Below are 54,860 nucleotides of genomic sequence, written 5' to 3'. Positions count from 1 at the left end.
GCGGTTGTCATCCGGGAAGATATCGAAGCCCGGAATGGCTTCCAGTTTGTCGAGCGTACCGCCGGTATGACCCAGGCCGCGCCCGGAAATCATCGGGATGTAACCGCCACAGGCCGCCACCATTGGGCCGAGCATCAGAGACGTCACGTCGCCCACGCCGCCGGTGGAGTGTTTGTCCACAATCGGGCCGTTGAGGTTGAGGCTTTTCCAGTCCAGAACGGTTCCTGAATCTCGCATCGCCATGGTCAGCGACACGCGCTCAGGCATCGACATATCGTGGAAGAAAATGGTCATCGCCAGAGCCGCAATCTGCCCTTCAGAGATGGTGTTATCACGAATGCCATTGATAAAAAAGCGGATTTCTTCGTCGCTTAATGCATGACCATCACGTTTTTTACGAATAATTTCTTGTGCGAGAAACACGGTAACCTCCATGCGGAATCGGGTGAATGGCGGCGGATATGTTGACCCGCCCTACGATCCTGTAGGCCGGGTTAGCGTAGCGCCACCCGGCAATTCAACTTAGTAGCTGCTTGCGCTCTTACCGTCACCGTGACCCAGCGCTTTCAGCAGGCTGGCCAGCAGGCTGGACGCGCCGAAGCGGTAGTGGCGGGAATCAGCCCAGTCGGCGCCGAACAGCTCGTCGGCAATCGCCAGGAACTGCTGCGCGTCTTCCGCGGTACGCACGCCGCCCGCCGGTTTGAAGCCAACGGTTTTGGACACGCCCATATCACGGATGACTTCCATCATGATGCGTGCGCTTTCCGGGGTAGCGTTGACCGGCACTTTACCGGTAGAGGTTTTAATGAAATCCGCGCCCGCTTTGATAGAGATTTCAGACGCTTTACGAATCAGCGCCTCTTCTTTCAGCTCGCCGGTTTCGATGATCACTTTAAGCAGCACGTTTGCCGCCGCACACGCGTCTTTACAGGCTTTCACCAGGTCAAAACCGACCTGCTCGTTGCCGGCGATCAGCGCGCGGTACGGGAATACCACGTCAACTTCGTCTGCGCCGTACGCAATCGCCGCGCGGGTTTCTGCCAGCGCGATGTCGATATCGTCATTGCCGTGCGGGAAGTTGGTTACGGTGGCAATGCGCACGTCCGGCGTGCCCTGCTCTTTCAGCGTTTTGCGGGCAATCGGGATGAAGCGCGGATAGATACAGACGGCGGCGGTGTTACCCACTGGCGTTTTCGCCTGATGGCACAGGGCGATGACTTTTTCATTGGTGTCGTCATCGTTCAGGGTGGTCAGGTCCATCAGTTTCAACGCGCGCAGGCTGCTTGCAGTTAAATCGGTCATAACATTCTCCAACGGCAGTGCCGTATAAATTTTACCTTGCGGGTCTGTGAGTATTCTAACATTCACCCGCATCCACACTTCGACATTCATCACAGTTAATGAAAACTGTGTGCAAATTTGCATTACTGTAATGAGATCTTCTTCAAATTTTAGTGCGTTAATTGCTGACTAAATCGGCGATATCCCCTGTCTGATCAAAAGCGCCACCAGGCTGGCTTCCTACAATTCGTTCACTATCCGCAGAACAACCAAGGAAGTGAACATGCCCGACGCCCTGCAACAACGTTGCCAGCACATTGTGACCAGCCCGGTGTTAACCCCGGAACAAAAACGTCATTTTCTGGCGCTGGAAGCAGAGAACAATCTGCCCTATCCCGCTCTGCCAGAGGCGGCCCGGGCCGCGCTGGACGAGGGATTCATCTGCGACATGTTCGAAGGCCATGCGCCTTACAAACCGCGCTACGTGCTGCCGGACTACGCTAAATTTCTGGCTAACGGCTCAGAATGGCTGGAGCTGGAAGGGGCGAAAGATCTGGATGATGCCCTCTCGCTGCTCACTATCCTTTATCACCATGTTCCGTCCGTCACATCGATGCCGGTCTATCTGGGCCAGCTCGATGAGATACTCAGCCCCTATGTTAAAATTCTAACACAGGATGAAATCGATAGCCGAATAAAACGTTTCTGGCGTTACCTGGACAGAACCCTGCCCGATGCGTTTATGCATGCCAATATCGGCCCGGCGGATACGCCTGTCACCCGAGCCATCCTTCGCGCGGATGCCGAACTGAAGCAGGTTGCGCCGAACCTGACCTTTATCTACGACCCGGATGTAACCCCCAGCGATCTGCTGCTGAGCGTGGCGGAAAACATTTGTGAATGTAGTAAACCGCATATTTCTAATGGCCCGGTGAATGATAAAATTTTCACAAAAGGTCGCTATGGCGTGGTGAGCTGTTACAACTCCCTGCCGCTGGCGGGCGGCGGCAGCACGCTGGTGCGCCTTAACCTGAAAGCGATTGCGGAACACAGCCGCTCACCGGAAGACTTTTTCACCCGTACCCTTCCCCACTACTGCCAACAACAAATCGCGATCATCAATGCACGCTGCGATTTTCTATATGAACAATCCGGTTTCTTTGAGAATAGCTTCCTGGTGAAAGAGGGGCTGATTGATGCCGATCGCTTTGTGCCGATGTTTGGCATGTACGGTCTGGCCGAAGCGGTGAATGTGCTGTGCGAGAAAGCAGGCATTACGGGACGTTACGGTAAGAACGAACAGGCCAATGCGCTGGGCTACCGCATCAGTGAACAGCTTGCGGCGTTTGTTGAAAACACGTCGGTGAAACACGGCTGGCAGCACCGCGCGATGCTGCATGCCCAGTCTGGGATCAGTTCCGATTCTGGCACCACGCCGGGCGCGCGTCTGCCGTACGGCGACGAACCGGACCCAGTCAGCCACCTGCTGGCCGTGGCGCCGCACCATAAACACTATCATTCGGGGATCAGCGATATTCTCACCCTGGAGGAAACGGTTAAACGCAATCCTCAGGCTGTGGTGCAGCTGTGCCTGGGGGCGTTCAACGCCGGTATGCGTGAGTTCACCGCGAATGTAGCCGGAAACGACCTGGTGCGCGTCACCGGGTATATGGTGCGGCTCTCCGATCTGGAGAAATACCGGGAGGCCGGCTCGCGCACCAACACCACCTGGCTCGGCGAGGAGGCCGCGCGCAATACCCGTATTCTGGAACGTCAGCCGCGCGTGATAAGCCATGAACAGCAGATGCGCTTTAGTTAGTCAGGTCATACCCTTCTCCTGCGTTGACGGGCCGGGCAGCCGCCTGGCGTTGTTCCTCCAGGGCTGTAACCTGCGCTGCAAAACCTGCCACAACCCGTGGACGATAGGGCGCTGCAACGACTGCGGCGACTGTGTTCCCCACTGTCCTCATGATGCGCTGGCAATTCAGGCCGGGCGCGTCTGGTGGCAGGAGAGTCACTGTCAGCAGTGCGACACCTGTCTGCACCTGTGTCAGCAGCAGGCGACGCCGATGGCGCAGCGCTATAGCGTCGAGGAGATCCTCTCCCGGGTTCGCACGTCCGCGCCGTTTATTGAGGGCGTGACCGTCAGCGGGGGTGAGGCCACCACGCAGCTGCCGTTTTTGGTTGCGCTGTTCACCGCGATCAAAGCCGATCCGTCCCTGCGCCATCTGACGTGCCTGGTGGACAGCAACGGCCTGTTAAGCGAAACCGGCTGGCAAAAGCTGTTACCGGTGTTTGACGGCGCGATGGTGGATCTGAAAGCCTGGGGCAATGAACATCACCGTTTTCTGACCGGGCGCGAAAACACGCAGATCAAGCAGAGCATCCGCTGGCTGGCCGATCGTCATCGCCTGACGGAGCTGCGCCTGCTGGTGATCCCCGCTCGGTGTGATTATCTGCACCATCTGCCATCGCTGACCGCTTTTATCCACGCGTTGGGGAACGTTCCTGTGCGGATCAACGCGTTTCATGCTCATGGGGTTTACGGGGAGGCGGCGCGATGGCGGAGCGCCACGCCGGAGGACATCGAGCCGCTGGCGCAGGCCCTGGAACGGCAGCAGTTCACGGTGATCCGCCCGGCCCTTTATTTATAGCGTGATGCCGAAGACCACGCGGGTGTTTTCCAGCAGCGCGCTGGCAATCACATCTTCAGGCTCCTGACGCAGCTCACACAGCACATCAAAAACGCGCGCCGCCTGCTCCGGGCGGTTGGGCTGGCCCTGAAAACCATTCAGCGGCATGTCAGGCGCATCCGTTTCCAGCAGGAGCGAGGTCAGCGGGAGCTGCGCCATCACATCACGGGTTTTGCTGGCACGCGGATAGGTAATGGTGCCACCGACGCCAATCTTATAGCCCAGCTCAATAAAACGCTGCGCCTGCTGAAGGCTTCCAGCGAAACCATGGACCACGCCCCTGCGCGGCACGTCGATACGCTTCAGGTGCATCGCCAGTTTGTCATGGGTACGTCTGGAGTGGAGGATCACCGGCAGATCGTGGCGCTTTGCCAGCCGGAGCTGCGCATCCAGGATCGTCTGCTGGCGCTCAAACTGCGGATCTTCACGATAGAGATCGAGGCCGATCTCACCGATGGCAACCAGCTTCGTATCCGCATTTTGCAGCGTGGCATCCAGCCTGTCGAGATGGTCATCAAGATGGTGCTCAATAACGATCGGATGCAGACCCAGCGCGGCATACAGCGCATCGTGCTCCCGGGCAAGCGCCAGAACTTTGTCGAATCTCGCCGCTTCAATAGCGGGCACAATAATGACTCTCACACCGGCCTCAGCCGCGCGCGCAATACTTGATGTTTCCTCCCCGCTAAACGGCGGGAAATCAAAGTGGCAATGGGTATCGATAAAGCAGTGCGTCACGCCAGATCCTCGTTATCGAGTAAGCCATCGTTGGCCTGCGGCGCGTCCACCAGCGGCATCGCCACCGCGTCATTGGCCACAACGGCAGGCGGCAAAATGATGCTTTTATGCCGATGAAGAGGCGGTTGCTCCGCCAGCATTTTCCCGACGGTCGCCAGGAAGTAACGCCCGCACAGCCGCCCCGTTTTGTAATCCATACGCAACGCAGGCAGCCGACTGCCCAGCGCCATGCTCAACAGCGGCTTAGGCGGATAAATTTCAAAGATGCGCAGCTTGCCCGGTGGTTTTTCAATAAAACGCTGCATCGCGCCGTAGGTGGTTTCATGCTGCTTCGCGATATTCACCAGCGGTTGCAGGCTGCTGTCGCCCAGCCAGCGTTCCATCCGCTTAAACCACTGTGGGGTGTAATACATCTGCGAAGGCACCGTGCGGATCACCACAATGGTTTTTGCCCCGCGCCGCGCCGCCTCCTGTACCGGCACCGCGTCGCTGATACCGCCGTCAAGATAGCTTATCCCCTCCAGCAGGGCGCCGGTGCGGTAGAATCCCGGGATCGCGCTGGACGCGCGGATGATATCCAGCCAGTTCTCTTTCTGCGGCGAAAAGTAACCCGGCGAATAGTCATCGCCACGGCTGGCGCACATCCAGAACTCTTTGCCGGTATCGAACAGACGTGACGCGGTATCCATGGCCAGCGGCATCTGGCTGGAGGTAGCATCCAGTAACCAGTCGAGATCGATCAGGTTCCCGCCGCGTACGAAGCGTACCGGATTGAAGAATTCTTTGGAGGTGGTGTAGCGCATAATCACTTTGCGCGCATAGCCGGGCTGGTTGCAGACATAGGCGGAGAGGTTCTGCGCCCCGGCAGAGGTACCGAAATAGAGATCGAACGGGTTGAATTGTGCGCGCATAAATTCGTCAAGCACGCCGGCGGTAAAGATACCGCGCTGCCCTCCCCCTTCACAGACCAGCGCAAGCTGGCCTGCATGAAACGGTTTTAACGTCAGCGGCGCAATATTGCCGAGCGTAACGGGAATTCGTTGCCCCACCTCTGCCTTCCTGTTTTCATTATTTTGATGAGACACAGTAACGCACTTCCCCGGTGGTTCTCAAACGAGAAAAAGCCAGTCACGAGGACTGGCTTGAGTTTGTTTAGTAAATATTGCGTTTGCTACGGGCGACGTCGACCCGTAAACAGGCTGACCAGGAACAGAATAATACCGACGACGAAGACAATTTTCGCTGCCCATGCCGCGGTACCCGCCAGTCCACCAAAGCCCAATGCGGCGGCAATTAACGCGATAACCAGAAATATAATGCCCCAACGAAACATAAGCCTCTCCTTTACCATAGTTAATGTCGGCCGCTAAACGTGAGCGCTCAGGTCACTCACCGGCTTTTCCAGAATCGTTTTTATTTCGCCCGCGGTTTTCAGCCTGACGGGCGAATGGTACTGCTTTACTTCGTTTTCAGATCGTTTTTGACGCTTTTCACACCATCAATAGCTTTCGCAATTGACTCGGCACGATCGCTTTGTGCCTGATTCTCAACCGTACCGGACAGCTGGACCACACCATCGGTGGTTTCAACTTTCACCATACGGGATGGCACGATGTCGTCAGCTAACAGTTTAGCTTTGATTTCGCTGGTAGTTGCTGCATCTCCGGCATAGCCCTTCACCGACGATTCTTTGCTGTCACGTACGTGCAGTTTGTCGCTGACGGAGCTTACGCCCTCAACGCCTTTCGCCACTTTAACGGCTTCTTCGGCCTGGGTCTGGCTTTCAACGAAACCGCTCAGGGTGACAACCTTGTTGTCGGTTTTAACAGAAATATCGGTGCTCTTGATGGATTCGTGATCCACCAGTGCGGCTTTCACTTTTGCTGTGATTGAGCTGTCATCCATGAAATTACCGACTTTATTCATAGAGCTATCGATTTTTTCCCCTGCGGTATTGGCGGAATTTTGCGCTTTATCCATGGTGCTGGTTTCCGCCAGAGCAGAACCGCTTACCAGGACACTACCCAATGTTACAGCCAGCAGAGTTTTAGAAATCTTCAGTCTTGTCATATTCATCGATTTATTCCTGTGTTTTGCCCATTATTTGGGCGACATACTTCCCTAATCTTGGTTTTATATATTGCGAATTAACACCGGGGCAAAATGGAGAACCAATGGACATGCATTGAACAGTTAATTCATCCACGCCCGGTGCTAAACACTGAGTTAAATATAGATCACAATCAGAGGGGTGCATTCAGAATTGGGGAAAAAACGAACGAATAGCGAAAAATTGCGGTGAATTAAGAACATTCCGCAAGGGTTTAATAACACAGGAATTAAAGAAGAGCACGGCGGCTGCCGTGCTCTGAAAGGAAATTAATGCTCGCGCGTTTTGCGGAACTGAACATCAGGATAACGTTCCTGCGTCAGGTTCAGGTTTACCATGGTTGGGGCGATATAGGTCAGGTTATCGCCACCGTCCAGCGCCAGCTGAACTTCGTTCTTACGTTTAAATTCTTCGAATTTCTTCACGTCAGAACACTCAACCCAGCGCGCCGTCGCCACGTTCACCGATTCGTAAATCGCTTCCACGTTGTACTCGCTCTTAAGACGGGCAACCACCACGTCGAACTGGAGCACACCCACCGCGCCCACGATCAGATCGTTGTTGGCGATTGGGCGGAACACCTGTACCGCGCCCTCTTCGGAAAGCTGGACCAGGCCTTTCAGCAGCTGCTTCTGCTTCAGCGGATCGCGCAGGCGAATGCGGCGGAACAGTTCTGGCGCGAAGTTAGGGATACCGGTGAACTTCATCATTTCGCCTTGCGTGAAGGTATCGCCAATCTGAATGGTACCGTGGTTGTGTAAACCAATGATGTCACCCGGATAGGCTTCTTCTACATGCGAACGGTCACCCGCCATGAAGGTCAGCGCGTCGGAGATCACTACGTCTTTACCGATACGGACCTGACGCAGCTTCATGCCCTTTTCGTACTTACCGGAAACCACGCGCATAAAGGCGACGCGGTCGCGGTGTTTCGGGTCCATGTTGGCCTGAATTTTAAAGACGAAGCCGGAGAACTTCTCTTCCTTCGCTTCTACTTCGCGGGTGTCGGTTTTACGCGGCATCGGCTGCGGGGCCCACTCAACCAGACCGTCGAGCATATGGTCAACGCCGAAGTTGCCGAGTGCGGTACCGAAGAAGACCGGGGTAATTTCACCGCTCAGGAACAGCTCTCTGTCGAACTCATGCGACGCGCCTTTAACCAGCTCCAGCTCATCGCGCAGCTGGGCGGCCAGCTCTTCACCGACAGCGGCGTCCAGCTCCGGGTTGTCCAGACCTTTCACAATGCGGACTTCCTGAATGGTGTGGCCCTTACCGGTCTGGTACAGGTAGGTTTCGTCTTTATAGAGGTGGTAAACCCCTTTGAACAGCTTGCCGCAGCCAATCGGCCAGGTGATTGGCGCGCAGGCAATCTTCAGCTCGTTTTCCACTTCATCCATCAGTTCCATCGGATCACGGATGTCACGGTCGAGTTTGTTCATAAAGGTGAGGATCGGCGTATCGCGCAGACGGGTGACTTCCATCAGCTTGCGGGTACGATCTTCAACACCTTTCGCGGCGTCGATCACCATCAGGCAGCAGTCCACCGCCGTCAGCGTACGGTAGGTATCTTCGGAGAAGTCTTCGTGCCCCGGGGTGTCCAGCAGGTTCACCAGGCAGTCGTGATACGGGAACTGCATCACGGAGGTGGTAATCGAAATACCACGCTGCTTTTCCATCTCCATCCAGTCGGATTTAGCATGCTGGCTGGAGCCACGGCCTTTAACGGTACCCGCGGTCTGGATCGCCTGTCCGAACAGCAACACCTTCTCGGTGATGGTCGTTTTACCGGCATCCGGGTGCGAGATAATGGCAAAAGTGCGGCGTTTGGCCACCTCTTGCAGATAAGGAGACAACGTCATAATCAATTCTTCTTAGGTAAGCGCGGCAGCAGGCCGCGCATCATGGAATACGAAAAATGCGGCTATTTTACCCATCAACAGGGGGCAGGCAATCATTGTTTACACAGGAGTTGCTCCAGTTCGTTCAATGACGTAACGGTCCAGGTCGGCTCGATGCCTTCCGGCAGCGTGCGACCATGCGCATTCAGCCAGACGGTCGACAGGCCCGATCTCATACCTCCCAGAATATCAGATTCCGCCGTATCCCCCACCATCAGCACGCGATCGCGGTCAGGATTGCCCGCTTGCGCCAGCGCATAATCGAAAATACGCGGATCCGGCTTCGGTACGCCCACCTCTTCGGAGATCACCAGCGCGTCGAAATGATCGCGCAGGCCGGTGCGTTCAAGGCGGATCTGCTGAAGCGCGGTAAAGCCGTTGGTAATGATCCCAAGCTTCACCTTCCCTTTCAGCGAATCCAGCAGAGAAACGGCGCCGGGCAGCGGCGCGCAGATATCCGCCATCGCATTCAGGAAGGCCTCGTTCAGCGCCCCAGGACTGACGTTTAACCGTTCAGCCCACACGTCAAAACGCTGATGCTGAAGCTGTAACGCGGTGATGGCTCCGTTCTGGTAATCCACCCACAGCGGTTTGTTCACCGCCTGATAGTCCTGAAAATCTACCGCGGTGAACGTCACGCTATAGTCGAGAAACATCCGCTGTAGGCCGCCGAACGAGTCAAACGTAAACAGCGTTTCGTCGGCATCAAAGAAAATCCAGTCCCATTTCATCGTTACAACCTTATTTTCGTTATCCAATCGGCAGAGCCATGATAATGGCGTCTTCACGTCCCTCTGCGGTGGGGTAGTAGTTACGGCGGATAGTCGCCTCGTTGAAGCCTAAGCTTTCATAGAGCGCGATGGCGGCGACATTGGACGCGCGCACCTCCAGCCACAGGGTGAAAACGTCACGGGTTTCCAGCTCACGAATGAGGTGCTCAAGCAGTTCTCTGCCCAGCCCGCGGCGCTGGTAATCGGGATCGACCGCAATATTAAACAGCGTCGCCTCGTCCAGAATGACCTGCGTGATGGCGAACGCAGCCATCGCACCGTCAACGTCCAGGCGGAGATTTAAATAGCGTTCGCCCTGATTGCTGGCAAACGTCTTTTCGCTCCACGGAAAGGCATGGGCGCGGGTTTCAATCGCGAACGCGGTGGTCAGGTCAGCCGTCGTGAGGGAAGAAATCGTGTTCATATTCGCAAATTTGTTGCCATAGCGCGCTGCGCGCTTTTGGGTTGGCTTTCAGTTCGTCCAGCACTGGCGAGCTGATCTGGCTTCCTTCAAGGGGTAGCTCGTCCACCGCCCCGATTCGCCAGCTGTTACAGCGGCTGTCTGGGGGAAGCATCGCGACGCTTTCGGGCGCCAGCTGTAATACCTGATCGTGGGTCACCTTCAGGCTGCGAAGGACATCCTCAATCAGGGGTTCGTTCAGGGCAGGCGGCGCTTCTGCCACCATCACCAGGCGGACATGCGCAGGGATGGAGATGGCTATTTCGCCCCGCAACGCCGTCGGGCGACGCAAAGCCCACTGGGTGATGCCCAGCTGCTGCAACTGCCAGTCTCGTCGGGATGTCATAGCGAAAACTCCTGTCTCTCAGGCGCGCAAATATAGCAAATGTGTCGAAACTGCGCCATCTACCTACTATAATCCCCGCCTGAGTTTATTGAGGAACAATTCATGTCTGCATTTACCCCGGCAAGTGAAGTCTTGCTGCGTCACAGTGATGATTTCGAAGAAAGCCGTATTCTGTTTGCCGGAGATATGCAGGATGACCTGCCCGCGCGTTTCGACTGTGCTGAAAGCCGTGCCCACACCCAGTACTATCACCACTGGCAGGTGTTGAGCCGCCAGATGGGCGAGCGCGCGCGCTTTAGCCTGGCGGCTCAGCAGAGCGATATTGCTGACTGCGATACGCTCATTTACTACTGGCCGAAAAACAAGCCGGAAGCCCAGTTCCAGCTGATGAACCTGCTTTCTCTGCTGCCGGTCGGCTGCGATATTTTTGTTGTCGGTGAGAACCGCAGCGGGGTGCGTAGCGCAGAGCAGATGCTCGAAGCCTGGGCGCCGCTGACGAAAATCGACAGCGCCCGTCGCTGCGGCCTGTACCATGGTCGTCTGGAAAAACAGACCACCTTTGATGCCGACGCCTTCTGGGACGAGTACCAGCTTGACGGCCTGACCATTAAAACCCTGCCGGGCGTGTTCAGTCGTGATGCGCTCGATACGGGCAGCAAGCTGCTGCTGTCCACCCTGACGCCTCACACCAAGGGCAAGGTGCTGGACGTCGGCTGTGGCGCGGGCGTGCTGTCAACGGTTCTCGCCAGCCACTCACCAAAAGTGCGTTTAACCCTGTGTGACGTGAGCGCCCCGGCAGTAGAAGCCAGCCGCGCCACGCTTGCTGCGAATGGCATAGAAGGTGACGTGTTTGCCAGCAACGTCTTCTCCGACGTGACCGGTCGCTTTGACATGATCATCTCTAACCCGCCGTTCCACGACGGAATGGAGACCAGCCTTGAAGCGGCGCAAACGCTGATCCGTGGCGCAACCCGTCACCTCAACAGCGGCGGTGAGCTGCGTATCGTAGCGAACGCCTTCCTCGCGTACCCGAAAGTGCTGGATGAAACCTTTGGCTTCCACGAAGTGATCGCCCAGACGGGCCGCTTTAAGGTCTATCGCACCGTGATGACGCGCCAGGCGAAAAAGTAAACCCCCGGTCCGGCGATGGCCGACGCTGCCATCGCCCATTTTTGCAGCAATCAAAACAACGTGCGCAATTTTCTGTTGACGTAAAGCTGAAAACATCTAGAATGCGCCTCCGTGGTTACGATACTTTTACAGTGTCGATGGTATGCGAAGGTGGCGGAATTGGTAGACGCGCTAGCTTCAGGTGTTAGTGTCCTTACGGACGTGGGGGTTCAAGTCCCCCCCCTCGCACCATAAATCACGTTGATATTGCTCGCACTGGGCGAAGGTGGCGGAATTGGTAGACGCGCTAGCTTCAGGTGTTAGTGTCCTTAGGATGTGGGGGTTCGAGTCCCCCCCCTCGCACCAACGAGGCGATATCAAACCAGTAAGATGACTGTGCGAAGGTGGCGGAATTGGTAGACGCGCTAGCTTCAGGTGTTAGTGTCCTTACGGACGTGGGGGTTCAAGTCCCCCCCCTCGCACCAATTATCTTACATCCCCTCAGCAGTGCCTCCTGTTTTTCCCTTTTATTTCAAACTCATCAGAATCACCAGCAGTCCACTGATTAGCGCAACGCATGATGGCAGCAGCACGTAATGCCGTAACTGTTTGTGCCAGATCATCGCGGATGTCACCAGCAAGCCTGAAACAATCATTGCTTTCCAGACATCAATGGGGAGATCGGCAAACATTAGCCCACCGATAATGGAACCAGGCAGTAATATTCCCCACCCACTTCCCAGCGCTTTGCTCAACATGGTTTCACCTCTCGCACTGATAATGATAACCAGTATCATATGATAGTAATTATCACTTGTCAGCATGCGACGTAGAAATTGCGCCAGCAATTGCTTTCTCATAATGACAGAGAATGTGTAAGGTGATAAATTGCCCACCTGTTAACTTCCGATAAAGTTTTTCTGATAATAAAAATTCATTTTTGTAGCACCCAATATTACACAACAACACCTTGCTCATTGTTTTAATTGAGTTTTGATAAAAACGCACGCATATGACATCACAATCCTGGCTGTCTTTAGTCAACAAGAAATATCAGCTATCTTTACGTTTGTTTTTATTTCTGAACGCCGCATCAGCATTGTTCTCGGTAACAAACCCTCTCTATTCCGTGCGTGTGTTATCAGTCCCGCTCTTTGCCGTAATGACTATCAGCACAGGCTTACTTATCTGGCACTGGAAAAACAGCACGCGAAAAATAAATATCCCTGTTGTTTCAGCTATTTTTGGTCTTTTATGGGCCTGGCAGATCGTCTCTAAATTTCTGTTAATCACGCACGATCACGCGACCTATTTAATGATGGCGCTATTAACAGTGCTTTTTATAGGGTCTCTGGCGTTCGCGAGTAATATTAAAGCCTTTACGTTACATTCATTTCCCGCTTTTATATCCTGCCTGTGGCTTAGTCCGTCCGAAAACTGGCTGAGAATGGCCTATTTTTTCGCGCTGCCGGTGGTCGCTATTGGTATCCATCATGTTCTTCAGCGGCGCAATGACCGTTTCGCCCAGGAGCTGCTTTCCGAACTGCTGGAGGAGCGCGAAACCCTGACCGATCTCAGCATGATGGACCCGCTCACCGGCCTATATAACCGTCGCGGGCTGCAAAGCCGGCTGGAGAATCTTCCCAGGCCTGACGCTGGCGAGCACTTCGTGCTGCTAATGGATATCGACCACTTCAAAGCCTACAACGACCATTATGGCCATATGATGGGCGATCAGGCCTTGATCAGGGTCTCGGCTGCGATACGCGACGCCGTGCGCTCACGCGATGTTGTCGCCCGGTTTGGCGGGGAAGAATTTATGGTGCTGTTGAGTAACATCCCGCTGGAGCAAGCGCGACAGACGGCTGAACGCATACGTCAGAAGGTTTACGATCTTAAAATCCCCCATATGTTTAACGAAAGCGTCGCCACTAACGTGACCATCAGCATCGGCATCGCCATGTTCGAAGGTGACGACGTTGAGGGCGCGCTGGCGAAAGCCGATAAAGCCCTCTATGAAGCCAAGCATATGGGACGTAACAGCATTCTGCTGAGCGAAGAGCTTCATACCGCCTGAAACCGCCTTCACAGCGCCAGGATAAAACGCTTGCGCTCGGTTTTATCTATAGTTAGGATTGGCAATCATTATCATTTAGATTTGTAATCCACACTATGGCGACTCGTACCGCACACATCGTTGAGCCCCTGCTCTGGCGAGCTCCACTCTCCGCCGGGGAAACGACGCTTGCGGATGCCATTCGGGAAAAAATTGCCGTAACGCGCGCCCATCTGCTGGATTTCATCAAACTGGATGAAGCACCGCCGCATCATGCTCTGACGCTGACTGAGTGGCAACGCCCTGCGGAGCTGCGGTCACTGCTGGCAACCTATTCCGACCATATTTATCGTAACCAACCTACCCTGACGCGGGAAAACAAACCGCTGTTATCCCTCTGGGCACAGTGGTATATCGGGCTGATGGTGCCGCCTGTCATGCTGGCCCTGTTGACCCAGGAAACGATGCTCGATCTCTCGTCGGAACATTTCCATGTTGAGTTTCATGAAACCGGGCGCGCTGCCTGTTTCTGGATTGATGTACACGAAGATCCGAGCGCGAGACACCTGTCAGCGCAGGCGCGTATGGAACGGCTGATTACAAGAGCGCTGGTTCCGGTCATTGATGCGCTGGAAGCGACGGGAGAGATTAACGGCAAACTGATCTGGAGTAATACCGGGTATCTTATCCACTGGTATTTAACGGAGATGAAGCCGCTGCTCGGCGACGAGAAAGTGGATGCACTGCGTCAGAGCTGTTTCTTTGCCAGACAGCTGTCGGATGGACGGGACAACCCTCTTTACCGCACCGTGGTTCCGCGTGAGGGACTTCTGGTACGTCGTACCTGCTGTCAGCGCTACCGTCTGCCGGACGTGCAGCAGTGTGGCGATTGCACGCTTAAGTAGTCTGGCCCGGCCTGAAACCCGCAGAGAGAGGGAACAAACATTAAAAACGGCAACCTACGTTGCCGTTTTGCTTTTACCTAAGCGACCTGCTGATTTTCCTCTTCTCCATTACGCTGTGCTTCTTCCGCTTCCTGCTGAAGCAACTGTTTCTCGTACACCTTGAAGAACGGGAAATAGATAATGGCGGAAACGCAGGCCAAAACCAGCACCAGAATGGCTGCACGGAAATCCCAGCCCAGCGCCCAGGCGGCACCAACCGGAGCCGGTGCCGTCCACGGCACAACGGAAATCACGCGGCCAATCAGATCAAACTTCATCGCTGCCCATGCCAGCACGGCATTAACCATCGGCGCCAGCAGGAAAGGAATAAAGAACACCGGGTTCATCACAATCGGCGTACCGAAAATCACCGGTTCATTGATATTGAAAATGCTTGGTACCACGCTCAGACGTCCAATGGAGCGCAGGTGCGCGGAGCGGCTACGCAGATAGCAGAACACCAGCCCCATCGTCGCCCCCGATCCGCCGATAACGATAAAGAACGTCCAGAAGGCTTCCATAAAGATGTGTGGCAAAGGCTGGCTCGCCGCCAGCGCGGTCTGGTTCGCCCCCAGGTTTGTCAGCCAGAACATTTGCAGCATCCCGGAGACAATCGCCGCGCCGTGGATCCCGGCAAACCACAGCAGGTGGCCAATCAGCACCGCCAGCAGGATCGCAGGCAGCGAGTCAGCCGCAGAGACCAGCGGTTTGAATATCGACATGATGGCCTGTGGGATCAGCATACCGAACTGCGACTGGATCAGCAGGCTCAGCGGGTAGAGCGTGAGCACCACCACCAGCACCGGGATCAGCAGGTCAAACGAGTTTTTGATCATCGGCGGTACCTGGTCTGGCAGGCGGATCCCGATATTGTGTGCTTTCAGGAAACGCATCATCTCAACGCAATAGATCGCCACCAGAATCGCGGTGAAAATACCGGTCCCTCCCAGGCTATCCACCGGTAAAGCGCCTTTGGTTTTAGGGGCGGCGACCAGCAGGAACGCCATCAGCGACAGCATCGCGCACATGAACGGATCCAGCTGATGGGTTTTAACGTAATGTTTGCCCAGGTTGTAGGCAATAGCCGCACAGATATAAAGGGACATCACCCCCATTGTCATATCAAACGGCGTCAGAATTTGACCTTCAAACTGCTTCGCCATATCCAGCCAGGCGCGAGCAAAACCCCAGGTGGTATCAGGCGAAAAAGGCGGGTAAGCGAACACTAATAAAAACGAGCCTACAATCATAAACGGCATCGCTGAGATAAACCCGTCACGAATAGCCATAACGTGACGCTGGGAAGAGATGCGCCCGGCAATAGGGCTGACATAATTTTCAACGAAGCGGAAAATCAGATTAAATGCAGCGTGGTTGGCAGACATAGCAGATCTCCTGTCAGACGTTCGTTTTGGACGCTCTCACGTCACACGTTGTTCCATACATCAGCGTCACAACCTTGCCGGATCGTGTACCTGCGGTACTGCTCAAACGGAATGGTTTCATAATTAGCTCTTATTATTAGATACAGGGGAAGTTACACACTTAGTATTAATCTCTGCATCACGCTCTGCAACCGGTTACTGTAACCGGTTTCTGTGAATGTGAAGGCGATCCAGAAATCGCCCCTGACGGATATTTGTTACTTAAGGGATATTTACAGCGACTAAATTCTTATGACAGATTACGCAGGATATTTGTCAGGAGGAATCAATGAGTTTGCAGTCTGTACAACAGTTTTTTGCCGAACACGCTCCGGATATAGAGATCATTGAGCTTAACCAAAGCACAGCGACTGTTGCCCTTGCTGCTGCCGCGCACAACGTTGAACCCGGCCAAATTGCCAAAACGCTGTCACTGAAAATTAAAAATGACGTGATTCTGGTGGTTGCAAAAGGCGATGCGCGTCTGGATAACAAAAAGCTTAAAGAGACATTCGGCGCAAAAGCCCGCATGCTCAGCAGCGATGAGGTAGTCACCCTGACGGGTCATCCTGTTGGCGGCGTCTGCCCTTTCGGACTGGAAAATCCGCTCTCTGTTTACTGTGACATCACATTAAAACAGTACGCGGAAGTGTTACCCGCAGCGGGTGCCATCCACAGTGCGGTGCGTATATCGCCCGACAGAATGGCGGAGCTGACCGCAGCAAAATGGGTCGATGTCTGCATTTAAACGTTGCGCCAGAAGAACTCTGGCGCACCACTTAACGCTGAGAGAATGAAGGAACGGTGAGAGCTGAACGACGCACTTCCCGGGCAGGGAGATGCGCCAGGATATCCGCCGCATCCAGTAATCCCACGTCAGAATTGACGCCCAGCTTTACCATTGCGTTAAACTTATGCGCCCGGATGGTTTTAATATTGCGTTCAAGCTGCGCCGCAATTTCAGGGATTGAAAATCCCGATGACATATAACGCAGTATTGCCCTTTCGGTTGGGCTTAACATACGATTCTGGCTAACACACCAGTGATTGTACATGTTGTCATTCACCTGATGCGTTTCGCTGAGTAATGTCTCCAGCCCCTCCATTAGCTGCTTTAGCGGAACCGATTTACTGATTATCCCATGCAAGCGAGAAGGCGAAAGATGGCTGACCAGCCTTGCCTCCATTTCGTCAGAGGCCAGCACGATACGCTGGACGTCGCTGTGGGTGAAGGTGAGATCCCGTAAACAGGCCAGACAGTTTCTCCGCTCTTCACGCTCATCAGACAGTGAATAGATAACCGCATAGAATGAGATATCCGAGAGCGCCGCTTTAAAGCTGGCGAATCTGCTAAACAGGTGCACATGGTAATGGCTCAGGGCGGGCATCGCAAAGAGATGCTTCAGCCCTACAGCGCTCATTGAGCAGCTTTCGATGACGGCGATATGTCTTGTTGCAGTGGTCTTTTCCATTCCTCAAACTCTCCATAAGCCGACATTAAACTGAGTTCTCGCATTCCCTGGGTACTGCTTATCCACGCGTACATATCGGCATTACTGCGAAGTGATAAGCGGCGCATTGCACTGTTTTTCTGTGCACTGATCGTTTTATTACTTTTATTCAGCAGCGTGGCTATTTGGTTGATTCCCCAACCTTTACCTAATAAACGCAACACCTTGCGTTCAGAGTGGGTGAGCGCAATCATTTGCTCACTCTCTTCTTCAATATCGGACGTTTCCGGTATTAATAACGTCTGGCTTATTCGCTCGGCACGTTCACTGCCCGCGCGAATAGCGTTAATAACGCCTTCAATCGGTTCCATATCCGAAAGCAGCGTGCTTTCCGGACGCATAAGAAGCTCTACTGCAAGTGGATAAAGGGGACGCGAGACAAGGAATATCCAGTGAATGTCCCGATACTGATTCATTAATCCATAATACTGCTCAAGCGTGCCGCGAGGATTGCGATACTCACCTGAAATATCGGCAATAACGACCCCAGCGCGACGCAATTGTAGTAGCGTCAACTCCTGCATCGAACGGCAGTACGTTATTTCAAAATCAGGAAAATGACGCGTCATGACGCCACCTAGCCCATTTTGCATAACCGGCACTCTACTAATCACCACTCCGTGTTTACCATTCAATGGCAACATAGACCCTCCCTGTCATGAATTCATTATTTAAGAACGAACTAACCCTACGAGTTTAAACACGCTTGCATCCCTCAGTACAAAACGGCTTAATACTCGCAAATCAGAAGAAATGTCACATGGGTTAAGAAACGCCCAATACTGGCTTAATATCGCATAAAGACCACAAAACTTTAATTAAGATTGCGTGAAAAGATTGAAAATATGAAATTAGAAATACTTAATATATTGTCTTTATAAATCTCTATTTTTATATTCATTAAATAAATAGAAAGTGCGGTTTTCTCCCCCTGCTCACGCGACTGATTGCACAAATGTTGATCTGGCCCAGCGCAAAGGGCCCTGCCCTTTGTGTTAAAAGTAAGCAATCTCTCTTCTCTTCAGGGCGTTTCATGCAGGCAGATCGGTCTACGCAACGTGCTACCACGCGGCTATGTATTCAGTGCGGGCTTTTTCTCTTACAACACGGGGCAGAAAGCGCCCTCGTGGAAGAACTTTCCACACGCCTTGGGCTGGCGCTGGGGATGGACAGCGTTGAGAGCTCCATCTCGTCAAATGCCATTGTGCTGACCACCATTAAAGACGGACAGTGCCTGACCTCCACCCGTAAAAATCATGACCGCGGCATTAACATGCACGTCGTGACGGAAGTGCAGCACATCGTGATCCTTGCTGAACACAAGCTGCTCGATCTGAGGGAGATAGAGAAACGCTTCAACCAGATCAAACCTCTCCGGTATCCACGCTGGCTGGTTGTGCTGATGGTGGGACTCTCCTGCGCCTGCTTCTGCAAGCTCAACGCGGGCGGCTGGGACGGCGCTGTCGTGACCTTCTTTGCCAGCAGCATCGCGATGTATGTCCGCCAGTTGTTGACGCACAGGCAACTGCATCCGCAAATTAACTTCTGCATCACGGCGTTCGTGGCGACAACCGTATCCGGCCTGCTTTTGCGCCAGCCTTACTTCGCCAGCACGCCTACTGTTGCGATGGCCGCCAGCGTATTGCTGCTGGTGCCGGGTTTTCCCTTAATCAACGCCGTCGCTGATATGTTCAAAGGCCACATCAACACCGGTCTGGCGCGCTGGGCGATAGCCAGCCTGCTGACGCTGGCGACCTGTATCGGGGTGGTAATGGCCATGACACTCTGGGGGTTACGCGGATGGGCGTGATGGATTTTCTGCTCGCACTGGCGCAGGACATGCTCCTGGCAGCCCTTCCCGCCGTTGGCTTTGCGATGGTGTTTAACGTCCCACAGCGTGCATTACCCTGGTGTGCGCTGCTGGGTGCCATTGGCCACGGCTCACGTATGATCATGATGACCTCGGGCTTTAATATCGAATGGTCGACGTTTATCGCCTCCATGCTGGTCGGCAGCATCGGTATTCAGTGGTCCCGCTGGTATCTGGCGCACCCGAAAGTGTTCACCGTGGCGGCAGTCATTCCTATGTTCCCGGGCATTTCAGCCTATACGGCGATGATCTCCGCCGTCAAAATCAGCCACTTTGGCTACAGCGAACCGCAGATGATCCTGCTTCTGAGCAATTTCCTTAAAGCCTCGTCGATTGTGGGCGCGCTCTCCATCGGCCTGTCGATCCCCGGATTATGGCTTTACCGCAAACGTCCACGCGTATAATAAAATCGCTTGCAATTGTATCGTGCGCTATCTATATTCATTTCATGGACGCAAAAACGAACGACACTACCAACGCGCTTCTGCTGGATAACCAGCTCTGTTTTGCCCTCTATTCGGCAAATCTGGCGCTTAACAAGCTGTACCGGCAACTGCTGGCGCCGCTTAACCTGACCTACCCGCAATACCTTGTGATGCTGGTGCTGTGGGAGCAGGATGATATCACGGTGTCAGACATTGGCGAGCGGCTGTTCCTGGATTCCGCCACGCTGACTCCCCTGCTGAAACGCCTGGAAAGCGCAGGATTAATCTTCCGCCAGCGTTCCCGTCAGGATGAGCGTCAGGTCGCCGTCACCCTGAGCGACGCGGGTCGGGCGCTGCAACAGCAGGCCGTGACGATACCCCACGCCGTGGGCTGTGCAGCGCAGTGTGATACCGACACCATGCTGGCGCTCAAGCAACAGCTCGAACTTTTGCGCCAACAGCTTCATCGCGCGTAAGGCTATACTTTACGCGTCTGATTCTAACTTAATACATCGCGCGCTATTTAATAGTGCATATAAACGTAAGATGAGGAACCTGCCATGTCTTTAGAAAAAGTTGTCTACACTGCCAAAGCCAAAGCAACCGGAGGCCGTGATGGCCGCGCAACGTCTTCCGATGGCGTTCTGGATGTCAAACTGGGTGTGCCAAAAGAGATGGGCGGCATGGGGGGTGAAGTAACCAACCCTGAACAGCTGTTCGCTGCGGGCTACTCCGCCTGCTTCCTGGGCGCAATGAAGTTCGTTGCGGCACGCGACAAATTCGCTCTGCCAAAAGACGCCTTTATTGAAGGCGAAGTGGGGATTGGCCCGCTGCCAACCGGTTTTGGTATCGAAGCGAAGCTGAACATCCACGTTGAAGGGATGGACGCAGCGGAAGCTAAAAAACTGGTGGATGCAGCGCATATCGTCTGTCCGTACTCTAACGCGACGCGCGGCAATATCGACGTGACGCTGAACATCATCGCGTAAACAGCCCTTGTGATTTTAGCCCCGGTAAGCGTAACGCCGCCGGGGAAATCCTCTCCTTTCCTCTCCTCTCTCTGTGCTACCATAACCCTCAATCACGTCCGTAGTAATCAGTTGAGAAAGTGTTATGTCCTCCAGAATCCTGACCACCAGCATTGCTGGCATTGATGCCTTTATGCGCGATCCTCGCGGTGTGTTGACGCACGCCGAAGGCGGCACGCTCGCGGTATTTGCCGACAACGCCCCGGCGTTTTATGCGGTCACGCCGGAACGTCTGGCGCAGCTTCTGGAAATTGAAGCGAAGCTGTCGTGTCCGGCGAGCGATGTCATGCTGGATAATCAGTTTTTTGACGAACCCGCCAGCGCCCCGGTGGCCGTTCCAATGGGGAAATTTCCCATGTACGCCGGTTGGCAGCCGGACGCCGATTTTCAGCGGCAGGCGGCCTTATGGGGAATAGCCCTCGCGCAGCCCGCGACGCCAGAAGAGCTGGCGGCCTTTACCGCTTACTGGCAGGCTGAAGGAAAAGTCTTCCACCATGTTCAGTGGCAGCAAAAGTTCGCGCGCAGTCTGCAAATCAACCGCGCCAGCAACAATGGCCAGCCAAAACGTGATATCAATGCCTTTTCAGAACCGGACAAAAAAATCCCTGATGGATTCCGAGGTGCGAAATGAAAAACGTCGGCGACCTGATGAAACGTTTGCAGAAGATGATGCCCGCCAACGTGAAGCCCGCCTTCACCACCGGTGAAGAGCTGCTGGCATGGCAAAAAGAGCAAGGTAAAATTCGCGCGGCTGCCCTCGCCCGCGAAAACCGCGCGATGAAAATGCAGCGCACCTTTAACCGCTCGGGCATTCGCCCTCTGCACCAGAACTGCTCCTTCGAGAATTATAAGGTCGAGTCACAGGGGCAGATGAACGCCCTCAACCAGGCGCGCCAGTACGTGGATGAATTTGACGGCAACATTGCCAGCTTCATCTTTAGCGGAAAACCCGGCACGGGGAAAAATCACCTTGCGGCCGCAATCTGCAACGAGCTGCTGCTGCGCGGGAAGTCAGTGCTGATTATCACCGTGGCCGATATTATGTCCGCCATGAAGGACACCTTCAGTAACCGCGAAACCAGCGAAGAACAGCTGCTGAATGATTTGAGTAACGTGGATTTGCTGGTCATCGACGAGATCGGCGTCCAGACGGAGTCCCGCTACGAAAAAGTGATCATCAATCAGATTGTCGATCGCCGTTCGTCGTCAAAACGCCCAACCGGTATGCTGACGAACCACAATATCGACGAGATGACCCGACTTCTTGGCGAGCGGGTGATGGATCGCATGAAGCTGGGTAACAGCCTGTACGTCATCTTCGACTGGGACAGCTATCGCAGCCGCGTCACCGGCAAAGAGTATTAAGATATTTCCAGGGAGCACCGGAAGAGCAGAGGTATATACTGAACCCACTTTTGGCCCAAAACGGACCTTGTTGAGTAAATCATTATGAAAAAACAGTTTCTTATCAGCATCCTTACTGGCGCCCTGCTGGTGACTGGCGCAGCGCAGGCCGCATCATGGCAGGAGTCGCTCTCCAGCGCAGCAAGTGAGTTAACCAAAGAGAGCGGCACTTCCCAGGGCGGGCTGTCAGCCTCGTCCCTCACCGGCCTGCTGAGTAACAGCTCCCAAAGCCTGAGCGCCGGAACGATGAACAACGCGGCGGGCATTCTGGAATACTGCGCGAAGCAGAAACTGGCTTCCGTTACCGATACCGAAAACATCAAAAACCAGGTGCTGGGTAAACTGGGTCTGGACACCCAGGAGCAGAAAGCGGACACCAACTATATGGACGGTATTCAGGGTCTGCTGAACGCGCAAAATGGCCAGCAGCTGAACCTCAGCACCCTTGGAAATTCATCTCTGGCGAAACAGGTGAAAACGAAAGCCTGCGATCTGGTGCTGAAACAAGGCGTTAATTTCCTCTCCTGATCGCCTCCCATTTTCTGCCACAACACGCCGGGTTTATTATGTTAGTCTTACACCGCGGCGTGAAGTGCGTTTTTTTACCCCCTGCCACCACCTCAGCCTCCGTGTGCCACGATGCGACTGTATTCAAAAATCCGATTTTATAAACCAAATCCTAACAACAGCACACTTTCGTGACACTAAAATTGCAGCTAAGCGACATCGCAATTACATTGTATTACCCAAAAAATAAGCAATTAGCCGGCTAAGCGTCCGGCATGATGAGGATCTGCTGTTGTCAGAGTTAATGTCCCTTGTCCTTTTCCTGGCTTCCATCGGCGTTTATGCCTGGAAAGCCGGTCGTCACACCTGGTGGTTTGTGGCCACCCTGGCGGTGCTCGGCATTTTTATTGTTTTAAACATTACGTTATATGCCAGCGATTACTTTACCGGCGACGGTATTAACGACGCGGTGCTCTACACGTTGACCAACAGCCTGACCGGCGCTGGTGTGGGTAAGTACATCCTTCCGGGTCTGGGGCTGGTGGTCGCCCTGGTGGGCATCTTCGCCGCGCTGGCCTGGGTTCTGCGCCGTCGCCGTCACCGTCCGCATCATCATGGCTACAGCCTGCTGGCGCTGTGCCTGGCGCTGGCCTCCGTGGATGCCAGCCCGGCATTCCATCAAATTACCGAGCTGGTAAAATCCCAGTCGCGCGATGGCGATCCGGACTTTGCGGCCTATTACAAAGAACCCTCGAAGAAGATCGACAATCCCAGACTCAACCTGGTCTATATATACGGCGAAAGTCTGGAACGCACCTATTTTGATAACGATGCTTTCCCGAACCTGACGCCAGAGCTTGGCGCGCTGAAAGACCAGGGCCTCGACTTCAGCCACACCATGCAGCTGCCCGGTACGGATTACACCATCGCCGGGATGGTGGCCTCCCAGTGCGGCATTCCGCTGTTCGCTCCGTTTGAAGGCAACGCCTCCGCCTCAATGTCGAGCTTCTTCCCGCAGAACATTTGCCTCGGCGATATCCTGAAAAACTCGGGCTATGAAAACTACTTTATGCAGGGCGCTAACCTGCGCTTTGCCGGGAAAGATGTGTTCCTGAAATCTCACGGTTTCGATCACTTGTATGGTTCCGAAGAGCTGAAAACCACGGTGGCCGATCCGGCCTACCGCAACGACTGGGGCTTTTACGACGATACCGTTCTTGATGAAACCTGGAAGAAATTCGAGGAGCTTTCCCGCGCCGGTAAACGCTTCTCGCTGTTTGCGTTGACCGTTGACACGCATCATCCGGATGGTTTTGTCTCACGCACCTGTAAACGTCAGGGCTATGACATTGACGGTAAAAACAACAAGTCATTCAGCGCCGTGACCTGTAGCCAGGAGCATATCGCGGCGTTAATCGAGAAAATCAAAGCGTCGCCGTATTTCAAAAATACGGTCATCGTCGTCTCATCTGACCATCTGGCGATGAAAAACAGCGCCTGGGATGAGCTGAATAAGCTGGATCGCAGCAACCTGTTCTTTGTGCTGCGCGGCGATAAACCGCAGCAGGAGATCATTGCCGCTAAACGTAACTCGATGGATAACGGCGCTACCGTGCTGGATATTCTGGGTGGCGATAACTTCATTGGCCTGGGCCGCAGTACGCTGTCGGGCCAGTCCCTGTCGGAAATCTTCCTCAACATGAAGGAAAAAATCCTCGCCTGGAAGCCGGATATCATTCGTCTGTGGAACTTCCCGAAAGAGATAAAAGACTTCACCATCGATCAGGATAAAAAAATGATCGCGTTCTCCGGCAGCCATTTCCGCCTGCCGCTGCTGCTGCGCGTGTCGGATAACCGCGTCGAGCCGCTGCCGGAAAGCGAATACTCCGCGCCACTGCGCTTCCAGCTGGCGGAATTTGCCCCGCGCGATAATTTCGTCTGGGTCGACAAATGCTACAAAATGGGCCAGCTCTGGTCGCAACAGCTGTCGCTGTCCACCGACTGGTGCGTCTCTCAGGGGCAACTCGGCGGCGAGCAGACCGTGCAACACGTTGACAAACCGCAGTGGCAGGGAAAAACCGCGTTTAAAGATACGGTTATTGATACCGCACGCTATCAGCGCAACGTAGACCTGCTGAAAATCGTCGACAACGACATTCGTTATAAAGCAGACAGCTTCATCTTTAATGTTGCCGGCGCGCCGGAAGAGGTGAAGCAGTTCAGCGGTATTTCACGGCCGGAATCCTGGGGGCGCTGGTCTAACGCGCAGTTGGGCGATGAGGTGAAAATTGAGTATACCCATCCTCTGCCGGAGAAATTCGATCTGGTGATCACCGCCAGGGCATTTGGTCCCAACGCAAACCGTCCTATACCGGTGCGCGTCGGTGATGAAGAACAGACGCTGACGCTGAGCAATGACGTCACCACCAGCACGCTGCATTTCGATAACCCAACGCGCAGCAATACGCTGGTCATTGTGCCACCCGATCCGCAGTCCACTAACGAAGGGAATATTCTCGGTCACTCTCCGCGCAAGCTGGGGATCGGCATGGTGGAGATTAAAATTGTGAGCAGCGCTGGCTGATGACGGCGTTCACTCTTCGCCCGACGCGCCTCGACAACGTCGCTGCCCTGCCCGCCATTGAACGCGCGGCGGGGCAGCGGTTTCGCGACGTTCCTGAGCTGGCCTGGCTGGCAGACAATGAGGTTATTTCTGTTGAAGATCACCTCGGTTACGCCGGACGCGGATTAAGCTGGCTGGCGCTGGCTGACGACAGGCCCGTGGGTTTTATTCTCGCCGAAGCTCATCCATCGTCGCTGTTTATTGTGGAACTGTCGGTTCACCTGGACTGGCAGGGACGAGGTCTTGGACGCCAGTTAATCGCCCGTGCCGCCGCGCATGCCCGCAGTCTGGGGCTGAACTCGCTGACGTTAACGACGTTTCGTGATGTCCCGTGGAATGCGCCCTTCTACAGGCGATTAGGGTTTGAAATGATGACGACGCTGACGCCAGAACTGCGCCAGAAACGCGAGGAAGAGACGGCGCACGGTTTAGCGTATGGTTCCCGCTGCGCCATGCGCCTGCCTCTGTAAAATCGCCCGGTGGCGCTGCGCTTACCGGGCCTACAAAACCCAATTCCGCCGTCCGGGTAAGGCGTAGCCGCCACCCGGCAAATTGCACAATCCGTAGGCCGGGTAAGGCGCAGCCGCCACCCGGCAAAACCCACAATCCGTAGGCCGGGTCAGGCGCAGCCGCCACCCGGCGAAACGCACAGCGTCAGAACGTTTCCCAGTTATCGCCCGCGTCTGCGGTCGCCGGTTTACGCGCCACTACCGGTGCGGCAACGCTTTTCGCCGAGGCGAACTCGCGCGCCTTCATCTGTTCCTGCTGAATACGGAACACCGCAACGGCCTGCGTCAGACGGCTCGCCTGCTCTTCCAGTGCCGCGGCCGCCGCCGCAGACTCTTCCACCAGCGAGGCGTTCTGCTGGGTCACGCGATCCATCTCAGCCACCGCCAGCCCAACCTGGTCAATACCGCGGCTCTGCTCGTCAGACGCAGACGCGATTTCGCCCATGATATCCGTCACGCGCGTTACCGCATTCACGATCTCACCCATGGTTTCACCCGCGCTTTCAACAAGCGTTGAACCAATTTCCACGCGCCCCACGGAGTCTTCAATCAGGCTCTTGATCTCGCGAGCCGCCTGGGCGCTGCGCTGCGCCAGGTTTCGGACTTCACCTGCAACCACCGCAAAACCACGCCCCTGCTCGCCCGCACGCGCCGCTTCTACCGCCGCGTTCAGCGCCAGAATATTGGTCTGGAAGGCAATCCCGTCGATCACGCTGATGATATCGGCGATTTTCTGCGAACTGCCGGCGATGTCACGCATGGTCTGCACCACGTTATCCACCACCTTGCCGCCTTTCTGCGCGGTTTCAGACGCGCTCAGCGCCAGGTTGCTCGCCTGACGGGCGTTCTCGGCGTTCTGCTTCACGGTGGCAGTCAGCTGTTCCATGCTGGCGGCGGTCTCTTCCAGAGAGGCAGCCTGCTGTTCGGTACGGGATGAGAGATCGTTATTGCCCATCGAGATTTCGCTCGCACCGCTGTAAATGGCGTTGGCGCCGTTACGCACGTCACCCACGGTACGCACCAGCTCGCCCTGCATATGGCGCAGGGAGTCAGCCAGTACACCCATCTCGTTGGAGCCTTCCACGTCGATGCGCTTCACCAGGTCGCCGCTGGCGATATGACGAATGCTGTCAATCAGACGGTTCAGCGGCGAAATTAGCGCCTGACGAATACCCAGCCAGACGGCAACAATCACCACCAGCACCGCAGCCAGCACGCTAATCAGCACCCAGATAGCCTGGCGGTAAGAGCTGTTGCTGTCTTCAACCGCGGTCTGATACAGCGCGTCGTTCTGTTGCAGGTAGTTGACGTACTGCTTCTCAAAGCCATCCTGATAGCTCTGGGTCGGCTGGTCGAAGAACTCATTGATTTTGCCCGCCCCCAGCAGCTGGATCAGCTCAGCCAGCGCGCCATGGTAAATATCGTAATTACGTTTGATTTCCAGTGCCGCAGCGTCGCTCTGACGCGGGTCGCGCGGCAGCGCTTCGTAATCCGCCCAGTTTTTTTCCGCCTGTTTCAGAGACGCAGAGGCAATCTGCATCAGCTCGGCGACGGTTGAGCCGCTGCCGATATTGTTCTGATCCATCATATAGCGGATACCCGCGCGGTTCAGGGTGTTACGGGTTTGCAGCAGCGCCACCCAGCTACCGTTCAGGGTGGATTGTTGCTGGCGAATGGTTTGCAGGATGGTGAAATTCTCTTTGTCATGCTTCAGGGCATTGAAGAAAAGACCACCAGACGTGAGTTGTAAAAGGCCAAATATCGCTAAAACCAGCAGTAAGCTGGTGACAATCTTGATTCGGTTTAACATGTTTTCTCTTTCCTCAGGCAGATACAGAATATTCGGCCTGGCATGAGAAAACTTTACGAAAATCATCCTGGAATTTAGGGTTTTTACGCTTCGTCCCTCGCGGCGATATGTCGGTTTCCAAGTTCAATAAACTCTTCCAGCAGCGCCGTGAGCTGCTTCATCTTCTCAGGCGTATATTCCGCCTCTATCTGCTGGTACGCCTCTTCCACCTGAGCCTGAGCACGCTGGTACAGCGCGTTGCCTTCTTTCGTCAGCGACACGTACAGCTTGCGCTGGTCAGTCACCGGTTTTAAGCGCAGCACCAGACCGTCGCGCTCCATCCGCGTCAGAATGCCGGTCAGGCTTGGGCGCAAAATACAGGTGCGGAACGCCAGATCGTGAAAATCCATGGAGGGATGCTCGGCCAGCACGCGGACGATACGCCACTGCTGCTCGGTCAGATTATGCCGCTTCACTATCGGGCGGAAGTAGCCCATCGCCGCTTCACGCGCCTGCAACAGCGCGATGGTTAATGAGTCATGCATCATCTACCCCTTACATCATTAACAAATAAACAATTAAAAACAGATGCTTTTATAGACAACACGTTTTAACCCAAAAAGTCTAACAGAAACAAAGCTATTTTTTTTAACTTATTAATTTAAATATCAATTCACCCTTTTATGTAAATTTATTGTTATTTGCATCACAAATTATTCACTTCTGATTGCGAAACGAACAGCAAAAGCATAAAACCAGATCATTAACATATTAATGAAATCAAAACCGGACAGCCGGTTTGAGGAGTATGGGAATGAAAGGTACTGTTTTTGCCGTAGCGCTAAACCACCAAAGCCAGCGAGTGGCCTGGGCTGAGGCGTTTGAAAAAGCCCCCTATAACGCGCCGCCAAAAACGGCGGTGTGGTTTATCAAGCCACATAACACTGTTATCCGCGCAGGCGAACCGATTCCCTTCCCGCAGGGAGAAACCGTGTTAAGCGGCGCGACGGTGGCGCTGGTGGTGGGCAAAACCGCCAGCAAAGTACGCGTTGAAGAGGCGGCGGCGTACATCGCCGGCTACGCGCTGGCTAACGAAATCAGCCTGCCGGAAGAGAGCTTCTACCGTCCGGCGATCAAAGCCAAATGCCGGGATGGATTTTGCCCGCTCGGCGAACCTGTCGCCGTTGATAACGTGGATAATCTGACCATCATCACCGAGATCAACGGCCGCGAAGCGGACCACTGGAACACGGTCGATCTGCACCGCAACGCCGCCGAACTGCTGAGCGCCCTGAGCGAATTTGCCACCCTGAACCCCGGCGATGCGATATTGCTCGGCACTCCGCAAAGCCGCGTCGAAGTTCGCCCGGGCGATCGGGTACGTATTCTGGCAGAAGGATTTCCGCCGCTGGAAAACCCGGTGGTGGAGGAACGCGACGTTGCCATCGCTTCGCGCACGCCGCCGCACGCCACGCTGTTTGCCCTCGGTCTGAACTATGCCGACCACGCCAGCGAGCTGGACTTCAAGCCACCCACCGAGCCGCTGGTGTTTATCAAAGCGCCGAATACCTTCAACGGCGACAACCAGACGTCGGTGCGCCCGAACAATATCGAGTACATGCATTACGAAGCGGAGCTGGTGGTGGTCATCGGCAAAACCGCGCGCAAGGTCAGCGAAGCCGAGGCGATGGACTACGTGGCGGGCTATACGGTGTGCAACGATTACGCCATCCGCGATTATCTCGAAAACTACTATCGCCCGAACCTGCGGGTGAAAAGCCGCGACGGGCTGACCCCCATCAGCCCGAACGTAGTGCCAAAAGAAGCCATTCCTGACCCGCACAACCTTCGTCTTCGCACCTACGTCAACGGTGAACTGCGTCAGGAAGGCACCACGGCAGACCTGATCTTTAGCATCCCCTACTTGATTGCGTATCTGAGTGATTTCATGACCCTGCAACCGGGCGACATGATTGCCACCGGCACGCCGAAGGGGCTGTCCGACGTGGTGCCGGGCGATGAGGTGGTGGTGGAAGTGGAAGGCGTAGGCCGTCTGGTAAACCGAATTGTCAGTGAGGAGACTGCAAAATGAAAAAGATTAACCACTGGATCAACGGTAAAAACGTCGCCGGAAGTGAGTACTTCCACACCACTAACCCGGCCTCCGGCGAGGTGCTGGCAGAAGTGGCCTCAGGCGGCGAAGCCGAAATCCATCAGGCCGTTGCCGCCGCCAAAGAGGCGTTTCCGAAATGGGCCAACCTGCCGATGAAGGAGCGCGCGCGCCTGATGCGTCGCCTGGGGGATCTGATTGACCAGAACGTGCCGGACATTGCCGCGATGGAAACCGCCGACACCGGCCTGCCGATCCACCAGACCAAAAACGTGCTCATTCCGCGCGCCTCGCACAACTTCGAGTTCTTCGCCGAGGTGTGCCAGCAGATGAACGGCAAAACCTACCCGGTCGACGACAAGATGCTCAACTACACCCTGGTGCAGCCGGTGGGTGTCTGCGCGCTGGTGTCGCCGTGGAACGTGCCGTTTATGACCGCCACCTGGAAGGTCGCGCCGTGCCTGGCCTTAGGGAATACCGCGGTGCTGAAGATGTCTGAACTCTCCCCGCTGACCGCCGACCGTCTGGGCGAGCTGGCCCTCGAAGCGGGCATTCCGGCGGGCGTGCTCAACGTGGTGCAGGGCTATGGCGCCACGGCGGGCGACGCGCTGGTGCGTCATCATGGCGTGCGCGCCGTCTCCTTCACCGGCGGTACCGCCACCGGGCGCAACATCATGAAAAACGCCGGGCTGAAGAAGTATTCCATGGAGCTGGGCGGCAAATCGCCGGTGCTGATTTTTGAAGACGCGGACATTGAGCGCGCGCTGGACGCCGCCCTGTTTACCATCTTCTCCATCAACGGCGAACGCTGCACCGCCGGCTCGCGCATCTTCATCCAGCAGAGCATCTACCCGGAGTTCGTCAAACGCTTTGCCGAGCGCGCCAACCGCCTGCGCGTGGGCGACCCGACCGATCCGAACACCCAGATTGGCGCGCTCATCAGCCAGCAGCACTGGGAAAAAGTCTCCGGCTACATCCGCCTCGGCATTGAGGAAGGCGCAACCCTGCTGGCGGGCGGCCCGGACAAACCGACCGATCTACCTGCGCACCTGAAGGGCGGCAACTTCCTGCGCCCGACCGTGCTGGCGGATGTCGATAACCGCATGCGCGTGGCGCAGGAGGAGATCTTCGGGCCAGTGGCCTGCCTGCTGCCGTTTAAGGATGAAGCGGAAGGCCTGCGCCTGGCGAACGACGTGGAATACGGCCTGGCATCTTACATCTGGACCCAGGACGTCAGCAAAGTGCTGCGTCTGGCGCGCAGCATCGAAGCGGGCATGGTGTTCGTCAACACCCAGAACGTGCGCGACCTGCGCCAGCCGTTTGGCGGCGTGAAGGCCTCCGGCACCGGGCGTGAGGGCGGCGAGTACAGCTTCGAGGTCTTCGCGGAGATGAAGAACGTCTGTATCTCCATGGGCGACCATCCGATTCCAAAGTGGGGGATCTGATCATGGGAAAATTAGCCTTAGCAGCAAAAATCACACACGTTCCGTCAATGTATCTCTCTGAACTGCCGGGCAAAAACCACGGCTGCCGCCAGTCGGCCATCGACGGGCATAAAGAGATCAGCAAGCGCTGCCGCGAGCTGGGCGTGGACACCATTATCGTCTTCGACACCCACTGGCTGGTGAACAGCGCGTATCACATCAACTGCGCGGACCATTTTTCGGGCGTCTACACCAGCAACGAGCTGCCGCATTTTATTCGCGACATGACCTACGACTACGACGGCAACCCGGAACTCGGCCAGCTGATTGCCGACGAAGCGGTGAAGCTTGGCGTTCGCGCCAAGGCGCACAACATCCCGAGCCTGAAGCTGGAGTACGGCACGCTGGTGCCGATGCGCTACATGAACGCGGATAAGCACTTCAAAGTGGTCTCCATCTCGGCGTTCTGCACGGTTCACGACTTCGCCGACAGCCGCAGGCTGGGCGAGGCCATCATCAGTGCCATCGAAAAATACGACGGCACCGTGGCGGTGCTTGCCAGCGGCTCGCTCTCGCACCGCTTTATCGACGACCAGCGCGCGGAGGAAGGGATGAACAGCTACACCCGCGAGTTTGACCGTCAGATGGACGAGCGCGTGGTGAAGCTGTGGCGCGAGGGGCAGTTCAAGGAGTTTTGCAGCATGCTGCCGGAGTACGCCGACTACTGCTACGGCGAGGGCAATATGCACGACACGGTGATGCTGCTGGGGATGCTCGGCTGGGACAAATACGACGGTAAGGTGGAGTTTCTCACCGAGCTGTTCGCCAGCTCCGGCACCGGCCAGGTCAACGCCGTTTTCCCGCTGCCCGCGTAAGGAGCCGCCATGCCGCACTTTATTGCTGAATGTACCGACAACATCCGCGAGCAGGCCGACCTGCCAGGGCTGTTCGCCAAAGTGAACGAGGCGCTCGCCGCTACGGGCATCTTCCCCATCGGCGGTATCCGCAGCCGCGCCCACTGGCTGGACACCTGGCAGATGGCAGACGGTAAGCACGGTTACGCCTTTGTGCATATGACGCTAAAGATCGGCGCGGGGCGCAGCCTGGAAAGCCGGGAAGCCGTGGGGGAGATGCTGTTTGCGCTGATCAAAACGCATTTTGCAGAGCTGATGGCCGCCCGCTATCTGGCGCTGTCGTTCGAGCTCGACGAGCTGCACCCGACGCTTAATTACAAGCAGAACAACGTGCACGCGTTGTTTAAGTAGCCGTTTGCTCGCCCGGTGGCGCTGCGCTTACCGGGCCTACAACGGCCCCAAACCGTAGGCCGGGTAAGCGCAGCGCCACCCGGCAACAGCAGCACCGAACCGTAGGCCGGGTAAGCGAAGCGCCACCCGGCAACAGCCGCACAAAGGATACGCCATGCTCGACAAACACACCCATACCCTGATCGCCCACCGCCTGCATCAGGCGGAACAATCCCGGGAGCAGATCCGCGCGATCTCGCTGGAGTACCCGGAGATCACCATTGAAGACGCCTACGCCGTCCAGCGCGAATGGGTGAGCCTGAAAATCGCCGAAGGCCGCGTGCTGAAAGGCCACAAGATCGGCCTCACTTCCAAAGCGATGCAGGCCAGCTCGCAGATCAGCGAGCCGGACTACGGCGCGCTGCTGGACGATATGTTCTTCCACGACGGCAGCGACATCCCCGTGGATCGCTTTATCGTCCCGCGCATCGAAGTGGAGCTGGCCTTCGTGCTGGCAAAACCGCTGCGCGGCCCGAACTGCACGATCTTCGACGTCTACAACGCCACGGATTACGTCATCCCCGCCCTGGAGCTGATCGACGCCCGCTGCCATAACGTTGACCCGGAAACCCAGCGCCCGCGCAAGGTGTTCGACACCATCTCCGATAACGCCGCCAACGCGGGCGTGATCCTCGGCGGCCGCCCGATTAAACCCGACGAGCTGGATCTGCGCTGGATCTCCGCCCTGCTCTACCGCAACGGCGTGATCGAAGAGACCGGGGTCGCCGCAGGCGTGCTTAACCACCCGGCGAACGGCGTGGCGTGGCTGGCGAACAAACTGGCGCCATACGACGTGCAGCTTGAGCCAGGCCAGATCATCCTCGGCGGCTCGTTTACCCGCCCGGTTGCCGCCAGCAGAGGCGATACCTTCCACGTCGACTACGGCAACATGGGCTCCATCAGTTGCCGCTTTGTGTAGGAGTGCACCATGGAAAACGCATTTAAGACCGCGCTGAAAGCCGGAAAGCCGCAAATCGGCCTGTGGCTGGGGCTGACCAGCAGCTACAGCGCTGAGCTACTGGCCGGGGCCGGTTTTGACTGGCTGCTGATCGACGGTGAGCACGCGCCGAACAGCGTGCAGACCGTCCTGACTCAGCTCCAGGCCATCGCCCCTTATCCCAGCCAGCCGGTGGTGCGCCCGTCGTGGAACGATCCGGTGCAGATCAAGCAGCTGCTGGACATAGGCGCGCAAACCCTGCTGGTGCCGATGGTGCAAAACGCCGACGAAGCCCGTCTGGCGGTCAGCGCTACCCGCTATCCGCCTGCCGGCATTCGCGGCGTCGGCAGCGCGCTGGCGCGGGCGTCGCGCTGGAACCGCATCCCGGAGTATCTGCATCAGGCTAACGACGCCATGTGCGTGCTGGTGCAAATCGAAACTCGCGAGGCGCTGAAAAACCTGCCGCAGATCCTGGACGTGGAAGGGGTGGACGGCGTGTTTATCGGCCCGGCGGATCTGAGCGCCGACATGGGCTTCGCCGGTAATCCGCAGCACCCGGAGGTGCAGGCCGCCATTGAACAGGCGATCGCGCAGATCCTCTGCGCGGGCAAAGCGCCCGGCATCCTGATGGCGAATGAACAGCTGGCAAAACGCTATCTCAGCCTCGGCGCGTTGTTTGTCGCGGTCGGCGTGGATACCACCCTGCTCGCCCGCAGCGCCGAAGCGCTGGCGGCCCGCTTTACCGACGTCACCACAGCAGTTGATAACAATAAATCCGTCTACTAAACGTACGATGTGGAGCGCAACATGACGACCTCAACCCTGCATAATAAAGCTGTTGAACATCGCGTTATTAATAAGCTGTTCCGTCGTTTGATCGTGTTTCTTTTTATCCTGTTTGTTTTCTCGTTTCTCGATCGCATCAACATCGGCTTTGCCGGGCTGACGATGGGCAAAGATCTGGGCCTCACGTCAACCATGTTTGGCCTGGCCGCGACGCTGTTTTACGTGACCTACGTGCTGTGCGGTATCCCCAGCAACATCATGCTGGCGAAGGTCGGCGCCCGCCGCTGGATCGCCGGGATCATGGTGGTGTGGGGCATCGCCTCTACCTGCACCATGTTCGCCACCAGCCCCGAAACGCTTTATGTCCTGCGCATGCTGGTGGGCATTGCCGAAGCCGGTTTCCTGCCGGGCATTCTGGTCTATCTCACCTGGTGGTTCCCGGCGTATCACCGCGCCCGCGCCAACGCGCTGTTTATGATCGCCATGCCGGTGACCATGATGCTCGGCTCGATCCTCTCCGGGTACATTCTGGCGATGGACGGGCTGTGGAACCTGAAGGGCTGGCAGTGGCTGTTCCTGCTGGAGGGGCTGCCGTCGGTGGTGCTCGGCGTGGTGACCTGGTTCTACCTTAACGACACCCCGGATCAGGCCACCTGGCTGGATGATGACGAAAAGCAGGCACTCAAAACGATGATCGCCCGCGAACAGGAGCTGGCCATTGCGCATACCGCCACGCCGCGCTCGACGCTGCGCGAGGTGCTGACGCCCGCCGTGCTGCTCTACACGCTGGCCTACTTCTGCCTGACGAATACGCTGAGCGCGATCAACATCTGGACGCCGCAGATCCTGCAAAGCTTCAACACCGGCAGCAGCAATATCGTGATTGGCCTGCTGGCGGCGATCCCGCAGTTTTGCACCATCCTCGGGATGATCTGGTGGAGCCGCCGCTCCGACAGGCTGAAAGAGCGAAAAAAGCACACCATCCTGCCGTATCTGTTTGCAGCGGCGGGATGGATGCTGGCCTCGGCGACCGATCACAGCCTGATCCAGCTGCTTGGCATCATCATGGCCTCAACCGGATCGTTTACCGCCATGGCGATATTCTGGACCACGCCGGATCAGGTTATTAGCCTGCAATCCCGCGCGGTGGCGCTGGCGGTGATCAACGCCATCGGCAACGTCGGGTCTGCCGTCAGCCCATTGCTGATAGGTATTTTGCGCGACGCGACCGGCAGCTTCAGCTCGGGACTGTGGTTCGTGGCGGGTCTGCTGGTGGTGGGCGCGCTGGTACTGACGCGCATTCCGATGACGCAGCGGGATCAACAGAGGAATGATCATGTGCCAGAGCCCCATCGCCAACATTGATATCAGCAAGGATTACGACGAAAGTCTGGGCACCGACGATGTGCACTACCAGTCGTTTGCCCGCATGGCGGCCTTTTTTGGCCGCGACATGCAGGCGCACCGCCACGACCAGTATTTTCAGATGCATTTTCTCGACACCGGGCAGATTGAGCTCCAGCTCGACGACCACCGTTACTCGGTGCAGGCGCCGCTGTTCGTGCTAACACCACCGTCGGTGCCGCACGCATTTATTACCGAATCCGACAGCGACGGCCACGTGCTGACGGTGCGCGAGGATCTCATCTGGCCGCTGTTAGAAGTGCTCTACCCCGGTACGCGGGAAGCGTTCGGCCTGCCGGGGATCTGCCTGTCGCTTGCCGACAGGCCTGACGAGCTGGCGGCGCTGAAGCACTACTGGCAGCTGATTGCCCGGGAATCCACGGAACAACTGCCCGGTCGCGAGCATACGCTGGTCCTGCTGGCCCAGGCCGTTTTTACCCTGCTGCTGCGCAACGCGAAGCTCGACGACCACGCGTCAGGCGGCATGCGCGGTGAGCTGAAGCTTTTTCAGCGCTTTAACCAGCTGACAGATGCTCATTACCACGAGCACTGGACGGTTCCGGAGTATGCCAGCGAATTGCATCTCACCGAATCTCGCCTGACCGATATCTGTCGCCGCTTCGCCAACCGCTCGCCGAAACGGCTGATCTTCGACCGCCAGCTGCGGGAAGCCAGGCGTTTGCTGCTGTTTTCCGACAGCACAGTAAGCGAAATTGCCTGGCAGCTGGGGTTTAAAGATCCGGCCTATTTCGCCCGTTTTTTTAACCGACTGACGGGGTGCTCACCCAGCGCATACCGGGCGCAGAAAGTACCGGTTTCCTGAACGCATAACGGTTCGTAGGGCGGGTAAGCGCAGCGCCACCCGCCGAAAAGCCGCACAGATCACAAAACCACCTCTCACCCGAAAAGTACCTGCCGTTGTCCCAATCGTCCCTTCACGTTCCGCCCCTCTCACGCTTCAATTAAACAACAAAAACAAAACATAAATTTAACAACCATCTTCCGATACGAGGTCCCTATGAAGCCTGAAGATTTCCGCGCTGATGCCAAACGTCCGTTAACCGGTGAAGAGTATTTAAAAAGCCTGCAAGATGGCCGTGAGATTTATATCTACGGCGAGCGCGTTAAGGACGTCACTACCCACCCGGCATTTCGCAATGCGGCGGCGTCCATCGCCCAGATGTACGATGCCCTGCACAAGCCAGACATGCAGGATACCCTCTGCTGGGGTACCGACACCGGCAGCGGCGGCTACACCCATAAATTCTTCCGCGTGGCGAAAAGTGCCGACGATCTGCGCCAGCAGCGTGACGCCATCGCCGAGTGGTCGCGCCTGAGCTACGGCTGGATGGGGCGTACGCCGGACTACAAAGCCGCGTTCGGCTGCGCGCTCGGCGCTAACCCTGCCTTCTACGGTCAGTTCGAGCAGAACGCCCGCAACTGGTACACCCGTATTCAGGAAACCGGCCTGTACTTTAACCACGCCATCGTCAACCCGCCGATCGATCGCCATAAACCGGCGGACGAGGTGAAAGACGTTTACATCAAGCTGGAGAAAGAGACCGACGCCGGGATCATCGTCAGCGGCGCGAAAGTGGTGGCCACCAACTCGGCATTGACCCACTACAACATGATCGGTTTTGGTTCTGCGCAGGTGATGGGCGAAAACCCGGACTTCGCGCTGATGTTCGTCGCGCCGATGGATGCCGAAGGGGTGAAGCTGATCTCCCGCGCCTCATACGAGATGGTGGCAGGGGCGACAGGCTCTCCGTACGACTATCCGCTCTCCAGCCGCTTTGACGAGAACGACGCCATTCTGGTAATGGATCATGTGCTGATCCCGTGGGAAAACGTGCTGATCTACCGTGATTTCGACCGCTGCCGTCGCTGGACGATGGAAGGTGGCTTCGCCCGCATGTACCCGCTTCAGGCCTGCGTGCGTCTGGCAGTGAAGCTCGACTTCATCACCGCTCTGCTGAAGAAGTCGCTGGAGTGTACCGGCACCCTCGAGTTCCGCGGCGTGCAGGCGGATCTCGGCGAAGTGGTGGCATGGCGCAACATGTTCTGGGCGCTGAGCGACTCCATGTGCTCCGAAGCCACTCCGTGGGTAAACGGCGCGTATCTGCCTGACCACGCGGCGTTACAGACCTACCGCGTGATGGCGCCAATGGCCTATGCGAAGATCAAGAACATCATCGAACGTAACGTGACCTCCGGGCTGATCTACCTGCCGTCCAGCGCGCGGGACCTGAACAACCCGCAGATCGACCAGTACCTGGCGAAGTACGTGCGCGGCTCCAACGGGATGGATCATGTCGAACGCATCAAGATTCTGAAACTGATGTGGGATGCCATCGGCAGCGAGTTTGGCGGACGTCACGAGCTGTACGAAATCAACTACTCCGGTAGCCAGGATGAGGTCCGCCTGCAATGCCTGCGTCAGGCGCAAAGCTCCGGCAACATGGACAAGATGATGGCGATGGTTGACCGCTGCATGTCCGAGTACGACCAGCACGGCTGGACCGTACCGCACCTGCACAACAACACTGATATCAATATGCTGGATAAGCTGCTGAAATAACGCAGCGGGAGGTTTCAATGCAATCTGAAGAACGCCTGCGTTTTCGAGACGCGATGGCCAGCCTGTCGGCGGCGGTGAATGTGGTCACTACCGAGGGCGATGCGGGTCGCTGCGGCATTACCGCCACCGCCGTCTGTTCGGTCACGGACACCCCGCCCTCGGTCATGGTCTGCATCAACGCCAACAGCGCCATGAACCCGGTCTTCCAGGGCAACGGCAAACTGTGCGTCAACGTGCTGAACCACGAGCAGGAGATCATGGCCCGCCACTTTGCCGGGATGACCGGCATGGCAATGGAGGAGCGCTTTGCTCTCTCCTGCTGGCAGAAAGGACCGCTGGCGCAGCCGGTGCTGAAAGGCGCTCTGGCAAGCCTGGAAGGTGAGATAACCCAGGTGCAAACCATCGGCACCCATCTGGTCTACCTTGTAGAGATTAAGAACATCATCCTCAGCAGCGAGGGGCACGGCCTGATCTACTTCAAACGCCGTTTCCACCCGGTGATGATGGAGATGGAAGCCGCGATTTGATCCCGTTGCACAAAAAAACGCTAAGGTTTCCGCAAAGGTGCGCCGTTAACTATCCATAAGATAAATTTTCCGGGGCGGCTGGCAACGTCGTCAGCCGCCCCCTTAACGCTGGAAAGTCTTATGGCCCCTTCACCCCGAAGCCGCTCGGCTGAACGTCTGGTTGAAATCATTATTGCCCTGCATCGCAACGGAAGCGTTAATCGCCGCGATCTGATGCAAAAATTTGGCATTACCGAACGCACGGTGTACCGCGATTTACAGGCGCTTTCCCCGATTATTGAACACGACGGCAAAGGGCGCTATCAGCTGCTGCCCGCGTATCAGCCCTGCCGCTGCGCGCACTGCCCTGAAGCGAACGACGAAACCCCGCAGGGTTAGATTATTCTCAGTGATCTCAATCACATATTTTCTTCCACCGGGGGTGAGCCTTAACCACTCACCCTCGCTTTTGACCGCTCACGCATCGCTTTCAACCACTCACCTATTTACCGTGCTTTACACGCGCGAGGATCTGGCACGATCGCTCCAGCATTAATCAACACCTCCTCACAACGAACCCTGACCCTTTTTTCTTTACATAAAAAACCAGGTCTTATTATGGATACTAAAAAACTACTTAAGCACGTGCCCTGGGCCATCCTCGGGATCATCGGTGCTTTCTGTCTGGCGGTTGTCGCATTACGCCGGGGCGAGCACGTCAGCGCCCTGTGGATCGTGGTCGCGTCGGTTTCCGTCTATCTTGTGGCTTATCGCTACTACAGCTTGTACATCGCGCAGAAGGTCATGAAGCTCGACCCGACGCGCGCCACCCCGGCGGTCATTAACAACGACGGCCTGAACTACGTGCCAACCAACCGTTACGTGCTGTTTGGTCACCACTTCGCCGCCATTGCAGGCGCGGGTCCGCTGGTCGGTCCGGTGCTGGCTGCGCAGATGGGCTACCTGCCGGGTACGCTCTGGCTGCTGGCGGGCGTGGTGCTGGCGGGAGCGGTGCAGGACTTTATGGTGCTGTTTATCTCCTCGCGCCGTAACGGTTCGTCGCTGGGCGAGATGATCAAAGAGGAGATGGGCCGCGTGCCAGGCACGATCGCTCTGTTCGGCTGCTTCCTGATCATGATCATCATCCTGGCGGTGCTGGCCCTGATCGTGGTAAAAGCGCTGGCCGAAAGTCCGTGGGGCGTCTTCACCGTCTGCTCTACCGTACCGATTGCGCTGTTCATGGGCATCTACATGCGCTTCCTGCGCCCTGGCCGCGTTGGCGAGGTGTCGATCATCGGTATCGTGCTGCTGGTCGCCTCCATCTACTTCGGCGGCGTGATTGCGCACGACCCGTACTGGGGTCCGGCGCTGACCTTTAAAGACACCACCATCACCTTCGCGCTGATCGGCTACGCATTCATCTCAGCGCTGCTGCCGGTGTGGCTGATTCTGGCTCCGCGTGACTACCTGGCAACCTTCCTGAAAATCGGCGTTATCGTCGGGCTGGCCATTGGTATTGTGATCATCAACCCGGAGCTGAAAATGCCGGCGGTGACGCAGTACATTGACGGTACCGGTCCGCTGTGGAAAGGCGCCCTGTTCCCGTTCCTGTTTATCACCATTGCCTGCGGTGCCGTGTCTGGCTTCCACGCGCTGATCGCCTCCGGCACCACGCCGAAGCTGATGGCCAACGAAACCGACGCGCGCTTCATCGGTTACGGCGCGATGCTGATGGAATCCTTCGTGGCGATCATGGCGCTGGTTGCGGCGTCGATTATCGAGCCTGGCCTGTACTTTGCGATGAACACCCCGCCGGCGGGTCTCGGCATTACCATGCCAAACCTGCATGAGATGGGCGGCGAAAATACCGCGCTGATTCTGGCACAGCTGAAAGACGCCAGCGCACACGCGGCGGCGACCGTCAGCTCCTGGGGCTTCGTGATTTCGCCTGAGCAGATCATGCAGACCGCGAAAGACATCGGCGAACCGTCCGTGCTGAACCGCGCAGGTGGCGCGCCAACGCTGGCGGTGGGTATCGCACACGTGTTCCACAAAGTGCTGCCGTGGGCGGACATGGGCTTCTGGTACCACTTCGGTATTCTGTTTGAAGCGCTGTTCATCCTCACCGCGCTGGATGCCGGTACGCGTGCAGGCCGCTTCATGTTGCAGGATCTGCTGGGTAACTTCGTGCCATTCCTGAAGAAAACCGACTCTCTGGTGGCCGGCGTTCTGGGCACTGCGGGCTGCGTAGGCCTGTGGGGTTATCTGCTGTATCAGGGCGTTGTTGACCCGCTGGGCGGCGTGAAGAGCCTGTGGCCGCTGTTCGGTATCTCTAACCAGATGCTGGCGGCTGTGGCCCTGGTGCTGGGTACCGTTGTCCTCGTGAAGATGAAACGCACCAAATACATCTGGGTCACCGTGGTGCCTGCGCTGTGGCTGCTGCTCTGCACTACCTGGGCGCTGGGTCTGAAACTGTTCAGCACCAACCCGCAGCTGGAAGGCTTCTTCTTCATGGCTAACCAGTACAAAGAGAAGATTGCCGCAGGCGGCGCGGATCTGACCGCGCAGCAGATTGCCAACATGAACCATATCGTGGTGAACAACTACACCAACGCGGGTCTGAGCATTCTGTTCCTGGTGGTGGTGTACAGCATTATCTTCTACGGCATCAAAACCTGGATGAAAGTGCGTAACGTTGAGGGCCGTACGGACAAAGAGACCCCGTACGTACCGGTACCGGAAGGCGGCGTGAAGACCTCCTCACACCATTAATTAAGCATGTTACTGTAGGCCCGGTAAGCGTAGCGCCACCGGGCTTCTTCTATCTGGAACCCTCAATGTTTGGTAACTTAGGCGAAGCAAAAAAATACCTCGGTCAGGCGGCGAAAATGCTGATTGGCATTCCGGACTATGACAACTACGTTGAGCATATGAAGACCAACCATCCGGATAAGCCGTACATGACCTACACTGAATTCTTCCGCGAGCGTCAGGAAGCGCGCTACGGCGGAAGTGGAGAAGGCGGCGTCCGCTGCTGCTAAAGGAGAAACCATGACCCCGATTGCCGTTACCCTGCTGACCGGTTTCCTCGGCGCCGGTAAAACTACCCTGCTGCGCCACATTCTGAACGAGCAGCACGGCTTCAAAATCGCCGTCATCGAAAACGAATTTGGCGAAGTCTCCGTTGACGATCAGCTGATTGGCGACCGCGCCACCCAGATCAAAACCCTGACCAACGGCTGCATCTGCTGCACCCGCTCTAACGAATTAGAAGACGCCCTGCTGGACCTGCTCGACAGCCGCGATCGCGGTGACATCGACTTCGACCGTCTGGTGATCGAGTGCACCGGCATGGCCGACCCCGGCCCGATTATTCAGACATTTTTCTCTCATGAGATCATTTGCCAGCGCTACCTGCTGGACGGCGTCATCGCTCTGGTGGATGCGGTCCATGCCGACGAGCAGATGAACCAGTTCACCATCGCCCAGTCCCAGGTTGGCTACGCCGACCGCATCCTGCTGACCAAAACCGACGTGGCGGGTGAAAGCGAAAAACTGCGCGAGCGCCTGACGCGCATCAACTCGCGTGCGCCCATTTACACGGTGACGCATGGCGATATCGATCTCGCTCAGCTGTTCAACACCAACGGCTTTATGCTGGAAGAGAACGTCACCGCGAAACCGCGCTTCCACTTTATGTCCGACAAGCAAAACGACGTGGCGTCGATTGTGGTTGAGCTGGACTACCCGGTGGACATCAGCGAGGTCTCCCGCGTGATGGAGAACCTGCTGCTGTCGTTTGCCGACAAGCTGCTGCGCTATAAAGGGATGCTCTGGATCGACGGCGAGCCGAACCGCCTGCTGTTCCAGGGCGTGCAGCGCCTGTACAGCGCCGACTGGGATCGCCCGTGGGACGATGAAGCGCCGCACAGCGTGATGGTGTTTATTGGAATACAGCTGCCGGAAGAGGAAATTCGGGCAGCGTTTGCGGGGCTGAAGAAATAACCGCACCGATTATCCCCTCTCCCCCGCGGGGAGAGGGTTAGGGTGAGGGGGAAACTTATTTCAACGCCTCCGGCAGCGTCACAATCCACAGCTCGCTGTCGGACTCCGGTTTCTTCAACGGCTTCACGCTGAGGGTGGTTTCAACCGGTTTGTCATCCAGCTTCAGCGCCCCCTGCGCGTTCACCCGATAATCCTTGAGCTTCTTGCCTTCGACTGGCTTCTGCATCGCCACCTTCACGCCAAAGTCATTATCGTTCGCCACTGCCAGCGTTTTGCTGTCAATCAGCGCCAGCCCTTCGGCCTTTTCCTGCTGCCAGCCCAGCGCACGCAGATCGACCACCTGCGTTTTTTCCGCAAGCGTGATGCCGCGCTGCGCCAGCGTTTTCTCATCATCAAACTCCGGGTATTCGCCCGGCTTGTCGAAGGCCGCCAGATCGCTCGCCTTGCTCAGATCAACCCTGTAGATGAGGTTACGCATTGCGTCATTTTTATCCTCGCCCTGTTCAATCAGCAGGATGGTGTGGTTATCCAGCGCCACTATGTCGCCGATTTTGGCGTCGCTGTTTTTGCTGTAGGCCGCGCTGTCGACAGGGTAGCCGTACATCGCGGTTTTCCCGGTCGCCGGATCGAAGCTCACCAGACGCGTAAACAGCGCCTGTTTTTTGCTCTTCCCGTCGATATCCAGCGTGCTTTGCACGGCGGCGATAATGCGTCCGTCCGGCATGCGGGTCAGCCCTTCAAAGCCCCGGTTTGCCTGACGCCATTTGATAACGTTTGGCAGACCGCCCGCGATGGATTTCTCCCCTTCCGTCGCCTGCGGACCGTGGATCGCGAGGATTTTCCCTTTACTGTCGACGTTAATCAGGAACGGGCCATACTCATCGCACAGCCAGTAGCCGCCCTTCCCGTCCGGCGTGATGCCTTCCGTATCCAGCCCGCGGTTATCGCCTTTCAGCACTTTTAAGGTGTCGCTTAGCGCGACTTCATTGGTAGATCCAATCACGCCGCTTTGCAGCGGCAGGCCGTTGATCTCGCCTTTATCATCATGCAGCGGTCGCGCGTCCACGGCCTCCGCTTTGCCGTTTAGCACACGGATCGTCATCAGCAGCGGGGCGAAATCCGGGGTAACAAAGATTTTGGCATCGTTTTTCCCCATTTTTGGCGAATCCGCGTTAGGACCGCGATCGGTCACGGTCGCAAACGTCAGCGCATCGCCCTGCTTGCCCGTGAATAACAAACCCGAACCCATCCCCACCGGGAGCCCGTTCGGGAATGCGCTGGCAAACGCACCGCTGTATTTGACATGCGCGCCTTCGGGAAAGCTGACGACGTAGCGCTCCGCGGTTGGCTGTGCCGCCAGGCCAGAGAAAGAGAGCGCACAACCGATTAGCACAGGAATAATTTTTCTTTTCATATTGTTAGCATCCAGTAAGTGAAGCCAACAACGTAATGAAGAAACGTGTCAGAAAAATGACATGTAATGGCAACGAAGCGGCGCGTACGGACGTATATCAATCACCAGAAATGTAAACCTCTGTCTTTATCTGTGTCAGCTGAAATACTTTTGGAAATTATTAGAAACCCAATTAATTCATGGCGAAGGACTATTTGCGCCTCGTTCATTTTACGTTTAGCCAGGAATGTAAACTGTCCCTAAACGCGAATGTATTGGACATTGACGATTTGCCATATAAACAATTCATCAACATTTACCATTCAAAAACCCAACACAAACAGCATATAAATGCGAGACCTATCACATTTGCAGTCATAAACATCGCTTGTTAAGGTGCCCTCAGATTAATTTAATGACGAGGAAACACTCATGAAAAAACTTAACATCCTGATCCTTTCTGCTCTGACCGCCGTATCGGGCTCCGCACTGGCCATGGGTGGCAGCATTGAGCAGGGTAAAAACTTTACTAACCTCAATCTGGAAATGGGGAAATCCTCATCCGGCCTGTATGCGGAGAGCAACTGGCTGAAAAACACCGATGACGGCACCCAGACCGGCGGCGTTGGGGCAGGCTACAACCTGGAAGTGGGTCCGGTGATGCTGAATGCTGGCGCGAAAGCCATCTACATCGGCCCGAAAAAAGGCGATAACGGCGTGGCATTCCCGATTGGCGGCGGCGTTAACGTTGCGCTTACGGACAGCATTCACGTGTTTGGTGAAGGTTATGTGGCGCCAGACGGCCTGAACAACAGCGTGAAGAACTATGTTGAAGCTAACGGCGGCGTAAGCTGGACGCCAGTCAAACCTGTCACGCTGAAAGTGGGTTATCGCCACGTGAGCGTAGACGGTAAAGACGGTCGTCCAAACCACACGCTGATCGACGGTGCATATGTAGGCGGTGGAGTGTCCTTCTAAGCCTGTTTGCGCGTTTCGCCCGGCGGCGCTACGCTTGCACGGGCCTACAATGAAGGGTGCAATGTATTAAAATTATTGCACATTGATTGTAGGCCGGGTAAGCGCAGCGCCACCCGGCAAGAAAGGCGATGCGACCGTTAATAAAAAACCTGCCGGATGGCAGGTTTTTTTTATTACCGCATTACTTGCGAACGACCACCAGCTTCTGGTTCACAAACTCTTTGATCCCCAGGTCCGACAGCTCGCGTCCGTAACCCGAACGTTTTACGCCGCCGAACGGCAGCTCTGCCGCAGTGTCGGTGAGCCAGTTGATGTATACCATCCCGGTCTCAATGCGCGACGCCATTTTCTTCGCGCGCTCGATGTTCTGGCTGAACACCGCGCCGCCCAGACCGTAGTGGGAATCGTTAGCCAGTGCGACCGCTTCGTCGTCGCTTTTCACCACGTAAACCTGCGCTACCGGACCGAAGAACTCCTCGAAGTACGCCGGGTTATCACGCGAGATATGCGTCAGGATGGTCGGCTCAAAGAAGCTTCCGTCACGCTGAACCGGCTTGCCGCCATGGTGCAGCTTCGCGCCATTTTTCACCGCCTCGTTAACCTGTTTAGTTAGCGTCTCCAGCGCGTCTTTGGATGACAAAGGCCCCAGCGTGGTGCTTTCGTCCAGCGGATCGCCAATTTTCACCTGCTTAAACGCCTCGGTGAATTTGCTCAGGAAGGCGTCTGCAATCTTTTCATGCAGGATAAAGCGCTTCGCCGCGGTACAGACCTGCCCGGCATTGTTCAGCCGCGCGTTAACGCCGATCTTCACGGCTTTATCCAGGTCGGCATCGTCCAGCACCACGAACACGTCGTTCCCGCCCAGTTCCAGGGTCGATTTTTTGATGTGCTTCGCAGCCTGTGCCGCAACCACGCTACCCGCTTTTTCTGAACCGGTCAGCGCCGCCCCCTGTACGCGATTGTCGGCGATAATGTTCGCCACCTGTTCGGACGAGATAAACAGGTTGGTCCACGCCCCTTCCGGCGCGCCCGCTTCACGTACCAGCTGTGCAAAGGTCTCTGCACAGTGCGGCACGATGCTGGCGTGCTTGGCGATCACCGGGTTGCCCGCTGCCAGGTTTGGCGCCAGAACGCGCATCAGCTGATAGTACGGGAAGTTCCATGGCTCGACGGCCATCAGCACGCCGATGGGGTGATGTTCAACCCATGCTTCCCCGAGTTCAGAGTCATACTTCACCGGGGCCAGGAACTGCTTCGCGTTGTCCGCATAGTAGCGGGCGATTTGCGCGCACAGCTTCACTTCGCCGCGGCTTTGTTCGATGAGCTTACCCATCTCCTGACTGGCGATTTTCGCCAGATCCTCCACGCGTTCGTCGATCAGGTCCGCCAGCTTATGCAGCACCGGCAGGCGCTGGCTTATGTCGCCTTTCGCCCAGTCGGAGTGATAGAGCGCATCGGCTGCCTTCAGCGCCGCTTCAACGTCTGCGTCAGTGTGAGAGGGATATTCTTTGATGAGCTGGTTCGTGGCAGGATTTACTGTCTGGTAAGCCATATCGAATCTCCTTGTTTTACCGCTTAGGGTATTAAGGGTAGTCAATCTGACTGGCTTTGAAGGTAAAGTTGGGTATATACGGAGGGTTCTTAACAAGACGCTGCCAGGCGATGCGCAGACATGGTATAAAAAATGCTCATCAATGGAGTTCCTATGACCGATACCCGCCACATCCGCCAGACCTTTAACCGCGCAGCAGGCCTTGAGCTGCGCAGTACGTGGCAAAGCACCCGGGCATATAAACGTCATTGCCATCCACAGCTCTCCATCGGCGCGATTGTGGAAGGCCAGACCTGCTGCGTAAGTCATGGCAATGCGTACGTTCTTGATCCCGGTGATCTTATCGTGATCCCGGCTTATGCCCCGCACAGCTGCAACCCCGTTGTCGGGAAGCCGCGCAGTTACCATATGCTCTATATCGACACCGATCTTCCCCTGGCGCTACAGGTTATTCGCGATCCCACGCTCTTTAAGCACTTTCTTGCCGTTGTCGGGACGATGTCCTCCGCATCCGTGGAGACCCTGCTTTCTGCCCTTCCCCGTTGCGCGGGTGAGATGAATGCACCTCGCTCAACCAGTCAGCAGGTTCAGCAGGCGTTACTCTCCGACCTTACCGCACCGCCTTCCCTTGACGAACTCGCCCAACGATTCTCACTGCGCAAGGAGACGCTAATCCGCACTTTCAGGCAGGATACCGGCCTGACGCCGGGCAGTTTCCTCAACATTTCGCGCGTGGAGTACGCCAAAGCGCGGCTGCGCGCGGGGGATGATATCGCCGACGTGGGCTACCAGAGCGGGTTTGCCGACCAGAGTCATTTTCATAAGACCTTCGTGAATTATACCGCTGCCACGCCGCGCCAGTACGCCACGGGCCGATCAATATCAGACAATAATCAGGATACGTAACGTCGTAAGGTGACCTCAGATTTGTCACTGAGGTCGCTATGGAACTGTTATTTCCCTCCGCCTTTCTTGCCCTGGCGCTGGCGCATTTTGTTGCCCTGTTAAGCCCGGGCCCGGATTTCTTCCTGCTGGTAGGCTACGCCGCCCGCTACCGGCTGCGCGGCAGCGCCGGATTGTGTCTCGGCATCGCAGCAGGTAACGGGTTGTATATCTTACTGGTGATTATCGGCTGGAGCGCGCTGCGCCAGTTTGGGTGGCTGTTTACGCTTATCGAACTGTCCGGCGCGCTGTACCTGCTGTGGATTGGCTCGCATCTTGTGCGCAGCCGCCCGCAGCCGCTGGCGCTGGAAGAAACCCGCCAGCGCTGCCCTTCTCTGCGGAAGCAAATCCTGCTGGGGCTGGGTTCGGCGCTGTTAAATCCCAAAAACGCGTTGTTCTACCTGGCGCTAATGACAGCGTTACTCGGGCCGGACGTCACACTGCTTCAGCAGGCGACCTGCGGCGTCTGGATGGTGATGGTGGTGCTGGTATGGGATCTGGCGCTGATATCGCTGATGGGGTTACCGGCGGTTCAGCGAAAGCTCAGCCGTTCGCTCTGGCTGATAGAGCGCACGGCAGGGGTGGTGTTGATGGGGTTTGGTGGGTGGGTGCTGTGGCGGGTAGTGGCAAATATCCTCTGAGAGAAAAGGCAGCCTGACGCTGCCTGTGTTATTTTTTGTTCTGATCGCGCAGCATCGCCTCGCGCAAAATGGCATTAAGCCGCGTCTGGTAACCTTTCCCTGGCCGTTTAAGCCACTCCATCACGTCGGCGTCAATGCGTACTGATGCCTGAGTTTTGAGCGGTCGATAGAATTTTCCCCGCACGGCACCGGCCCAGCGATCATCCTCCGTGGCCGGTATATCGCTGTAATCAATTTCCCTGTCGGGTTTATCCGCCAGCGCTTTGAGTTCAGCCTCCCGGCGGGCACTCACTTCCGGTGCACTACCGCGTTTATGTTTAACGATGCTCATAACGCCTCCTCTCTTTACGATCCGCTTTACGCGCACTGATGATACGTATGATTTCATCCCCGCTTTCAAAACGTACCGTGTGCGCGACCAGAATGACAATAACGCCCTGTACAAGACCAATGGTTTGCCAGCGAAACTCCCCGTTTTCATAACGATCCTGAACAGACAAATGGCAGGGATCGTCAAAAACCAGAACTGCATCTTCAAAACGAATGGCGTGTTTTTGCAGATTGCTTTTCGCCTTATTGCTATCCCACTCATACTCTATAGGCATAGTGTACCCTTCCCTGATTGTATATACAAAAAAGCATATACAAACAGAGCAGTATTTGAACAAAAAAGATAATGTTTTGATTTGATTTCTGAAGGAGCATTCCAGAAAGTGAGATGACTGGCCTCGTGCAGCTTTGCACTTTTCCCCCGTATCCCTCTATCCTTAACCCATGGAAAAACATACCGAACTCAAACGCGCCAAGCTTCTCGCGCTGTCGCTGCTGCTGATTGCCGTCGCAGCGTTTATCACCACTCTGTTCCTGCCGCAAACCTTCTGGGTGCGCGGCGTAAAGACCATTGCCGAAGCGGCGATGGTCGGCGCGCTGGCGGACTGGTTTGCCGTTGTCGCGCTGTTCCGCCGGGTGCCAATTCCCTTTATCTCGCGCCATACGGCGATTATCCCGCGCAATAAAGACCGCATCGGCGACAATCTCGGCCAGTTCGTGCAGGAAAAGTTTCTCGATACGCAATCCCTTGTCGATCTTATCCGTCGCTACGAGCCCGCACAGATGATTGGGACCTGGTTCAGCCAGCCCGATAACGCCCGGCGCGTGGGGCAGCATCTGGTGCAGGTGATGAGCGGTTTTCTGGAACTTACCGACGATGGACGCATTCAGCGCCTGCTCAAACGCGCCGTGCACAAGGCTATCGACAAAGTCGATCTAACCGAGACCAGCGCCGTCATGCTGGAAAGCATGACCAAAAACAACCGTCACCAGGTGCTGCTGGACGCCATCATCAACCGCCTGATTACCCTGATTCAGCGGGAAAGCACGCGGGAATTTATTGCCGACCAGATCGTCCACTGGCTTAAGACCGAGCATCCGCGCAAGGCGATGGTGCTGCCCACCGAGTGGCTGGGCGATCAAAGCGCGGAGATGGTGTCGAACGCGGTGAACACGCTGCTGGACGATATCAGCCACGACCGCACGCACCAGATCCGTCAGGCGTTTGACCGCGCCACGATCAAGTTCATCGACAATCTGAAAAACGATCCGGAGATGACGGCGAAAGCCGAGAATATCAAACACTACCTGAAGAATGACGAAGCCTTTAACCGCTATCTGGGGGAAATGTGGGCTGACCTGCGCCAGTGGCTGAAAAATGACATGCAGAGCGATGATTCCCGCGTGAAGCAGCGTATCGCCAACGCCGGGCTGTGGTTTGGCGAAACGCTGACCAACGACGCCAGCCTGCGGGCGTCGCTGAATGAGCATCTGGAGCAGGCCGCGCACCGCGTGGCGCCGGATTTCGCCGCGTTCCTGACGCGCCATATCAGCGACACGGTGAAAAGCTGGGATGCCAAAGACATGTCACGCCAGATAGAACTCAATATCGGTAAAGATCTTCAGTTCATTCGCGTTAATGGTACCCTTGTGGGCGGAACAATTGGCCTGATCCTGTTTCTGCTCTCGCAACTGCCCGCCATGCTGGGGCATTAATCCGCTTTTGGCGGCGCGATAACGTAGCGCGTCGCCTCGAAGCGGTTCAGGATCAGGTGCACCAGAAAGACCATCGTCAGCGTGACCACCAGCGCGAAGGTGACGGAGGTGATGCGGTACAGATCGCTGAACACCAGGTCGCTGTCCGGGTGCATGTTCTGCCCGAACATAATGCCGATGGTGGTGATACTGGCGAAGCCTACCCCGGCGCCGACCTTCTCCATTACGTGCAGACGCGCGCCAAACGCCAGTCCAAGGCCAATCAGCGGCATCATCAGCAACATATGGCTGCTGTGATCGTAGAGGATAAGCTGGACGACAAGGATATAGAGACACCCCAGCACCACGCCGACCACGCGCCAGATGGAGCTGATAACCGATCCGCGATAGTGCATCGGGAACAGGATCAGAATGCCCGCCATCAGCGCCGAAAGCGAATCGCTTAAGTCGCTCATCTGGAACACCACGAAAATCAGCGTCGCCACGGTGCCCGAGAGCAGAGACTCGTGGCGCACGCGGGCGTCATCTTTCTCGATCAGCGGCGGCGGCTTACGCGGCTCCACGTCCGGCAGCAGGTAGTTCATCAGCGCGCTCAGGCACACCGCCATCACGCTCGCTTCGATGTTAGAGAATAAAAGCGTGTGCCAGTTGGTGGTGGGGTAGCTCATAAAGTTGAGCATCACGCTCTGGCAAACCACGCCCATCGAGCCGAACAGGAACAGCGGCCCCTTACTCATAAAGCGAAAACGCATCACGTACAGGGCAAACACCACCAGCGTCATAATGACCGGCCACTGGGACAGATAGCCGATGATAAACACCATTTCGATGCAGTTCAGCGAGGCGCTGAAGATAAACTGCTTCGCCACGTGGCGGTTAAACACCGGCACCAGCGAGAGCAGCATGATCGGATAGACCACAAAAAACACGCCGTAGCTGGTGTTGTAGAAACTCGAAATACTGAGCGCAATCATCCCGGCAAAGACGATACGCAGGGTCTGGCGAAAGTCGTTTGCCGTATAGACGATGTTGCCGTGCGGGGTAAATACCCGCGCCAGGGTGCTAATAGACATAGTGAAGCAGGCTAACCAGATGGATTTGCATCCCGGAGAAGAATCGCGCAAACGGCCCTTCGCTATTGTAGAGCTGCACGGTGGCGCGCGCGCCGGTCGGCAGCGACTTCGGTAAGGCTTCGTCCAGCGCCACGTGAATGCGCATACGCTGGGCATCACGCACCCAGCGGTTGGAGGTTTCCGGTTCAGAAAGTTGACCGTTTACGGCCTCCTGTCCGGCGAGGATCCCCGCGTCGCTGCTGGTGACGTGGGCACGGAAAACTTGCCCCGGGAAGGCGTCGAACACCACGGCGGCGTCGGTCCCCTGGTGGGTATGCCGCAGGCTCTTCTCGCGGAAATCCGCCACGATATCGATCCGGGTGTTCACCAGCGCCAGCGCAGCCGAACCGGACGAGGCGTAAAAACCGGGGCTTAATTGCAGGTTACTGACCGTGCCGTCCGCCTCGGCGTAGACCTTCGTCCAGCCAAGATTCAGCTCCGCTTCATCCAGCGCGTTACGGTATTTTTGCAGCGTCACGTTGCGGTGCTCATCCCGCTCGCCGCGCTGAATGCGCAGGTTATGAATATTCGCCTGAATCGAGCTGACGGACTGCTCGCTGCTCTGCCAGGTGGTACGGACCTTATCCAGATCCGCCTGCGACACGCTCTGCAAGGTACTCAGTTTCTGGTAGCGGTCGAAGGTAACTTTGTCATTACGCGCCGTCAGCACCGCGGTTTTCAGGCTGGCCTGCGCCGCGGCAATCTGCGCGTCCAGCTGATCGTTAGACAGACGCGCCTGTTCCAGCGCAATCTGCGCCGCTTCGACCTTATTGCGAAACGGCGTGGCGTCGAGCTCAAACAGCAGATCGCCTCTCTTAACCTGGCTATTGTTGTGGACATGTACCGCCGCCACATACCCGGAGACGCGGGCAGACACCGGGGTCACCACGCGCATCACGGTGGAGTCCGGCGTCAGCGGGATCCAGATATCCGCGACGATAAAGTAGACAAACATCAGCAGGAAAGAGGCAATACTCACCCTTACCCAGCGGGCAAACTTTTGTTCAGGAGTCATTATTTTTCGGTCTTATTATCTTCTTCGCGGATTGTCCGCAAATTGCAGGCGATTTGATTGAGTGTGGCGCTGAAAATATCGAGATGTTCCGGCGCGATGTTTTGCGATACGCGCGCCTGATACGTCTCAATCACCTGAGAGAGCCTTTCAAGAATGGCTTTTCCCTCAGGCGTCAGCGTCAGCAGCCGGATACGCTTGTCATACGGCGAGACGGTGCGCAGCAGGTAGCCCTGCTTTTCCAGCTGTGTCAGCGTACGCATTAGCGGAGGCAGTTCAATCCCCTGCACTTCCGCCAGCTCGCTGACCGAGACGTTATCCCCAAGTTGATGAAGCTGCATCATCACCGTCCAGCTCGACTGGGTTAACCCGGTGTCGAGAATGGCGTCGTCGATGACTGCGCGCCACTGACGCACGATCATCGCCATCCGCATGCCCATCGGCCTGCGGCTAAACAGATCTTCTTCACTCATGGGGAATCCTCTCGTAGTACGCCATTACGATAATAGTTATCAGGGTAAGTATCAAGAAACGAGAAGTTAAAGCGCAGGAATTGCGAAACGATGTTCTCCCTCTCCCTATGGGAGAGGGTCGGGGTGAGGGCATCAGCCCGCAACGGCGTTTAGCGGCTAAAATGCTTCCTGACGGCACTTTTCCCCGAAGCCGTCACCACCACCTCCCTGTACCCCGCCACCCGCTGGATCCAACCTTTGCTTTCCATGTGGATGAGCAGCGCCGCGCCGGCCTCTCCCCCCAGATGAAACCGCCGCTCGCTCCAGTCCAGGCAGGCGCAGCACGCCTTGCGACGGGTATTGGGATTTAACGGAATACCAAGCTTCAGAAACTGCTCGCGGCCATGTAGCGTGAGCGCTGAACCGTCTGCCTCAAGCCAGCCTTCCGCCTGCATGAATTCATAGATATGCACCGCCACCGTTCCGGCAAGATGGTCGTAGCAGGTTCGTGCTTCGCGCAGGGCTTTTGGCGCGGAGGTTTCCGGCGGCGTGATGCGGCTCCAGGAGAGCCCCATCATCTGCTCGACAAGCGCCGCCACGTCGTGTCCCGCCAGGCGATAGTAGCGATGCCGCCCCTGAGACAGGCAGGTAATCAACTTTCCCTCCACCAGCCGCGCTAGATGCCCACTGGCGGTCGACGGCGCAACGTCTGCCGCCACGCTCAGCTCTGTAGCCGTCCACGCCCGCCCGTCCATCAGAGCACAGAGCATCTTCACGCGCGACGGATCGGCCATTGCAGCCGCTACAGCGGCAATGGCCTTTTCCAGCGCCACCGCAATTTCACCCAGCTCGCCGGGCCTGTTGTCGAAAATCACATGAACGTCATACATGCGCGTGCCCTCCCGTTTCGGAGCTGTACTCCCGCATCAGCTGCGCCACGCGAATACGGTAGAAAGAAAAAATCGACGCCCGGCCTTCGGCCTGCGCGGCCTGATGGAAGACATTCTGCTTCCAGCGGCGGACGGCCTCTTCATCCCGCCACCAGGAAAGGGACAGGATTTTGCCGTCGGTCGTCAGGCTCTGGAACCGTTCGATATCAATAAAGCCGTCGATATCGGCCAGCAAAGGCTTAAGCTCTGCGGCAAGTTGAAGATAGCGCGCCTGATGCGCCGGTGCAGCTTTAGCTTCGAAAAGGACTGCGATCATGAAGGTCTCTCCGTTGTGATGATATGGAGAGAATGCGGGACTAATGGTGTGGATGCTTCGGTATGGAGCGAAGTGTTTGCCGGATGGCGCTGCGCTTATCCGGCCTACGGTGTTTTGTAGGCCCGGTAAGCGCAGCGCCACCGGGCAGGGTTTAACCCACAATCGACCTCGGCTCCATAAACGCCCGAATCCCCCACTCGCCATCGTCACGTCCCGCCAGGCTTGCGGGCGCTGGTGGCGATAATCCGCGAGCGCGGGATTACTTCAGGTTAGCCTTGTTCAGCCCATATGCCGCATCCAGCGAGCCCGGCTCCATGCGGGAGGTAATGCCCAGGCGGTTCCAGGCGTTGATCGCTACGATGGCGAAGTTCAGCTCTGAAATCTCCACGTCCGAGAAGTGCTCCGCCACGCTGCGGTACAGCGCGTCGCTCACGCCGTGAACGCCAATCTGGGTCAGCGCTTCGGTGAAGGCCAGCGCGGCTTTCTCGCGGGCGCTGAACAGCGGCGACTCCCGCCACGCCGCCAGATGGTACAGGCGCAGCTCGCGCTCGCCGGCAATTTTGGCCTCTTTCGAATGCATATCCAGGCAGAAGGTACAGCCGTTCAGCTGCGAGACGCGAATGTCGATCAGGTGCTTTAGCGCCGGATCAATGGAGGTTTTCGCCACTTCCATGCTCAGGGCGGAAAGCGCGTTGGCGAGTGCAGGTGTGGCTTTGTGGTGGTTTACGCGGGTGCTCATTGTCTTTCCTCTTTTTTGTGCGGTTTTTATCATGCGATGAGGCAAATCTACGCCGTTAATGACATAGTAAAAAGACACAAAAAACCTGAAATGAGGTAGGACATGAAGCCAGGCTATCACGACATTTATACCCGCTATCGCGATAACATCACGCGCGGCGTACTGAAGCCCGGCGACAAAGTGCCTGCCATCCGCGTGCTGGCTGAAGAGCTGAAGGTGGCGCGAAAAACCGTT

60 protein-coding genes and 3 tRNA genes (2 of these 63 cut by a window edge) are annotated in these 54,860 nt (G+C 56.4%); 37 read left to right on the top strand and 26 right to left on the bottom strand.

The window, feature by feature from the left end; translation table 11 throughout:
• On the bottom strand, window positions 1-423 hold the beginning of the coding sequence (gene deoA / locus AC4OVU_RS03775) for a thymidine phosphorylase (protein WP_017383831.1). It extends 900 nt beyond the left edge of the window; the window shows 423 of its 1,323 coding nt (coding positions 1-423); its start codon is at window positions 421-423; its stop codon lies off the left edge, out of view.
• Between the two features lie 99 nt (window positions 424-522).
• Entirely contained in the window at window positions 523-1,302 is a 780-nt protein-coding gene (deoC, locus tag AC4OVU_RS03770; protein ID WP_023303054.1) for a deoxyribose-phosphate aldolase, read from the bottom strand.
• Window positions 1,303-1,564: 262 nt separating this feature from the next.
• Here deoC and AC4OVU_RS03765 point away from each other — a divergent pair, with 262 nt between their 5' ends.
• Window positions 1,565-3,100: a YjjI family glycine radical enzyme gene (locus AC4OVU_RS03765; protein WP_110292491.1), complete on the top strand. Its 1,536-nt coding sequence runs from the start codon at window positions 1,565-1,567 to the stop codon at window positions 3,098-3,100.
• Window positions 3,075-3,935 (top strand): YjjW family glycine radical enzyme activase, encoded by an 861-nt coding sequence (locus tag AC4OVU_RS03760; RefSeq protein ID WP_110292490.1) that lies wholly within the window; start codon window positions 3,075-3,077, stop codon window positions 3,933-3,935. Before AC4OVU_RS03765 ends, AC4OVU_RS03760 begins: the two co-directional genes overlap by 26 nt.
• On the opposite strand, the gene AC4OVU_RS03755 is transcribed toward AC4OVU_RS03760, so the two are convergent.
• From AC4OVU_RS03755 to AC4OVU_RS03720, 8 genes are all read right to left on the bottom strand, one after another.
• Entirely contained in the window at window positions 3,930-4,712 is a 783-nt protein-coding gene (locus AC4OVU_RS03755) for a TatD family hydrolase (RefSeq protein WP_110292489.1), read from the bottom strand. The genes AC4OVU_RS03760 and AC4OVU_RS03755 overlap by 6 nt on opposite strands.
• Window positions 4,709-5,761: a patatin-like phospholipase family protein gene (locus AC4OVU_RS03750; protein WP_003856550.1), complete on the bottom strand. Its 1,053-nt coding sequence runs from the start codon at window positions 5,759-5,761 to the stop codon at window positions 4,709-4,711. The genes AC4OVU_RS03755 and AC4OVU_RS03750 overlap by 4 nt, the downstream gene beginning before the upstream one ends.
• 122 nt (window positions 5,762-5,883) lie before the next feature.
• Entirely contained in the window at window positions 5,884-6,045 is a 162-nt protein-coding gene (locus AC4OVU_RS03745; protein ID WP_003856556.1) for a DUF1328 domain-containing protein, read from the bottom strand.
• A gap of 125 nt (window positions 6,046-6,170) precedes the next feature.
• On the bottom strand, window positions 6,171-6,788 hold the full coding sequence (osmY, locus tag AC4OVU_RS03740) for a molecular chaperone OsmY (protein WP_015572610.1): 618 nt from the start codon (window positions 6,786-6,788) through the stop codon (window positions 6,171-6,173).
• A gap of 303 nt (window positions 6,789-7,091) precedes the next feature.
• On the bottom strand, window positions 7,092-8,681 hold the full coding sequence (gene prfC, locus AC4OVU_RS03735; RefSeq protein ID WP_006810210.1) for a peptide chain release factor 3: 1,590 nt from the start codon (window positions 8,679-8,681) through the stop codon (window positions 7,092-7,094).
• 92 nt (window positions 8,682-8,773) lie between these two features.
• Complete coding sequence (gene yjjG, locus AC4OVU_RS03730) at window positions 8,774-9,451, bottom strand: pyrimidine 5'-nucleotidase (RefSeq protein ID WP_110292488.1); 678 nt, start codon at window positions 9,449-9,451, stop codon at window positions 8,774-8,776.
• A 19-nt stretch (window positions 9,452-9,470) separates the two neighbouring features.
• Entirely contained in the window at window positions 9,471-9,914 is a 444-nt protein-coding gene (gene rimI / locus AC4OVU_RS03725; RefSeq protein ID WP_110292487.1) for a ribosomal protein S18-alanine N-acetyltransferase, read from the bottom strand.
• Complete coding sequence (locus tag AC4OVU_RS03720) at window positions 9,883-10,296, bottom strand: DNA polymerase III subunit psi (protein ID WP_017383837.1); 414 nt, start codon at window positions 10,294-10,296, stop codon at window positions 9,883-9,885. The genes rimI and AC4OVU_RS03720 overlap by 32 nt, the downstream gene beginning before the upstream one ends.
• Before the next feature lie 102 nt (window positions 10,297-10,398).
• Here AC4OVU_RS03720 and rsmC point away from each other — a divergent pair, with 102 nt between their 5' ends.
• From rsmC to AC4OVU_RS03700, 4 genes are all read left to right on the top strand, one after another.
• The gene (rsmC, locus tag AC4OVU_RS03715) at window positions 10,399-11,427 is read left to right on the top strand and encodes a 16S rRNA (guanine(1207)-N(2))-methyltransferase RsmC (protein WP_017383838.1); all 1,029 of its coding nucleotides are present in this window, start codon (window positions 10,399-10,401) and stop codon (window positions 11,425-11,427) included.
• Between the two features lie 144 nt (window positions 11,428-11,571).
• Window positions 11,572-11,658 (top strand) — tRNA-Leu (locus tag AC4OVU_RS03710).
• Window positions 11,659-11,686: 28 nt separating this feature from the next.
• Window positions 11,687-11,772, top strand: a tRNA-Leu gene (locus tag AC4OVU_RS03705).
• A gap of 32 nt (window positions 11,773-11,804) precedes the next feature.
• Window positions 11,805-11,891 (top strand) — tRNA-Leu (locus AC4OVU_RS03700).
• A gap of 42 nt (window positions 11,892-11,933) precedes the next feature.
• On the opposite strand, the gene AC4OVU_RS03695 is transcribed toward AC4OVU_RS03700, so the two are convergent.
• A complete protein-coding gene (locus tag AC4OVU_RS03695; protein ID WP_026080652.1) occupies window positions 11,934-12,203 on the bottom strand; it encodes a DUF1435 domain-containing protein in 270 nt (89 codons plus the stop codon).
• 215 nt (window positions 12,204-12,418) lie between these two features.
• On the opposite strand from AC4OVU_RS03695, the gene AC4OVU_RS03690 reads away from it, so the two are divergent.
• A complete protein-coding gene (locus AC4OVU_RS03690) occupies window positions 12,419-13,483 on the top strand; it encodes a GGDEF domain-containing protein (RefSeq protein WP_017694554.1) in 1,065 nt (354 codons plus the stop codon).
• A gap of 95 nt (window positions 13,484-13,578) precedes the next feature.
• Entirely contained in the window at window positions 13,579-14,367 is a 789-nt protein-coding gene (gene fhuF, locus AC4OVU_RS03685; RefSeq protein WP_003856570.1) for a siderophore-iron reductase FhuF, read from the top strand.
• Between the two features lie 77 nt (window positions 14,368-14,444).
• Here the strand turns inward: fhuF and AC4OVU_RS03680 are convergent, their stop codons facing one another.
• The gene (locus AC4OVU_RS03680) at window positions 14,445-15,791 is read right to left on the bottom strand and encodes a PTS cellobiose transporter subunit IIC (RefSeq protein ID WP_003856571.1); all 1,347 of its coding nucleotides are present in this window, start codon (window positions 15,789-15,791) and stop codon (window positions 14,445-14,447) included.
• A gap of 328 nt (window positions 15,792-16,119) precedes the next feature.
• Here AC4OVU_RS03680 and AC4OVU_RS03675 point away from each other — a divergent pair, with 328 nt between their 5' ends.
• Entirely contained in the window at window positions 16,120-16,578 is a 459-nt protein-coding gene (locus AC4OVU_RS03675) for a YbaK/EbsC family protein (protein ID WP_003856572.1), read from the top strand.
• 31 nt (window positions 16,579-16,609) lie between these two features.
• Here AC4OVU_RS03675 and bglJ read toward each other — a convergent pair whose 3' ends face one another.
• Together bglJ and AC4OVU_RS03665 are read right to left on the bottom strand one after the other, a co-directional pair.
• Window positions 16,610-17,251: a DNA-binding transcriptional activator BglJ gene (bglJ, locus tag AC4OVU_RS03670; RefSeq protein WP_033486720.1), complete on the bottom strand. Its 642-nt coding sequence runs from the start codon at window positions 17,249-17,251 to the stop codon at window positions 16,610-16,612.
• On the bottom strand, window positions 17,248-17,985 hold the full coding sequence (locus tag AC4OVU_RS03665; protein ID WP_017383841.1) for a helix-turn-helix transcriptional regulator: 738 nt from the start codon (window positions 17,983-17,985) through the stop codon (window positions 17,248-17,250). Before AC4OVU_RS03665 ends, bglJ begins: the two co-directional genes overlap by 4 nt.
• Before the next feature lie 389 nt (window positions 17,986-18,374).
• Between AC4OVU_RS03665 and AC4OVU_RS03660 the strand changes: the two genes are divergently transcribed.
• From AC4OVU_RS03660 to AC4OVU_RS03620, 9 genes are all read left to right on the top strand, one after another.
• On the top strand, window positions 18,375-19,151 hold the full coding sequence (locus tag AC4OVU_RS03660) for a threonine/serine exporter family protein (RefSeq protein ID WP_017383842.1): 777 nt from the start codon (window positions 18,375-18,377) through the stop codon (window positions 19,149-19,151).
• Window positions 19,142-19,615, top strand: coding sequence for a threonine/serine exporter (locus AC4OVU_RS03655; protein ID WP_015572605.1), 474 nt, complete (start codon window positions 19,142-19,144; stop codon window positions 19,613-19,615). The genes AC4OVU_RS03660 and AC4OVU_RS03655 overlap by 10 nt, the downstream gene beginning before the upstream one ends.
• 44 nt (window positions 19,616-19,659) lie before the next feature.
• A complete protein-coding gene (locus AC4OVU_RS03650; protein WP_015572604.1) occupies window positions 19,660-20,112 on the top strand; it encodes a MarR family winged helix-turn-helix transcriptional regulator in 453 nt (150 codons plus the stop codon).
• Between the two features lie 84 nt (window positions 20,113-20,196).
• Window positions 20,197-20,625: an organic hydroperoxide resistance protein gene (locus AC4OVU_RS03645; protein ID WP_003856578.1), complete on the top strand. Its 429-nt coding sequence runs from the start codon at window positions 20,197-20,199 to the stop codon at window positions 20,623-20,625.
• 124 nt (window positions 20,626-20,749) lie between these two features.
• Window positions 20,750-21,295 carry a primosomal protein DnaT gene (gene dnaT / locus AC4OVU_RS03640; RefSeq protein ID WP_110292485.1) on the top strand — a complete coding sequence of 182 codons (546 nt, stop codon included), beginning with the start codon at window positions 20,750-20,752 and terminating at the stop codon, window positions 21,293-21,295.
• On the top strand, window positions 21,292-22,029 hold the full coding sequence (gene dnaC, locus AC4OVU_RS03635) for a replicative helicase loader DnaC (protein ID WP_003856580.1): 738 nt from the start codon (window positions 21,292-21,294) through the stop codon (window positions 22,027-22,029). The genes dnaT and dnaC overlap by 4 nt, the downstream gene beginning before the upstream one ends.
• A gap of 84 nt (window positions 22,030-22,113) precedes the next feature.
• Entirely contained in the window at window positions 22,114-22,596 is a 483-nt protein-coding gene (locus tag AC4OVU_RS03630) for a YjjA family protein (RefSeq protein WP_015572603.1), read from the top strand.
• Window positions 22,597-22,867: 271 nt separating this feature from the next.
• On the top strand, window positions 22,868-25,159 hold the full coding sequence (gene opgB, locus AC4OVU_RS03625) for a phosphatidylglycerol--membrane-oligosaccharide glycerophosphotransferase (protein WP_129541587.1): 2,292 nt from the start codon (window positions 22,868-22,870) through the stop codon (window positions 25,157-25,159).
• Window positions 25,159-25,668, top strand: a complete 510-nt coding sequence (locus AC4OVU_RS03620) for a GNAT family N-acetyltransferase (RefSeq protein ID WP_015572601.1) — start codon at window positions 25,159-25,161, stop codon at window positions 25,666-25,668. Before opgB ends, AC4OVU_RS03620 begins: the two co-directional genes overlap by 1 nt.
• Before the next feature lie 184 nt (window positions 25,669-25,852).
• Here the strand turns inward: AC4OVU_RS03620 and tsr are convergent, their stop codons facing one another.
• Together tsr and hpaR are read right to left on the bottom strand one after the other, a co-directional pair.
• Window positions 25,853-27,517 (bottom strand): methyl-accepting chemotaxis protein, encoded by a 1,665-nt coding sequence (gene tsr, locus AC4OVU_RS03615; protein ID WP_017383845.1) that lies wholly within the window; start codon window positions 27,515-27,517, stop codon window positions 25,853-25,855.
• A gap of 83 nt (window positions 27,518-27,600) precedes the next feature.
• A complete protein-coding gene (hpaR, locus tag AC4OVU_RS03610) occupies window positions 27,601-28,041 on the bottom strand; it encodes a homoprotocatechuate degradation operon regulator HpaR (RefSeq protein ID WP_017383846.1) in 441 nt (146 codons plus the stop codon).
• Window positions 28,042-28,310: 269 nt separating this feature from the next.
• Here hpaR and hpaG point away from each other — a divergent pair, with 269 nt between their 5' ends.
• The 14 genes from hpaG to yjiA all read left to right on the top strand — a co-directional run bounded on the left by hpaG (window position 28,311) and on the right by yjiA (window position 42,553).
• Complete coding sequence (gene hpaG, locus AC4OVU_RS03605; protein WP_039271785.1) at window positions 28,311-29,588, top strand: 4-hydroxyphenylacetate degradation bifunctional isomerase/decarboxylase; 1,278 nt, start codon at window positions 28,311-28,313, stop codon at window positions 29,586-29,588.
• Entirely contained in the window at window positions 29,585-31,051 is a 1,467-nt protein-coding gene (gene hpaE, locus AC4OVU_RS03600; RefSeq protein ID WP_284965257.1) for a 5-carboxymethyl-2-hydroxymuconate semialdehyde dehydrogenase, read from the top strand. Before hpaG ends, hpaE begins: the two co-directional genes overlap by 4 nt.
• 2 nt (window positions 31,052-31,053) lie before the next feature.
• Complete coding sequence (gene hpaD, locus AC4OVU_RS03595) at window positions 31,054-31,905, top strand: 3,4-dihydroxyphenylacetate 2,3-dioxygenase (protein ID WP_032661486.1); 852 nt, start codon at window positions 31,054-31,056, stop codon at window positions 31,903-31,905.
• A 9-nt stretch (window positions 31,906-31,914) separates the two neighbouring features.
• On the top strand, window positions 31,915-32,295 hold the full coding sequence (locus tag AC4OVU_RS03590) for a 5-carboxymethyl-2-hydroxymuconate Delta-isomerase (RefSeq protein WP_110292466.1): 381 nt from the start codon (window positions 31,915-31,917) through the stop codon (window positions 32,293-32,295).
• 154 nt (window positions 32,296-32,449) lie between these two features.
• Window positions 32,450-33,253 carry a 2-oxo-hept-4-ene-1,7-dioate hydratase gene (gene hpaH, locus AC4OVU_RS03585; protein WP_015572593.1) on the top strand — a complete coding sequence of 268 codons (804 nt, stop codon included), beginning with the start codon at window positions 32,450-32,452 and terminating at the stop codon, window positions 33,251-33,253.
• Window positions 33,254-33,262: 9 nt separating this feature from the next.
• Window positions 33,263-34,057 (top strand): 4-hydroxy-2-oxoheptanedioate aldolase, encoded by a 795-nt coding sequence (gene hpaI, locus AC4OVU_RS03580; RefSeq protein ID WP_110292467.1) that lies wholly within the window; start codon window positions 33,263-33,265, stop codon window positions 34,055-34,057.
• Between the two features lie 21 nt (window positions 34,058-34,078).
• The gene (hpaX, locus tag AC4OVU_RS03575) at window positions 34,079-35,422 is read left to right on the top strand and encodes a 4-hydroxyphenylacetate permease (protein WP_045348391.1); all 1,344 of its coding nucleotides are present in this window, start codon (window positions 34,079-34,081) and stop codon (window positions 35,420-35,422) included.
• Window positions 35,394-36,284: a 4-hydroxyphenylacetate catabolism regulatory protein HpaA gene (hpaA, locus tag AC4OVU_RS03570; protein WP_017383853.1), complete on the top strand. Its 891-nt coding sequence runs from the start codon at window positions 35,394-35,396 to the stop codon at window positions 36,282-36,284. Before hpaX ends, hpaA begins: the two co-directional genes overlap by 29 nt.
• A 195-nt stretch (window positions 36,285-36,479) precedes the next feature.
• Window positions 36,480-38,042 carry a 4-hydroxyphenylacetate 3-monooxygenase, oxygenase component gene (hpaB, locus tag AC4OVU_RS03565; protein WP_023295873.1) on the top strand — a complete coding sequence of 521 codons (1,563 nt, stop codon included), beginning with the start codon at window positions 36,480-36,482 and terminating at the stop codon, window positions 38,040-38,042.
• 17 nt (window positions 38,043-38,059) lie between these two features.
• The gene (locus AC4OVU_RS03560; RefSeq protein WP_017383854.1) at window positions 38,060-38,569 is read left to right on the top strand and encodes a 4-hydroxyphenylacetate 3-monooxygenase reductase subunit; all 510 of its coding nucleotides are present in this window, start codon (window positions 38,060-38,062) and stop codon (window positions 38,567-38,569) included.
• A gap of 120 nt (window positions 38,570-38,689) precedes the next feature.
• The gene (locus AC4OVU_RS03555) at window positions 38,690-38,947 is read left to right on the top strand and encodes an HTH domain-containing protein (RefSeq protein ID WP_017694564.1); all 258 of its coding nucleotides are present in this window, start codon (window positions 38,690-38,692) and stop codon (window positions 38,945-38,947) included.
• Between the two features lie 219 nt (window positions 38,948-39,166).
• Window positions 39,167-41,320 (top strand): carbon starvation CstA family protein, encoded by a 2,154-nt coding sequence (locus tag AC4OVU_RS03550; RefSeq protein WP_017694565.1) that lies wholly within the window; start codon window positions 39,167-39,169, stop codon window positions 41,318-41,320.
• A gap of 65 nt (window positions 41,321-41,385) precedes the next feature.
• Entirely contained in the window at window positions 41,386-41,589 is a 204-nt protein-coding gene (locus tag AC4OVU_RS03545) for a YbdD/YjiX family protein (RefSeq protein ID WP_003856610.1), read from the top strand.
• Between the two features lie 10 nt (window positions 41,590-41,599).
• On the top strand, window positions 41,600-42,553 hold the full coding sequence (gene yjiA / locus AC4OVU_RS03540) for a GTPase (protein ID WP_017694566.1): 954 nt from the start codon (window positions 41,600-41,602) through the stop codon (window positions 42,551-42,553).
• Window positions 42,554-42,608: 55 nt separating this feature from the next.
• On the opposite strand, the gene AC4OVU_RS03535 is transcribed toward yjiA, so the two are convergent.
• The gene (locus AC4OVU_RS03535; RefSeq protein ID WP_129541589.1) at window positions 42,609-43,967 is read right to left on the bottom strand and encodes an esterase-like activity of phytase family protein; all 1,359 of its coding nucleotides are present in this window, start codon (window positions 43,965-43,967) and stop codon (window positions 42,609-42,611) included.
• A 411-nt stretch (window positions 43,968-44,378) separates the two neighbouring features.
• On the opposite strand from AC4OVU_RS03535, the gene AC4OVU_RS03530 reads away from it, so the two are divergent.
• Window positions 44,379-44,924 carry a YfaZ family outer membrane protein gene (locus AC4OVU_RS03530; protein ID WP_006810254.1) on the top strand — a complete coding sequence of 182 codons (546 nt, stop codon included), beginning with the start codon at window positions 44,379-44,381 and terminating at the stop codon, window positions 44,922-44,924.
• Between the two features lie 181 nt (window positions 44,925-45,105).
• Here AC4OVU_RS03530 and AC4OVU_RS03525 read toward each other — a convergent pair whose 3' ends face one another.
• Window positions 45,106-46,476 (bottom strand): NAD-dependent succinate-semialdehyde dehydrogenase, encoded by a 1,371-nt coding sequence (locus AC4OVU_RS03525; RefSeq protein WP_015572583.1) that lies wholly within the window; start codon window positions 46,474-46,476, stop codon window positions 45,106-45,108.
• Between the two features lie 153 nt (window positions 46,477-46,629).
• Here AC4OVU_RS03525 and AC4OVU_RS03520 point away from each other — a divergent pair, with 153 nt between their 5' ends.
• Both AC4OVU_RS03520 and AC4OVU_RS03515 read left to right on the top strand, forming a co-directional pair.
• Window positions 46,630-47,382 (top strand): helix-turn-helix domain-containing protein, encoded by a 753-nt coding sequence (locus AC4OVU_RS03520; protein ID WP_039271800.1) that lies wholly within the window; start codon window positions 46,630-46,632, stop codon window positions 47,380-47,382.
• 38 nt (window positions 47,383-47,420) lie between these two features.
• Window positions 47,421-48,059, top strand: coding sequence for a LysE family translocator (locus AC4OVU_RS03515; protein ID WP_017694569.1), 639 nt, complete (start codon window positions 47,421-47,423; stop codon window positions 48,057-48,059).
• 28 nt (window positions 48,060-48,087) lie between these two features.
• On the opposite strand, the gene AC4OVU_RS03510 is transcribed toward AC4OVU_RS03515, so the two are convergent.
• Entirely contained in the window at window positions 48,088-48,390 is a 303-nt protein-coding gene (locus tag AC4OVU_RS03510) for a BrnA antitoxin family protein (RefSeq protein ID WP_017694570.1), read from the bottom strand.
• Entirely contained in the window at window positions 48,377-48,664 is a 288-nt protein-coding gene (locus tag AC4OVU_RS03505; RefSeq protein ID WP_015572580.1) for a BrnT family toxin, read from the bottom strand. Before AC4OVU_RS03505 ends, AC4OVU_RS03510 begins: the two co-directional genes overlap by 14 nt.
• 169 nt (window positions 48,665-48,833) lie before the next feature.
• On the opposite strand from AC4OVU_RS03505, the gene AC4OVU_RS03500 reads away from it, so the two are divergent.
• Window positions 48,834-50,105: a DUF445 domain-containing protein gene (locus AC4OVU_RS03500; protein ID WP_110292470.1), complete on the top strand. Its 1,272-nt coding sequence runs from the start codon at window positions 48,834-48,836 to the stop codon at window positions 50,103-50,105.
• On the opposite strand, the gene AC4OVU_RS03495 is transcribed toward AC4OVU_RS03500, so the two are convergent.
• From AC4OVU_RS03495 to AC4OVU_RS03470, 6 genes are all read right to left on the bottom strand, one after another.
• Entirely contained in the window at window positions 50,102-51,178 is a 1,077-nt protein-coding gene (locus tag AC4OVU_RS03495) for a DUF2955 domain-containing protein (RefSeq protein WP_015572578.1), read from the bottom strand. The two genes, AC4OVU_RS03500 and AC4OVU_RS03495, sit on opposite strands and share 4 nt — an antisense overlap.
• Window positions 51,168-52,235 carry an HlyD family secretion protein gene (locus tag AC4OVU_RS03490; RefSeq protein ID WP_026080654.1) on the bottom strand — a complete coding sequence of 356 codons (1,068 nt, stop codon included), beginning with the start codon at window positions 52,233-52,235 and terminating at the stop codon, window positions 51,168-51,170. Before AC4OVU_RS03490 ends, AC4OVU_RS03495 begins: the two co-directional genes overlap by 11 nt.
• Window positions 52,232-52,702 carry a MarR family winged helix-turn-helix transcriptional regulator gene (locus AC4OVU_RS03485; protein ID WP_015572576.1) on the bottom strand — a complete coding sequence of 157 codons (471 nt, stop codon included), beginning with the start codon at window positions 52,700-52,702 and terminating at the stop codon, window positions 52,232-52,234. The genes AC4OVU_RS03490 and AC4OVU_RS03485 overlap by 4 nt, the downstream gene beginning before the upstream one ends.
• Window positions 52,703-52,851: 149 nt before the next feature.
• Window positions 52,852-53,571, bottom strand: coding sequence for an ArsR/SmtB family transcription factor (locus AC4OVU_RS03480; RefSeq protein ID WP_110292471.1), 720 nt, complete (start codon window positions 53,569-53,571; stop codon window positions 52,852-52,854).
• Window positions 53,564-53,887, bottom strand: coding sequence for an antibiotic biosynthesis monooxygenase family protein (locus AC4OVU_RS03475; protein WP_015572574.1), 324 nt, complete (start codon window positions 53,885-53,887; stop codon window positions 53,564-53,566). Before AC4OVU_RS03475 ends, AC4OVU_RS03480 begins: the two co-directional genes overlap by 8 nt.
• Window positions 53,888-54,146: 259 nt before the next feature.
• Entirely contained in the window at window positions 54,147-54,626 is a 480-nt protein-coding gene (locus AC4OVU_RS03470) for a carboxymuconolactone decarboxylase family protein (RefSeq protein ID WP_491928621.1), read from the bottom strand.
• A 102-nt stretch (window positions 54,627-54,728) separates the two neighbouring features.
• Here AC4OVU_RS03470 and pdxR point away from each other — a divergent pair, with 102 nt between their 5' ends.
• Window positions 54,729-54,860, top strand: the start of a protein-coding gene (gene pdxR / locus AC4OVU_RS03465) for a MocR-like pyridoxine biosynthesis transcription factor PdxR (RefSeq protein ID WP_047637749.1). 1,257 nt of this gene lie beyond the right edge of the window; 132 of the gene's 1,389 nt are visible here — the first part of the coding sequence; it begins with the start codon at window positions 54,729-54,731; its stop codon lies beyond the right edge, outside the window.

Source organism: Enterobacter sp. 6722112, assembly GCF_058661685.1.
The sequence above is the reverse complement of the archived record's forward strand: the minus strand, read 5'-3'. Positions and strand labels throughout refer to the sequence as shown.

What these genes read in the sequence shown, in the direction of transcription:
- deoC (WP_023303054.1), bottom strand. Translation starts at nt 1,302, where the DNA reads ATGACCGATTTAACTGCAAGCAGCCTGCGCGCGTTGAAACTGATGGAC.
- AC4OVU_RS03765 (WP_110292491.1), top strand. Translation starts at nt 1,565, where the DNA reads ATGCCCGACGCCCTGCAACAACGTTGCCAGCACATTGTGACCAGCCCG.
- AC4OVU_RS03760 (WP_110292490.1), top strand. Translation starts at nt 3,075, where the DNA reads ATGAACAGCAGATGCGCTTTAGTTAGTCAGGTCATACCCTTCTCCTGC.
- AC4OVU_RS03745 (WP_003856556.1), bottom strand. Translation starts at nt 6,045, where the DNA reads ATGTTTCGTTGGGGCATTATATTTCTGGTTATCGCGTTAATTGCCGCC.
- osmY (WP_015572610.1), bottom strand. Translation starts at nt 6,788, where the DNA reads ATGAATATGACAAGACTGAAGATTTCTAAAACTCTGCTGGCTGTAACA.
- prfC (WP_006810210.1), bottom strand. Translation starts at nt 8,681, where the DNA reads ATGACGTTGTCTCCTTATCTGCAAGAGGTGGCCAAACGCCGCACTTTT.
- yjjG (WP_110292488.1), bottom strand. Translation starts at nt 9,451, where the DNA reads ATGAAATGGGACTGGATTTTCTTTGATGCCGACGAAACGCTGTTTACG.
- rimI (WP_110292487.1), bottom strand. Translation starts at nt 9,914, where the DNA reads ATGAACACGATTTCTTCCCTCACGACGGCTGACCTGACCACCGCGTTC.
- AC4OVU_RS03720 (WP_017383837.1), bottom strand. Translation starts at nt 10,296, where the DNA reads ATGACATCCCGACGAGACTGGCAGTTGCAGCAGCTGGGCATCACCCAG.
- rsmC (WP_017383838.1), top strand. Translation starts at nt 10,399, where the DNA reads ATGTCTGCATTTACCCCGGCAAGTGAAGTCTTGCTGCGTCACAGTGAT.
- AC4OVU_RS03695 (WP_026080652.1), bottom strand. Translation starts at nt 12,203, where the DNA reads ATGATACTGGTTATCATTATCAGTGCGAGAGGTGAAACCATGTTGAGC.
- AC4OVU_RS03690 (WP_017694554.1), top strand. Translation starts at nt 12,419, where the DNA reads ATGACATCACAATCCTGGCTGTCTTTAGTCAACAAGAAATATCAGCTA.
- fhuF (WP_003856570.1), top strand. Translation starts at nt 13,579, where the DNA reads ATGGCGACTCGTACCGCACACATCGTTGAGCCCCTGCTCTGGCGAGCT.
- AC4OVU_RS03680 (WP_003856571.1), bottom strand. Translation starts at nt 15,791, where the DNA reads ATGTCTGCCAACCACGCTGCATTTAATCTGATTTTCCGCTTCGTTGAA.
- AC4OVU_RS03675 (WP_003856572.1), top strand. Translation starts at nt 16,120, where the DNA reads ATGAGTTTGCAGTCTGTACAACAGTTTTTTGCCGAACACGCTCCGGAT.
- bglJ (WP_033486720.1), bottom strand. Translation starts at nt 17,251, where the DNA reads ATGAGCGCTGTAGGGCTGAAGCATCTCTTTGCGATGCCCGCCCTGAGC.
- AC4OVU_RS03665 (WP_017383841.1), bottom strand. Translation starts at nt 17,985, where the DNA reads ATGTTGCCATTGAATGGTAAACACGGAGTGGTGATTAGTAGAGTGCCG.
- AC4OVU_RS03660 (WP_017383842.1), top strand. Translation starts at nt 18,375, where the DNA reads ATGCAGGCAGATCGGTCTACGCAACGTGCTACCACGCGGCTATGTATT.
- AC4OVU_RS03655 (WP_015572605.1), top strand. Translation starts at nt 19,142, where the DNA reads ATGGGCGTGATGGATTTTCTGCTCGCACTGGCGCAGGACATGCTCCTG.
- AC4OVU_RS03650 (WP_015572604.1), top strand. Translation starts at nt 19,660, where the DNA reads ATGGACGCAAAAACGAACGACACTACCAACGCGCTTCTGCTGGATAAC.
- AC4OVU_RS03645 (WP_003856578.1), top strand. Translation starts at nt 20,197, where the DNA reads ATGTCTTTAGAAAAAGTTGTCTACACTGCCAAAGCCAAAGCAACCGGA.
- dnaT (WP_110292485.1), top strand. Translation starts at nt 20,750, where the DNA reads ATGTCCTCCAGAATCCTGACCACCAGCATTGCTGGCATTGATGCCTTT.
- dnaC (WP_003856580.1), top strand. Translation starts at nt 21,292, where the DNA reads ATGAAAAACGTCGGCGACCTGATGAAACGTTTGCAGAAGATGATGCCC.
- AC4OVU_RS03630 (WP_015572603.1), top strand. Translation starts at nt 22,114, where the DNA reads ATGAAAAAACAGTTTCTTATCAGCATCCTTACTGGCGCCCTGCTGGTG.
- AC4OVU_RS03620 (WP_015572601.1), top strand. Translation starts at nt 25,159, where the DNA reads ATGACGGCGTTCACTCTTCGCCCGACGCGCCTCGACAACGTCGCTGCC.
- tsr (WP_017383845.1), bottom strand. Translation starts at nt 27,517, where the DNA reads ATGTTAAACCGAATCAAGATTGTCACCAGCTTACTGCTGGTTTTAGCG.
- hpaR (WP_017383846.1), bottom strand. Translation starts at nt 28,041, where the DNA reads ATGCATGACTCATTAACCATCGCGCTGTTGCAGGCGCGTGAAGCGGCG.
- hpaG (WP_039271785.1), top strand. Translation starts at nt 28,311, where the DNA reads ATGAAAGGTACTGTTTTTGCCGTAGCGCTAAACCACCAAAGCCAGCGA.
- hpaE (WP_284965257.1), top strand. Translation starts at nt 29,585, where the DNA reads ATGAAAAAGATTAACCACTGGATCAACGGTAAAAACGTCGCCGGAAGT.
- hpaD (WP_032661486.1), top strand. Translation starts at nt 31,054, where the DNA reads ATGGGAAAATTAGCCTTAGCAGCAAAAATCACACACGTTCCGTCAATG.
- AC4OVU_RS03590 (WP_110292466.1), top strand. Translation starts at nt 31,915, where the DNA reads ATGCCGCACTTTATTGCTGAATGTACCGACAACATCCGCGAGCAGGCC.
- hpaH (WP_015572593.1), top strand. Translation starts at nt 32,450, where the DNA reads ATGCTCGACAAACACACCCATACCCTGATCGCCCACCGCCTGCATCAG.
- hpaI (WP_110292467.1), top strand. Translation starts at nt 33,263, where the DNA reads ATGGAAAACGCATTTAAGACCGCGCTGAAAGCCGGAAAGCCGCAAATC.
- hpaX (WP_045348391.1), top strand. Translation starts at nt 34,079, where the DNA reads ATGACGACCTCAACCCTGCATAATAAAGCTGTTGAACATCGCGTTATT.
- hpaA (WP_017383853.1), top strand. Translation starts at nt 35,394, where the DNA reads ATGTGCCAGAGCCCCATCGCCAACATTGATATCAGCAAGGATTACGAC.
- hpaB (WP_023295873.1), top strand. Translation starts at nt 36,480, where the DNA reads ATGAAGCCTGAAGATTTCCGCGCTGATGCCAAACGTCCGTTAACCGGT.
- AC4OVU_RS03560 (WP_017383854.1), top strand. Translation starts at nt 38,060, where the DNA reads ATGCAATCTGAAGAACGCCTGCGTTTTCGAGACGCGATGGCCAGCCTG.
- AC4OVU_RS03555 (WP_017694564.1), top strand. Translation starts at nt 38,690, where the DNA reads ATGGCCCCTTCACCCCGAAGCCGCTCGGCTGAACGTCTGGTTGAAATC.
- AC4OVU_RS03550 (WP_017694565.1), top strand. Translation starts at nt 39,167, where the DNA reads ATGGATACTAAAAAACTACTTAAGCACGTGCCCTGGGCCATCCTCGGG.
- AC4OVU_RS03545 (WP_003856610.1), top strand. Translation starts at nt 41,386, where the DNA reads ATGTTTGGTAACTTAGGCGAAGCAAAAAAATACCTCGGTCAGGCGGCG.
- yjiA (WP_017694566.1), top strand. Translation starts at nt 41,600, where the DNA reads ATGACCCCGATTGCCGTTACCCTGCTGACCGGTTTCCTCGGCGCCGGT.
- AC4OVU_RS03535 (WP_129541589.1), bottom strand. Translation starts at nt 43,967, where the DNA reads ATGAAAAGAAAAATTATTCCTGTGCTAATCGGTTGTGCGCTCTCTTTC.
- AC4OVU_RS03530 (WP_006810254.1), top strand. Translation starts at nt 44,379, where the DNA reads ATGAAAAAACTTAACATCCTGATCCTTTCTGCTCTGACCGCCGTATCG.
- AC4OVU_RS03525 (WP_015572583.1), bottom strand. Translation starts at nt 46,476, where the DNA reads ATGGCTTACCAGACAGTAAATCCTGCCACGAACCAGCTCATCAAAGAA.
- AC4OVU_RS03520 (WP_039271800.1), top strand. Translation starts at nt 46,630, where the DNA reads ATGACCGATACCCGCCACATCCGCCAGACCTTTAACCGCGCAGCAGGC.
- AC4OVU_RS03515 (WP_017694569.1), top strand. Translation starts at nt 47,421, where the DNA reads ATGGAACTGTTATTTCCCTCCGCCTTTCTTGCCCTGGCGCTGGCGCAT.
- AC4OVU_RS03510 (WP_017694570.1), bottom strand. Translation starts at nt 48,390, where the DNA reads ATGAGCATCGTTAAACATAAACGCGGTAGTGCACCGGAAGTGAGTGCC.
- AC4OVU_RS03505 (WP_015572580.1), bottom strand. Translation starts at nt 48,664, where the DNA reads ATGCCTATAGAGTATGAGTGGGATAGCAATAAGGCGAAAAGCAATCTG.
- AC4OVU_RS03500 (WP_110292470.1), top strand. Translation starts at nt 48,834, where the DNA reads ATGGAAAAACATACCGAACTCAAACGCGCCAAGCTTCTCGCGCTGTCG.
- AC4OVU_RS03495 (WP_015572578.1), bottom strand. Translation starts at nt 51,178, where the DNA reads ATGTCTATTAGCACCCTGGCGCGGGTATTTACCCCGCACGGCAACATC.
- AC4OVU_RS03485 (WP_015572576.1), bottom strand. Translation starts at nt 52,702, where the DNA reads ATGAGTGAAGAAGATCTGTTTAGCCGCAGGCCGATGGGCATGCGGATG.
- AC4OVU_RS03480 (WP_110292471.1), bottom strand. Translation starts at nt 53,571, where the DNA reads ATGTATGACGTTCATGTGATTTTCGACAACAGGCCCGGCGAGCTGGGT.
- AC4OVU_RS03475 (WP_015572574.1), bottom strand. Translation starts at nt 53,887, where the DNA reads ATGATCGCAGTCCTTTTCGAAGCTAAAGCTGCACCGGCGCATCAGGCG.
- AC4OVU_RS03470 (WP_491928621.1), bottom strand. Translation starts at nt 54,626, where the DNA reads ATGAGCACCCGCGTAAACCACCACAAAGCCACACCTGCACTCGCCAAC.